General features: G+C 73.7%; 40 protein-coding genes and 1 riboswitch (1 of these 41 running past the window's edge). Of the genes, 28 read left to right on the forward strand and 12 right to left on the reverse strand.

The window, feature by feature from the left end:
* Nucleotides 1-99: 99 nt before the first annotated feature.
* On the reverse strand, nucleotides 100-1,323 hold the full coding sequence (locus tag ABD363_RS12210) for a trypsin-like serine peptidase (RefSeq protein WP_344602365.1): 1,224 nt from the start codon (nucleotides 1,321-1,323) through the stop codon (nucleotides 100-102).
* 460 nt (nucleotides 1,324-1,783) lie between these two features.
* Between ABD363_RS12210 and ABD363_RS12205 the strand changes: the two genes are divergently transcribed.
* The 4 genes from ABD363_RS12205 (at nucleotide 1,784) to ABD363_RS12190 (ending at nucleotide 8,422) form a co-directional block, all read left to right on the forward strand.
* The gene (locus ABD363_RS12205; protein ID WP_344602367.1) at nucleotides 1,784-3,121 is read left to right on the forward strand and encodes an aminotransferase class III-fold pyridoxal phosphate-dependent enzyme; all 1,338 of its coding nucleotides are present in this window, start codon (nucleotides 1,784-1,786) and stop codon (nucleotides 3,119-3,121) included.
* A 200-nt stretch (nucleotides 3,122-3,321) separates the two neighbouring features.
* Complete coding sequence (locus tag ABD363_RS12200) at nucleotides 3,322-5,376, forward strand: IucA/IucC family protein (RefSeq protein WP_425577975.1); 2,055 nt, start codon at nucleotides 3,322-3,324, stop codon at nucleotides 5,374-5,376.
* Between the two features lie 111 nt (nucleotides 5,377-5,487).
* Nucleotides 5,488-6,297, forward strand: coding sequence for a GNAT family N-acetyltransferase (locus tag ABD363_RS12195; RefSeq protein WP_344602369.1), 810 nt, complete (start codon nucleotides 5,488-5,490; stop codon nucleotides 6,295-6,297).
* Nucleotides 6,298-6,445: 148 nt separating this feature from the next.
* Entirely contained in the window at nucleotides 6,446-8,422 is a 1,977-nt protein-coding gene (locus ABD363_RS12190; RefSeq protein ID WP_344602371.1) for an ATP-dependent DNA helicase, read from the forward strand.
* Between the two features lie 157 nt (nucleotides 8,423-8,579).
* Here the strand turns inward: ABD363_RS12190 and lexA are convergent, their stop codons facing one another.
* Nucleotides 8,580-9,359 carry a transcriptional repressor LexA gene (lexA, locus tag ABD363_RS12185; protein ID WP_344602373.1) on the reverse strand — a complete coding sequence of 260 codons (780 nt, stop codon included), beginning with the start codon at nucleotides 9,357-9,359 and terminating at the stop codon, nucleotides 8,580-8,582.
* A gap of 716 nt (nucleotides 9,360-10,075) precedes the next feature.
* On the opposite strand from lexA, the gene nrdR reads away from it, so the two are divergent.
* Nucleotides 10,076-10,636 (forward strand): transcriptional regulator NrdR, encoded by a 561-nt coding sequence (nrdR, locus tag ABD363_RS12180; RefSeq protein ID WP_344602375.1) that lies wholly within the window; start codon nucleotides 10,076-10,078, stop codon nucleotides 10,634-10,636.
* 164 nt (nucleotides 10,637-10,800) lie between these two features.
* Nucleotides 10,801-13,698, forward strand: coding sequence for a vitamin B12-dependent ribonucleotide reductase (locus tag ABD363_RS12175; protein WP_344602377.1), 2,898 nt, complete (start codon nucleotides 10,801-10,803; stop codon nucleotides 13,696-13,698).
* A 262-nt stretch (nucleotides 13,699-13,960) separates the two neighbouring features.
* Here the strand turns inward: ABD363_RS12175 and ABD363_RS12170 are convergent, their stop codons facing one another.
* Nucleotides 13,961-14,494 (reverse strand): TerD family protein, encoded by a 534-nt coding sequence (locus ABD363_RS12170; RefSeq protein ID WP_344602379.1) that lies wholly within the window; start codon nucleotides 14,492-14,494, stop codon nucleotides 13,961-13,963.
* A 162-nt stretch (nucleotides 14,495-14,656) separates the two neighbouring features.
* Here ABD363_RS12170 and ABD363_RS12165 point away from each other — a divergent pair, with 162 nt between their 5' ends.
* The 5 genes from ABD363_RS12165 to ABD363_RS12145 all read left to right on the forward strand — a co-directional run bounded on the left by ABD363_RS12165 (nucleotide 14,657) and on the right by ABD363_RS12145 (nucleotide 18,886).
* Nucleotides 14,657-15,262, forward strand: a complete 606-nt coding sequence (locus ABD363_RS12165; protein ID WP_344602381.1) for a YdbC family protein — start codon at nucleotides 14,657-14,659, stop codon at nucleotides 15,260-15,262.
* A gap of 119 nt (nucleotides 15,263-15,381) precedes the next feature.
* Nucleotides 15,382-16,056: a histidine phosphatase family protein gene (locus ABD363_RS12160; RefSeq protein WP_344602383.1), complete on the forward strand. Its 675-nt coding sequence runs from the start codon at nucleotides 15,382-15,384 to the stop codon at nucleotides 16,054-16,056.
* Entirely contained in the window at nucleotides 16,053-16,961 is a 909-nt protein-coding gene (locus tag ABD363_RS12155) for an ADP-ribosylglycohydrolase family protein (RefSeq protein ID WP_344602385.1), read from the forward strand. The genes ABD363_RS12160 and ABD363_RS12155 overlap by 4 nt, the downstream gene beginning before the upstream one ends.
* A 531-nt stretch (nucleotides 16,962-17,492) precedes the next feature.
* Entirely contained in the window at nucleotides 17,493-18,194 is a 702-nt protein-coding gene (locus ABD363_RS12150; protein ID WP_344602387.1) for a ribonuclease HII, read from the forward strand.
* A 68-nt stretch (nucleotides 18,195-18,262) separates the two neighbouring features.
* Nucleotides 18,263-18,886, forward strand: a complete 624-nt coding sequence (locus ABD363_RS12145) for a hypothetical protein (protein WP_344602389.1) — start codon at nucleotides 18,263-18,265, stop codon at nucleotides 18,884-18,886.
* Nucleotides 18,887-19,119: 233 nt separating this feature from the next.
* Here the strand turns inward: ABD363_RS12145 and ABD363_RS12140 are convergent, their stop codons facing one another.
* Both ABD363_RS12140 and ABD363_RS12135 read right to left on the reverse strand, forming a co-directional pair.
* Nucleotides 19,120-19,731 carry a hypothetical protein gene (locus ABD363_RS12140; RefSeq protein WP_344602391.1) on the reverse strand — a complete coding sequence of 204 codons (612 nt, stop codon included), beginning with the start codon at nucleotides 19,729-19,731 and terminating at the stop codon, nucleotides 19,120-19,122.
* Nucleotides 19,732-20,090: 359 nt separating this feature from the next.
* Nucleotides 20,091-22,250 (reverse strand): RecQ family ATP-dependent DNA helicase, encoded by a 2,160-nt coding sequence (locus ABD363_RS12135; RefSeq protein ID WP_344602394.1) that lies wholly within the window; start codon nucleotides 22,248-22,250, stop codon nucleotides 20,091-20,093.
* A 300-nt stretch (nucleotides 22,251-22,550) separates the two neighbouring features.
* On the opposite strand from ABD363_RS12135, the gene ABD363_RS12130 reads away from it, so the two are divergent.
* From ABD363_RS12130 to ABD363_RS12100, 7 genes are all read left to right on the forward strand, one after another.
* Nucleotides 22,551-24,230 carry a DUF4192 domain-containing protein gene (locus tag ABD363_RS12130; protein WP_344602396.1) on the forward strand — a complete coding sequence of 560 codons (1,680 nt, stop codon included), beginning with the start codon at nucleotides 22,551-22,553 and terminating at the stop codon, nucleotides 24,228-24,230.
* Nucleotides 24,231-24,761: 531 nt separating this feature from the next.
* Nucleotides 24,762-26,681, forward strand: coding sequence for a glycogen debranching N-terminal domain-containing protein (locus tag ABD363_RS12125; protein WP_344602486.1), 1,920 nt, complete (start codon nucleotides 24,762-24,764; stop codon nucleotides 26,679-26,681).
* A gap of 131 nt (nucleotides 26,682-26,812) precedes the next feature.
* Entirely contained in the window at nucleotides 26,813-27,571 is a 759-nt protein-coding gene (locus tag ABD363_RS12120; RefSeq protein WP_344602398.1) for an NUDIX hydrolase, read from the forward strand.
* A 216-nt stretch (nucleotides 27,572-27,787) separates the two neighbouring features.
* Nucleotides 27,788-30,025 carry an ATP-binding cassette domain-containing protein gene (locus ABD363_RS12115; protein ID WP_344602400.1) on the forward strand — a complete coding sequence of 746 codons (2,238 nt, stop codon included), beginning with the start codon at nucleotides 27,788-27,790 and terminating at the stop codon, nucleotides 30,023-30,025.
* A 165-nt stretch (nucleotides 30,026-30,190) separates the two neighbouring features.
* On the forward strand, nucleotides 30,191-31,078 hold the full coding sequence (locus ABD363_RS12110; protein ID WP_344602402.1) for a FadR/GntR family transcriptional regulator: 888 nt from the start codon (nucleotides 30,191-30,193) through the stop codon (nucleotides 31,076-31,078).
* Nucleotides 31,079-31,512: 434 nt separating this feature from the next.
* Nucleotides 31,513-33,048, forward strand: a complete 1,536-nt coding sequence (locus ABD363_RS12105; protein WP_344602404.1) for an RNA polymerase sigma factor — start codon at nucleotides 31,513-31,515, stop codon at nucleotides 33,046-33,048.
* A 936-nt stretch (nucleotides 33,049-33,984) separates the two neighbouring features.
* Nucleotides 33,985-34,848, forward strand: coding sequence for a serine protease (locus tag ABD363_RS12100; protein WP_344602406.1), 864 nt, complete (start codon nucleotides 33,985-33,987; stop codon nucleotides 34,846-34,848).
* Between the two features lie 106 nt (nucleotides 34,849-34,954).
* On the opposite strand, the gene ABD363_RS12095 is transcribed toward ABD363_RS12100, so the two are convergent.
* Nucleotides 34,955-35,185 (reverse strand): DUF7455 domain-containing protein, encoded by a 231-nt coding sequence (locus ABD363_RS12095; protein ID WP_344602408.1) that lies wholly within the window; start codon nucleotides 35,183-35,185, stop codon nucleotides 34,955-34,957.
* A gap of 442 nt (nucleotides 35,186-35,627) precedes the next feature.
* On the opposite strand from ABD363_RS12095, the gene ABD363_RS12090 reads away from it, so the two are divergent.
* The gene (locus tag ABD363_RS12090) at nucleotides 35,628-37,751 is read left to right on the forward strand and encodes a DNA gyrase/topoisomerase IV subunit B (RefSeq protein WP_344602410.1); all 2,124 of its coding nucleotides are present in this window, start codon (nucleotides 35,628-35,630) and stop codon (nucleotides 37,749-37,751) included.
* A gap of 262 nt (nucleotides 37,752-38,013) precedes the next feature.
* Here the strand turns inward: ABD363_RS12090 and ABD363_RS12085 are convergent, their stop codons facing one another.
* The 3 genes from ABD363_RS12085 to ABD363_RS12075 all read right to left on the reverse strand — a co-directional run bounded on the left by ABD363_RS12085 (nucleotide 38,014) and on the right by ABD363_RS12075 (nucleotide 41,509).
* Nucleotides 38,014-38,694 carry a response regulator gene (locus tag ABD363_RS12085; protein WP_344602412.1) on the reverse strand — a complete coding sequence of 227 codons (681 nt, stop codon included), beginning with the start codon at nucleotides 38,692-38,694 and terminating at the stop codon, nucleotides 38,014-38,016.
* Nucleotides 38,691-40,367 carry a sensor histidine kinase gene (locus ABD363_RS12080; RefSeq protein WP_344602414.1) on the reverse strand — a complete coding sequence of 559 codons (1,677 nt, stop codon included), beginning with the start codon at nucleotides 40,365-40,367 and terminating at the stop codon, nucleotides 38,691-38,693. The genes ABD363_RS12085 and ABD363_RS12080 overlap by 4 nt, the downstream gene beginning before the upstream one ends.
* A gap of 197 nt (nucleotides 40,368-40,564) precedes the next feature.
* Nucleotides 40,565-41,509: a ferredoxin family protein gene (locus ABD363_RS12075; RefSeq protein WP_344602416.1), complete on the reverse strand. Its 945-nt coding sequence runs from the start codon at nucleotides 41,507-41,509 to the stop codon at nucleotides 40,565-40,567.
* 578 nt (nucleotides 41,510-42,087) lie between these two features.
* Between ABD363_RS12075 and ABD363_RS12070 the strand changes: the two genes are divergently transcribed.
* Nucleotides 42,088-43,260, forward strand: a complete 1,173-nt coding sequence (locus ABD363_RS12070; protein WP_425577976.1) for a CobW family GTP-binding protein — start codon at nucleotides 42,088-42,090, stop codon at nucleotides 43,258-43,260.
* A 108-nt stretch (nucleotides 43,261-43,368) separates the two neighbouring features.
* Here ABD363_RS12070 and ABD363_RS12065 read toward each other — a convergent pair whose 3' ends face one another.
* Entirely contained in the window at nucleotides 43,369-45,822 is a 2,454-nt protein-coding gene (locus ABD363_RS12065) for a DNA gyrase/topoisomerase IV subunit A (protein ID WP_344602418.1), read from the reverse strand.
* A 264-nt stretch (nucleotides 45,823-46,086) separates the two neighbouring features.
* Here ABD363_RS12065 and ABD363_RS12060 point away from each other — a divergent pair, with 264 nt between their 5' ends.
* From ABD363_RS12060 to ABD363_RS12045, 4 genes are all read left to right on the forward strand, one after another.
* Nucleotides 46,087-47,448: a M16 family metallopeptidase gene (locus tag ABD363_RS12060; protein ID WP_344602420.1), complete on the forward strand. Its 1,362-nt coding sequence runs from the start codon at nucleotides 46,087-46,089 to the stop codon at nucleotides 47,446-47,448.
* A complete protein-coding gene (locus ABD363_RS12055) occupies nucleotides 47,445-48,833 on the forward strand; it encodes a M16 family metallopeptidase (protein WP_344602422.1) in 1,389 nt (462 codons plus the stop codon). The genes ABD363_RS12060 and ABD363_RS12055 overlap by 4 nt, the downstream gene beginning before the upstream one ends.
* A 189-nt stretch (nucleotides 48,834-49,022) precedes the next feature.
* Nucleotides 49,023-49,222: riboswitch (cyclic di-AMP (ydaO/yuaA leader) on the forward strand.
* A gap of 13 nt (nucleotides 49,223-49,235) precedes the next feature.
* Nucleotides 49,236-49,988, forward strand: a complete 753-nt coding sequence (locus ABD363_RS12050; RefSeq protein WP_344602424.1) for a M23 family metallopeptidase — start codon at nucleotides 49,236-49,238, stop codon at nucleotides 49,986-49,988.
* 270 nt (nucleotides 49,989-50,258) lie between these two features.
* Nucleotides 50,259-50,954 carry a GntR family transcriptional regulator gene (locus tag ABD363_RS12045; protein WP_344602426.1) on the forward strand — a complete coding sequence of 232 codons (696 nt, stop codon included), beginning with the start codon at nucleotides 50,259-50,261 and terminating at the stop codon, nucleotides 50,952-50,954.
* Nucleotides 50,955-51,156: 202 nt separating this feature from the next.
* Here the strand turns inward: ABD363_RS12045 and ABD363_RS12040 are convergent, their stop codons facing one another.
* Entirely contained in the window at nucleotides 51,157-51,438 is a 282-nt protein-coding gene (locus tag ABD363_RS12040; protein ID WP_344602428.1) for an HPr family phosphocarrier protein, read from the reverse strand.
* A 176-nt stretch (nucleotides 51,439-51,614) separates the two neighbouring features.
* Between ABD363_RS12040 and ABD363_RS12035 the strand changes: the two genes are divergently transcribed.
* The 4 genes from ABD363_RS12035 (at nucleotide 51,615) to ABD363_RS12020 (ending at nucleotide 57,077) form a co-directional block, all read left to right on the forward strand.
* Complete coding sequence (locus ABD363_RS12035) at nucleotides 51,615-54,455, forward strand: bifunctional acetate--CoA ligase family protein/GNAT family N-acetyltransferase (protein WP_344602430.1); 2,841 nt, start codon at nucleotides 51,615-51,617, stop codon at nucleotides 54,453-54,455.
* A 95-nt stretch (nucleotides 54,456-54,550) separates the two neighbouring features.
* The gene (locus ABD363_RS12030; RefSeq protein ID WP_344602432.1) at nucleotides 54,551-55,138 is read left to right on the forward strand and encodes a DUF5998 family protein; all 588 of its coding nucleotides are present in this window, start codon (nucleotides 54,551-54,553) and stop codon (nucleotides 55,136-55,138) included.
* Complete coding sequence (locus ABD363_RS12025; protein ID WP_344602434.1) at nucleotides 55,138-56,382, forward strand: alkaline phosphatase family protein; 1,245 nt, start codon at nucleotides 55,138-55,140, stop codon at nucleotides 56,380-56,382. Before ABD363_RS12030 ends, ABD363_RS12025 begins: the two co-directional genes overlap by 1 nt.
* 44 nt (nucleotides 56,383-56,426) lie before the next feature.
* Nucleotides 56,427-57,077 (forward strand): thymidine kinase, encoded by a 651-nt coding sequence (locus ABD363_RS12020; protein WP_344602436.1) that lies wholly within the window; start codon nucleotides 56,427-56,429, stop codon nucleotides 57,075-57,077.
* 24 nt (nucleotides 57,078-57,101) lie between these two features.
* On the opposite strand, the gene ABD363_RS12015 is transcribed toward ABD363_RS12020, so the two are convergent.
* On the reverse strand, nucleotides 57,102-57,671 hold the 3' portion of the coding sequence (locus ABD363_RS12015) for a PhzF family phenazine biosynthesis protein (protein ID WP_344602438.1). The gene runs 306 nt beyond the window's last position; 570 of the gene's 876 nt are visible here — the last part of the coding sequence; its start codon lies off the right edge, out of view — the gene reads right to left on this strand; its stop codon occupies nucleotides 57,102-57,104.

The raw sequence follows: 57,671 nt of genomic DNA on the forward strand, positions 1-57,671 counted from the left end.
GGCCGGGGCGCGGGCCGGGCACCGCCGGCGGCCGGCCGCGGCGGCCGGCACGAGCCCGGTCCCGCCGCCCACCCCCCGCGGCCGGCCGCCGCCGCTCCCTCACTGGCCGGCGAACTTCTCGCTCACCGCGTCGTACACGTCCCTGGCCTCCGCGCCCAGCCGCGGGCCGGCCAGCCAGCCCGACGTCACCGGGCCGATCGAGGTGTTGGACACCAGCGCCGGCTCGCCGTCGGAGCCCGTCCCGATCCAGCCGCCGCCGGACGAACCGGCGGTCATCGTGCAGCCGATGCGGTACATCGTCGGGTCGGAGGCGCTGAGCGACAGCCGGCCCGGCCTGTCCTGGCACCGGTACAGCTTCTGCCCGTCGTACGGCGGCGCGGCCGGGTAGCCGATCGCCGTGACGCTCCGCGTCTCCGGCACGGCCGGCGCGTCGAAGTCCACCGGCAGCGCCGAGCCGACCGTCTCCTCCAGCGACTTGCCGCCGCTGCCCTTCTCCGGCGTCACATGGATGACGGCGAAGTCGTACGAGGCGCCGTCACCGCCCGTCGCGCCGCCCTGTTCGATCCACTGGTCCGAGGTCTGCGCCCAGTCGCCCCACCAGACACCGTAGGGAGCGACCTCCTCCTCGGCGGCGTTCTGCAGTTCCCCGGCCGACCTGCCCGCGTCGTTGTACGACGGCACGAACGCGATGTTGCGGTACCAGCCGCCCTTCTTCCCGGCGTGCACGCAGTGGCCCGCCGTCCAGACCAGGTTGGACTTGCCGGGGTGGGCCGGGTCCTGCACCACCGTCGCCGAGCAGACCATCGTGCCCTCGGGGGAGTCGAAGAACACCTTTCCGGCGGTGGCGGCGTTGGCGTGGTACGCGGGCGGTACGGCCACCGCCTCCACGGGCCGGGGCGTGGGGTCGGTGACGCCCCGGTCGCCGGAGAGGTCGCCGTCGACGACGCCCGTGTCGGGCTCCTCGGCCTTGCGCATCCGGTCCGGGTCCCACAGGTCCTCGATGATCGGGTTGACGAAGTCCTGGGCCTCGCGCAGCCAGTCGTCCCGGTCCCAGTTCCGCCAGGCGCCGTTCTCCCACTGGCCGAGGTCGATCCCGTGCTCCTTGAGCTTGTCCCTGAGGTGGTCCGGGATCCTGATCCTGCCGTCGCCGGCGGCCGACGCGGAGGCCGACGCGTCGCCGCCCGCCTCGGCGCCGCCCGGGTCGCAGGCGGTGGCGGTGAGCGCGAGCACCGAGGCGAGCGCGACGGCGGCCGGCCCGGGGAGGACGGCGCGGCGCCCGCCCCCGCGCCGGCGAACGGTGGACGACGGCCGTATGGATCGCATGGTGGTGACTCCCCCTGATGTGGACGTACAGGACGCCGGTGCCGTGATCTCCGGCCGGGTCCGGCCCGGCCGGGCGGCGTCGTGGAACGGCATCACACCCTATGCGTTCGCGGTGGGGGAGTTCCGAAGGAACCGCAACGGTTCGGCTACAAGCCGTCTGACCTGGCCGTCGTCCGCGGATCAGCCGACCGGTGCCCTTCCGCCCCCGATCCCGTCGGCGGCCGCGGGACGTCCCCACGGCGGGGATTGCGGACCAGGCCGTAACCCGGGGGACCGTCCGGGGTTGGTAGCGGCGGGGCCCGCTGTCCGCGGGCGGCCCCGTGCCCGTGGCGATGCGAGCCGTCGACTCGCCCGTGGACGACGGGAGGATCTGGGAACCGTGGCCGAGTCTGCGTTTGCGCGTGGGGAGCGCGCGTCCGAGGGGACCGGGACAGGCGCGTCCGGGAGAACCGGCACGTCCGTGGGGGCCGCCGGGGCGGCGCCGGCGGGGGCGTGCCGCGGGCACGGCGCACGGGAGGGACTCCCGCGGCGGCAGCCGGCGCGCGAGCCGGCGGCCCGCACCTACGCGGGCGCCCTGCCGGTCGTGCCGGTCCGGGCGCGGGGCCTCACCATCGAGGGCGCGGACGGCCGCCGCTACCTCGACTGCCTGTCGGGCGACGGGACGCTCGCCCTCGGGCACAACCACCCCGCCGTGCTGGAGGCGATCCGCAAGGTCCTCGACTCGGGCGCCCCGCTGCACGCCCCCGGTCTGGCGACCCCCGTCAGGGACGCCTTCGTCGCCGAACTGCTCCGCACCCTCCCGCCCGGACTCGCGGACCGCGCGCGCGTGCGGTTCTGCGGCCCGACCGGTGCGGAGGCGATGGCCACCGCCGTCGGGCTCGTCCGGGCCGCGACCGGGCGGACCGACGTGCTCGGGTTCGGCGGCGCCGGCGCGGAGCGGTTCCCCGGGGCGGCCGGGGCGCCGGGACCGTGCGAGGGACCCGAGGCACCGGAGGCGGCCGGGGCGACCGTGCGGGACCGCGCGCGGCGGATGCCCGCCGGAGTGGTCCTCGAACCGGTCCGATGCGAGGACGGGACCGTTCCGGTGCCCGAGGCGTGGCTGCGACGCGTGCGCCGGCTCACGGCGGACCGGCCGGTCGCGCTGATCGCCGACGAGACCCGGACGGGAGCCGGACGGACCGGGGCCTTCTGGGCGGTGGAGCACAGCGGTGTCGTCCCCGACGTGATGGTGCTCGCCCGGGCCGTCGGCGGCAGCCTGCCGCTGGGCGTCGTGGTCCACCGCGACGACCTGGGCCCGCCCGAACCCGGCGCTCCCGCCGACGCCTTCCGCGGCAACCAGCTCGCCATGGCCGCCGGCACGGCGACCCTCGCCCACATCCGCGAGAACCGGCTCGCGGACCGGGCGGCCGAACTGGGCGCACGTCTGATGGGCCGGCTCCGGGAGCTCGCGGAGGAGTCCGCCTGCCTCGGCGAGGTGCGCGGGCGGGGTCTGATGATCGGCGTCGAGGTGGTGGATCCGGAAGGGCGCGACGCGGGCGCCGGCGGGGACGCGGGTGCGGCTGCCGGTGGGCGGCCGGCGGCCGCCGTCCGGCGGGAGTGCCTGCGGCGCGGCCTGATCGTGGGACTCGGCGGCCGCCACACGAACGTCGTACGTCTGCTTCCGCCTCTGACGATCACCGACGAGCAGGCGGCCGCGGTTCTCGACCGGCTGGCCGACGCGGTACGGACGGTGACCCGCGCCCGCACCGGACATGCCGAGCCGCGCCGGCGGACCCGGCCGGCGCGGCGAAGGCGCTGAACGGGCGCGGCGGCGGGGCGGCCGGGCGGAGGCGTGCGCCGGAAGGACCCCCGCCTGCCGCCCGGGCCGGGCCGGCGTCCTCCGGCCGCGCCGCCGGCGGACAGCTCCCCGGGCGGCCGGTCGCCGCACGCCCCGGGCGCGCCCCCACCGCCCTCGGCACGAGCCGCCCGGCACCACCCACCAGGAACCCAGGAGCTCCCGTGAACGACCTCCCCCCACCCCACGACCTCGCCCTCCCGGGGACGCGGGCCCCCGGCTCCCCCCGGGCGCCGCGCCCGCCCGCGGCCGCGGCGGTCCCGCGTCAGCAGAGCGGGGGACGGGCCGCCGCACGGCCGCCCGGCGCCCCCGCCGACCTCCTGGAACACCCCGACCCCCACATCGCCGCCCAGGCCGCCGGCGTGGAGAACCTGCTGCGCTGCTGGGTGCGCGAGACCGGCCTGCGCGCGCCCGGCGACGGTCTCCTGCGCATCCCCCTGCCCGCCAGCGGCACGGCCCTGCTCGTGCCGGTCCACTACTGGTCCCCGACGGGCTGGCACCGCTTCGGCCTGCCGTACCTGGCCGGCGCCCCCGAACCGGCCCCGCCGGCCGACGCGGTCACGGTCGCCGCCCTGCTCGCCAGGGAGACCCCCGGCGGCCGGCCCGCGCCCGGCGCCGCGGACCCGGCTCCCGACACGGGCGCGCCCGGCGCCCGGGACAGGGCCGGCGCCCCCGGCGCGAGCCCCGGCCCCCACCGCCCCACGGCGCCCCCCACGGCCTTCGCCCCCGGCGACGGCGCCGGACTCGTCGCCCGTGTCGCCGACTCCGTCCGCCGGACCGCCACCTTCATCGGCGACCGCCGGGAACGCCCCCTCGGCCCCCGCGACCTCTTCCTCACCGCCGAACAAGCCCTGCTGCTCGGACACCCGCTGCATCCGGCGCCCAAGAGCCGCGAGGGGCTCTCCGAGGCCGAAGCACGGCCGTACTCACCCGAGCTGCGCGGCTCCTTCCCGCTCCACTGGCTGGCGGTCTCCCCCCGCGTGCTCGCCACCGACTCCGCCTGGACCGAGCGCGGCCGTCGCGTCGCCGCGGCCCGGCTCACCGCACGCCTCGCCGGAGACGGGCTCGGGCTGCCGGACGGGTACGCGGCCCTGCCCCTGCACCCCTGGCAGCTGCGCGAGGTGCGCCACCGGGCCGGGACCGCGGCCCTGCTGGAGGCCGGACTGCTCCGGGACCTCGGCGCCCACGGCGGCCTCTGGCACCCCACCTCCTCGGTGCGGACCGTCCACCGCCCCGGCGCGCCCGCCATGCTCAAGCTGTCGCTCGGGCTGTGCATCACCAACTCCCGCCGCGAGAACCTCCGCAAGGAACTCCACCGCGGCGTCGAGGTCCACCGCCTGCTGCGCAGCGGCCTGTCCCTGCGGTGGAGGGCCGCACACCCGGGCTTCGACATCGTCCGCGACCCCGCCTGGCTCGCCGTCGACGGGCCGGACGGCGCACCCGTGCCCGGACTCGACGTGCTGATCCGGCACAATCCCTTCAGCCCCTCGGACGACGTCTCCTGCGTCGCCGGACTCGTCGCGCCCCGGCCCGGCACCGCGCCCCCCGCCCTGCCCGGTGCGCCGGCGGCCCGGCCGGAGGAGTACGGTCCGCCGGCCCCGCCCTCCCGCCTCGCCGAACTCCTCACGCACCTCGCCGAGCGGACCGGACGCCCCCGCGGGGCCGTCGCCGTCGAATGGTTCCTGCGCTACCTGGAGCAGGTCGTACGGCCCGTGCTGTGGCTGGACGCGGAGGCCGGCGTCGCCCTGGAGGCGCACCAGCAGAACACGCTGGTCCTGCTGGACGCCGCCGGCTGGCCCGCGGGCGGCCGCTACCGCGACAACCAGGGCTACTACTTCCGTGAGTCCCGGCGGGCGGAACTCGACGCCCGGCTGCCCGGCATCGGCGGACGCAGCGACACCTTCGTCCCCGACGAGGTCGCCGACGAACGGTTCGCGTACTACCTCGCCGTCAACAACGTGTTCGGCCTCATCGGCGCCTTCGGCTCCCAGCGCCTCGCCGACGAGCGGCTGCTCCTCGCCGCCTTCCGGCGCTTCCTCGCCGGCGCCGCCTCCGGCCCGGCCGCGCTGCGCACCCCGCTGCCCGCCCGCCTGCTCGACTCACCCGTCCTGCGCTGCAAGGCCAACCTGCTGACCCGGCTGCACGGCCTCGACGAACTCGTCGGCCCGGTCGGCACCCAGTCCGTCTACGTCACCGTCGCCAACCCCCTGCACCCCTGACCCCCGCGCACGTTCCGCCTCCGGCCACGAGGAACCCCCTCCCGCGCCGCCCCCGACCCCGAGGACCCCGTCCCCGAGGACCCCGTCCCGACTCCCGAGAGGAGCGCCGCCGTGCCCCCCACCGACGCGACCGCCGACGCCGGTCCGGCCCCGACCGCCGGCACCGGCACGAGCCCGGGCACCGGCGGGACCGGCACCGGCACGGACGGCGAGGACACGCTGGACCTGCGGCTGCCCGACGGACTCGGCGCGCTGTGCGCACAGCGGGAGGCGGACGCCGGTCCCGGAGCACCGCGTGTCCCGCACGGACCGGCGGTGCCCGCCGCGCCCCTCGCGTCCCCGGCCGGCGGCGACCTGCTCGACCACGTCGCCGACTGGGGCCCGGTCGGCACCGCCGCAGGCCTGTTCCACCTCGTCCCCGTCCGCGTCGAACGGGACCTCCCGCTCATCGGCCGCTGGATGCACGACCCCGCCGTCGCCGCGTTCTGGGAGCTGGCCGCACCACGGAACGTGATCGAACAGCACGTGCGGGCCCAGCTCGACGGCGACGGCCGCAGCGTTCCCTGCGTGGGCGTGCTGGACGGCAGGCCGATGAGCTACTGGGAGATCTACCGGGCCGACCTCGATCCGCTGGCCCGGCACTATCCCGCCCGGCCGCACGACACCGGGATCCACCTCCTCATCGGGCAGGCCGCCGACCGTGCGCGAGGGCTGGGCGGCACCCTGCTCAGGGCCGTCGCCGACCTCGTGCTGGACAGGCGGCGCCCCTGCGCCCGCGTCGTCGCGGAACCCGACCTCCGCAACATCCCCTCCGTCGCCGCCTTCCTGAGCGCCGGCTTCCGGTTCTCCGCCGAGGTCGATCTGCCCGCCAAGCGGGCCGCCCTCATGGTCCGGGACCGGTCCCCGCGCGGTCTGCCGTAGCGCCGCGTCGCGGCGCCATCCGTCCCCTCCGGGCTCACCGCCCGCTGTTCGCCCCCCTCTCCGCCAAGGAGCCCACGGTCTTGATCCCCTCCTTCGTCCCCGCCTTGATCACCCGTTTGTCAGTGCCGGGCCGTAGGGTGGTCGCGCTATGACGAAGCCCTCACTCCCAGAACTCCTGCACGCCGCCGTCGCCGCCGTCGGCGGCACGGAGCGTCCCGGCCAGGTGGCCATGGCCGAAGCCGTCGCGGAGGCGATCGACGACGGTTCGCATCTGCTGGTCCAGGCGGGTACCGGCACCGGCAAGTCGCTGGGCTATCTGGTGCCCGCGCTCGCGCACGGGGAGCGGGTCGTCGTGGCGACCGCCACCCTGGCGCTGCAGCGCCAGCTCGTGGAGCGGGACCTGCCGCGCACGGTCGAGGCGCTGCATCCGCTGCTGCGCCGCCGCCCGGAGTTCGCGATGCTCAAGGGCCGGTCGAACTACCTGTGCCTGCACCGGCTCCACGAGGGCGTCCCGCAGGACGAGGAGGAGGGGCTCTTCGACCAGTTCGAGGCGGCCGCCCCCACCAGCAAGCTGGGCCAGGACCTGCTGCGGCTGCGCGACTGGGCGGACGAGACCGAGAGCGGCGACCGGGACGATCTCACGCCCGGCGTCTCGGACCGCGCCTGGGCCCAGGTGTCGGTGTCCTCCCGGGAGTGCCTGGGCGCCTCGAAGTGCGCGTACGGCGCGGAGTGCTTCGCCGAGATGGCCCGTGAGCAGGCCAAGCTCGCCGATGTGGTCGTCACCAACCACGCGCTGCTCGCGATCGACGCCATCGAGGGCGCCCCGGTGCTCCCGCAGCACGAGGTGCTGATCGTCGACGAGGCGCACGAACTGGTCTCCCGCGTCACCGGGGTCGCCACCGGCGAGCTCACCCCGGGGCAGGTCAACCGCGCGGTGCGCCGCGCCGCCAAGCTGGTCGGCGAGAAGGCCGCCGACCAGCTCCAGACCGCCGCCGAGGGGTTCGAGCGGCTGATGGAGCTGGCGCTGCCGGGCCGTCTGGAGGAGATCCCGGAGGATCTCGGCTACGCGCTCATGGCGCTGCGCGACGCCTGCCGCACGGTCGTCTCGGCGATCGGCGCGACGCGCGACAAGTCGGTCCAGGACGAGGACGCGGTCCGCAAGCAGGCGCTGGCCTCCGTGGAGAACGTGCACGACGTGGCAGAGCGGATCGTCAACGGCTCCGAGTGGGACGTCGTCTGGTACGAGCGGCACGACCGCTTCGGCGCCTCCCTGCGTGTCGCCCCGATGTCGGTGTCGGGCCTGCTCAGGGAGAAGCTCTTCGCGGACCGTTCGGTCATCCTGACCTCGGCGACCCTGAAGCTCGGCGGCGACTTCAACGGCGTCGGCGCCTCCCTGGGGCTCGCTCCCGAGGGCACGGAGGGCGACGACGTCCCGCAGTGGAGGGGCGTCGACGTCGGCTCGCCCTTCGACTACCCCAGGCAGGGGATCCTGTACGTCGCCAAGCACCTGGCGCGCCCCGCCCGGGACGGCGACCGCGCCGACATGCTCGACGAGCTGACGGAGCTGATCCAGGCGGCCGGCGGTCGCACCCTGGGGCTGTTCTCCTCCATGCGGGCGGCCCAGCTGGCCGCCGAGGAGCTGCGCTCCCGCATCCCGGAGTTCCCCATCCTGCTCCAGGGCGAGGAGACCCTGGGGGAGCTGATCAAGAACTTTGCGGCCGATCCGGAGACCTGCCTCTTCGGCACGCTCTCGCTCTGGCAGGGCGTCGACGTCCCCGGCCCCAGCTGCCAGCTGGTGGTGATGGACAAGATTCCGTTCCCGCGTCCGGACGATCCGCTGATGAGCGCCCGCCAGAAGGCGGTGGAGGAGGCCGGCGGCAACGGCTTCATGGCGGTCGCCGCCACGCATGCCGCGCTGCTGATGGCTCAGGGCGCCGGCCGTCTGGTGCGGGCGTCGGGCGACCGCGGGGTGGTCGCCGTACTCGATCCGAGGCTGGCCACGGCCCGGTACGGCAGTTATCTCAAGGCGTCACTGCCCGACTTCTGGTACACCACGGACCGTAATCAGGTCCGGAAGTCGCTCGCCGCGATCGACGCGGCCGCGAAGCAGGCGGAGAGCGCGTGATCGGGGGTGGCCTGCCGCGGCTTCGCGGCAGGCCACCCCCGGTTCACACCCGCCCGTCACCGGGGCGGGACAGCACAGGGCCCCGGAACCGGCGCAGAGGTCCCGGGGCCCGGTCAGGAGACGGCGGATCCGCGCGGCAACCCGTCCGTCGGTGTGCTCAGACGCGGCGCAGTACGGCCACCACCTTGCCGAGGATGGTCGCGTCGTCGCCGGGGATCGGCTCGTACGCCGAGTTGTGCGGGAGGAGCCAGACGTGGCCGTCCTCGCGCTTGAAGCGCTTGACGGTGGCCTCGCCGTCGAGCATCGCGGCGACGATGTCGCCGTTCTCGGCGACCGGCTGGCGGCGGACCGTGACCCAGTCGCCGTCGCAGATGGCGGCCTCGATCATCGAGTCGCCGACGACCTTCAGGACGAACAGCTCACCGTCGCCGACCAGCTGGCGGGGGAGCGGGAAGACGTCCTCGACCGATTCCTCGGCGAGGATGGGCCCGCCGGCGGCGATCCGGCCGACGAGCGGGACGTACGACGCGGCGGGCTTGCCCGCGGTGTCGGTGGGCTGGACGGGGGTGGCCTGGTCGGAGCCGCGCACCTCGTACGCGCGCGGGCGGTGCGGGTCGCGGCGCAGGAAGCCCTTCCGCTCCAGTGCCATCAGCTGGTGTGCGACGGAGGAGGTGCTGGAGAGGCCGACCGCCTGGCCGATCTCCCGCATCGACGGCGGGTAGCCGCGGCGCTGCACGGAGTCCCGGATGACCTCGATCACCCGGCGCTGCCGGTCGGTGAGTCCCGAGCTGTCCGCCCGGATGCCTGGGGGGCGGCCCGGCAGGGAGCGCTTGTGTCCCTCTGGGTTCGTGGCTTCGTTCATCGCGTGCACCGGCTCGATTCGGCCCTGGGAGCGGTCCTGGGCGGTGATGGCGGCGCTGTCTGCGGTGGTGGTCACGTCGGCCCCTCTCGATGGTCTCCCTGCTGGACAACGGTAGTTGCTTTCGAAAGGTTGCGCCAAACACACGTTCGAGTGAAAAAGCGCGGATTAACTGACGCGATCACATTTCCAGGTGTATGGCCACCGCTCTTCCCAGCGGGCGAAAGAGCCCATTGTTGTACTCTTCACCGCCGGGGTCGCCGCCTCGTGGGTCGCCGCCCAGTCTGCCACCCGTCCTTCCCGTCGGCGGGTATCGACTCCCGTCTGTACGGGAGCCGCACCCGCCCTCCGTGCGGCGCCCACGGTATCTCCGCATGTGCCGCAGCGACGCGGCCGCGTACGGCCGTGTCCGGCGCGGCGCCGCGGGGTACGCGAGGCGCGGCTGTGTCCGGCGCGGCGCCCTGGGGCGCGCGGGATCCGTGGAGCGTGGCCGTGTCCGGCGAGGGGCCGTGGAACGCGCGGTGTGCGGCCGTGCCCGGTGGGGCGTGCGGGGCCGGTCGTGTCCGGCGCGGCGCCGTGGAACGCGCGGTCCGCGTCTTTTCAAGCGTGACATGCGGTACGGCGTGTATGTGTGAGCCAATCCCCACATCTAGTGGTTGGATTGCAGCAGTGGCCCACAAGTTGTGGTCCCCCCGGTCTTCGGGCCCTCGGTGATCGCCTATGCTTAGGGCTGCTTCGAGGGGCCCGTGAGGCCGACGAGGCTATTGAGTCTGCTGTGAGGAGGGTTGGAGTCCGTGCACTGTCCCTTCTGCAGGCACCCCGACAGCCGTGTCGTCGACAGTCGTACGACCGACGACGGCACGTCGATCCGCAGGCGCCGCCAGTGCCCTGACTGCTCCCGTCGTTTCACGACCGTGGAGACGTGCTCGCTGATGGTGATCAAGCGGTCCGGGGTCACCGAACCCTTCAGCCGCACCAAGATCATCAACGGTGTGCGCAAGGCATGCCAGGGGCGGCCCGTCACCGAGGACGCGCTGGCCCAGCTGGGCCAGCGGGTCGAGGAGGCGGTGCGGGCCACCGGAAGCGCCGAGCTGACCACCCATGACGTGGGGCTGGCCATCCTCGGCCCGTTGCAGGAGCTCGACCTCGTCGCCTATCTGCGATTCGCCTCCGTCTATCGGGCGTTCGACTCGCTCGAGGACTTCGAGGCCGCCATCGCGGAACTCAGGGAGCAGACGGGACGCACCGGCGCGGACGAAGGCGACCGCGGGGAAACGGGTGCGGGGAGCCGGGAGGGCGACCGCGGGCCCGGAGGGACCGCGCAGGTCCCCGAACCCGCAGCCGCCGCCGACTGACCGGAGGGCCGGCCCCGGACGACGGTACGGGACCGGCCGGTCGGCGGCGACGAGAAGACCTGTCGCGGGCGATGCGAGTGGACGCCCGCGACATCAGACAGAACACGTGCCACGGGAACAAACGGGGCACTTCAGGGCGTTTTTGCCCGTATCAGGGAGGCGGCATGACAGAGACGGCGAGCGGTCCGGCACGGAGTTCCCGCGCCAAGAGCGCCAAGGCGGGCAAGGGGCTGCGTGTCGAGCGCATCCACACCACCCCCGGGGTCCACCCCTATGACGAGGTGACCTGGGAGCGCCGTGACGTCGTCATGACCAACTGGCGCGACGGCTCGGTCAACTTCGAGCAGCGCGGCGTGGAATTCCCCGACTTCTGGTCGGTGAACTCGGTCAACATCGTCACCAGCAAGTACTTCCGCGGTGCCGTGGGCACCCCGCAGCGCGAGACCAGCCTCAAGCAGCTGATCGACCGCATCGTGAAGACGTACCGGAAGGCCGGTGAGGACCACAAGTACTTCGCCTCGCCCGCCGACGCCGAGATCTTCGAGCACGAGCTGGCGTACGCCCTACTGCACCAGATCTTCAGCTTCAACAGCCCCGTCTGGTTCAACGTCGGCACGGCCCAGCCCCAGCAGGTCTCCGCCTGCTTCATCCTGTCCGTCGACGACTCCATGGAGTCGATCCTCGACTGGTACAAGGAAGAGGGCATGATCTTCAAGGGCGGCTCCGGCGCCGGCCTGAACCTCTCCCGGATCCGCTCCTCCAAGGAGCTGCTGTCCTCCGGCGGCAACGCCTCCGGCCCGGTCTCCTTCATGCGCGGCGCGGACGCCTCCGCCGGCACGATCAAGTCCGGTGGCGCCACCCGCCGCGCCGCCAAGATGGTCGTCCTCGACGTGGACCACCCGGACATCGAGGACTTCATCGAGACCAAGGTCAAGGAAGAGGAGAAGATCCGCGTCCTGCGCGACGCCGGCTTCGACATGGACCTGGGCGGGGACGACATCACCTCCGTCCAGTACCAGAACGCCAACAACTCGGTCCGCGTGAACGACGAGTTCATGAAGGCGGTCGAGAACGGCGGCAAGTTCGGCCTGCGCGCCCGCATGACCGGCGAGGTCATCGAGGAGGTCGACGCCAAGCAGCTGTTCCGCAAGATCGCCGAGGCCGCCTGGGCCTGCGCCGACCCCGGCATCCAGTACGACGACACCATCAACAACTGGCACACCTGCCCCGAGTCCGGCCGGATCACCGCGTCGAACCCGTGCAGCGAGTACATGCACCTGGACAACACGTCCTGCAACCTGGCCTCGCTGAACCTGATGAAGTTCCTGCAGGACGACGGCAAGGGCAACCAGTCCTTCGAGACCGAGCGCTTCCAGAAGGTCGTCGAGCTGGTCATCACCGCGATGGACATCTCGATCTGCTTCGCGGACTTCCCGACCCAGAAGATCGGCGAGAACACGCGCGCGTTCCGCCAGCTCGGCATCGGCTACGCCAACCTCGGCGCCCTGCTGATGGCCACCGGCCACGCCTACGACTCCGACGGCGGCCGCGCCCTCGCCGGCGCCATCACCTCCCTGATGACCGGCACGGCCTACCGCCGCTCCGCGGAACTCGCCGCGATCGTGGGCCCGTACGACGGCTACGCCCGCAACGCCGACGCCCACAAGCGCGTCATGAAGCAGCACGCCGACGCCAACAGCGCAGCCGTCCGCATGGACGACCTGGACACCCCGGTGTGGGCCGCCGCCACCGAGGCCTGGCAGGACGTGCTGAGCCTCGGCGAGCGGAACGGTTTCCGCAACTCCCAGGCGTCCGTGCTCGCCCCGACCGGCACCATCGGCCTCGCCATGGGCTGCGACACCACCGGTGTCGAGCCCGACCTCGCGCTGGTGAAGTTCAAGAAGCTGGTCGGCGGCGGCTCGATGCAGATCGTCAACGGCACCGTCCCGCAGGCCCTGCGCCGCCTGGGCTACCAGGAGGAGCAGATCGAGGCGATCGTCGCCCACATCGCCGAGCACGGCAACGTGATCGACGCCCCCGGCCTCAAGCACGAGCACTACGAGGTGTTCGACTGCGCCATGGGCGAGCGGGCCATCTCCCCGATGGGCCACGTCCGCATGATGGCCGCGATCCAGCCGTGGATCTCCGGCGCCATCTCCAAGACGGTCAACATGCCGGAGACGGCGACCGTCGAGGAGGTCGAGGAGATCTACTTCGAGGCCTGGAAGATGGGCGTCAAGGCGCTCGCCATCTACCGCGACAACTGCAAGGTCGGCCAGCCGCTCTCCGCCAAGAAGAAGGACTCCGCGGGCGAGAAGAAGACCGAGGCCGCCCAGGAACCGCAGCCCAAGGTCGAGAAGGTCGTCGAGTACCGCCCGGTCCGCAAGCGCCTCCCGAAGGGACGTCCCGGCATCACCACGTCGTTCACCGTCGGCGGCGCCGAGGGTTACATGACCGCCAACTCCTACCCGGACGACGGTCTCGGCGAGGTCTTCCTGAAGATGTCCAAGCAGGGCTCGACCCTCGCGGGCATGATGGACGCCTTCTCCATCGCGGTCTCGGTCGGCCTCCAGTACGGCGTTCCGCTGGAGACGTACGTCTCGAAGTTCACCAACATGCGCTTCGAGCCGGCCGGCATGACCGACGACCCGGACGTGCGGATGGCGCAGTCGATCGTCGACTACATCTTCCGCCGCCTGGCGCTGGACTTCCTGCCCTTCGAGACGCGCTCCGCGCTCGGCATCCACTCCGCCGAGGAGCGCCAGCGTCACCTGGAGACGGGTTCGTACGAGCAGGTCATCGAGGACGACGAGGTCGACGTCGAGGGTCTGGCCCAGTCGGCGCCGCGCGCCCAGGAACTGAAGGCGGTCGCCACGCCGAAGGCCGAGACCGAGGCGGTCAAGCCCGCTCCGAAGCAGGCCCACACCAGCGCCGAACTGGTGGAGATGCAGCTCGGCATCCAGGCCGACGCCCCGCTGTGCTTCTCCTGCGGTACGAAGATGCAGCGCGCCGGCTCCTGCTACATCTGCGAGGGCTGCGGCTCGACCAGCGGCTGCAGCTGATCCCGCGCCCCAGGAGGGCGGGAACCTCCCGCCCGGGGCGGTGGTGCCGGTTCACCGGTGCCACCGCCCCGGGCGGCTCGCCGCGTGAGCCGGCCGCCGGGTTCCACGGCGTCCGCGTGGCCGTCCGCCGCGCCGCGCGCCTCGGCCACGCCGGCGCCGGGAGCCCTCCCCGCACGGCGGAGGGCGCCGGTCCCGGACTGGCGCCCTCCCTGCTCCGCGACCTGCCCCACGCGGGCCGTGCGCGGTCGCGGCGCTCGGCGGCTCAGGAGCGGCGCACGGCTCCCATCGTCCTCGTGAACGTCGTGGGGTCGCCGTCGAAGCCGTGCACGCCGGGGTGGAAGTCCCACACGCCGGAGCCGTCCCGGACGAACTCCGCGACCGTCGCCGCCGTCGCCCCGAGGACGCCGCCGAAGTCGTCCTCCGCCAGGACCGTGTAGCCCTCGCGGATGCGCAGCCCCGGGTTGATCACACTGACGAACGTCCGCTCCGCCGGGCGCTGCTGGATGACGACGCCGGCCACCACGCGCGCGTAGCGGGGGTCCAGCCGGTCCAGCTCCAGCGTCATGACCTCGTCGTAGCCGAAGCCCTTGCCGTCCCGGCTGTCCCGGTTGAGATAGATGGTGCCGTCGGGGGAGCGGCTGTCGAAGTGCACCACGTAGGCGGGATCGCCGTACGGGTCACTCGCCGGGTACGTCGCGGCGACGATGTCGAGATCGGCGGGCGGCTGCCCCGCCGGATTCGGGTCCCACCGCAGTGCGATCTCGACCTTGTGGATCCCCTTGTTGAGGCCGTTCACAGACTTCCCCTTCCCCTTCCCCGGTCACCGTTCCGCCCGTCCACCCCAACTGCCGGACGGTCACGGCCGGTTGTCCATCCTGCCACGCGCGGGGGGCGGGTGCGGGGCAGTCGTCCGTCCGAGCGTGACCGGCGCCACGCCCCGTGGCCTTACCATGGCGCGGTGCTGGTCAAGTGGATTCGCTGCACCGTGGTGGACCGCCGCGGCTTCGAGCGGGGGCAGCGGAAATGGGCGGGGCTTCTGGGGGAGCCGGGTTTTCGCGGACAGGGCGGCGGGTGGAGCAGGGCGCGGCCGGAGGTGGCGCACGTCTTCGCCTTCTGGGAGAGCCGCGCCTTCTACGACTCCTTCATGGCGCGCTCCCACGACCGGCTCGCCGCGTCCCAGTCGGGTACCTTCAAGGACGCCCAGGTCAGGCTCTTCGACCACCGCTTCGACGTGAAGACCGGCTTCGAACCGCGGTTCACGGACGCCGACCTGCTGCGGGTGGCGCTCTGCCGCGTGCACGAGGAGCGGGCCGAGCACTTCGTGCTGATGCAGGAGAAGGTCTGGAACCCCGCGATGGCCGGCTCGCCCGGCATGATCCGCGGCCTGTTCGGCGAGGCGCCCGGGAACGAGTTCCTGGTGCTGTCCATGTGGCGGTCCGCCGCCGAGCACGGCAAGTACCGCACCGAGCGCGTCGAACGGCTCGCCCTGCGGGCCCAGACGGAGGCCGACATCGCGGCTCTGACGGGGGACATCGTGGACCTGGAACCCGCCTGGACCGTCTGATCCCCGGCCCTGTCGTCCCCGCCCCTTGCGCGGACCGGTGTGCCGGGAACCGTGTGACCTACGCTGTACGAGGGCCGTACGAGTGCTCGGCGGTCCTCGGCCCGATCTAGGGTTTTGGCATGGCACGACCACAGCGCATCGTTCTTGTCCGGCACGGCGAATCGACGGGAAACGTCGACGATTCGGTGTACGAGCGCGAACCGGACCACGCGCTGGCCCTGACCGAGCGCGGCCGGCGCCAGGCCGAGGAGACGGGCAAGCGGCTGCGCGAACTGTTCGGCCGTGAACGCGTCAGCGTGTACGTCTCCCCCTACCGGCGCACGCACGAGACGCTGCGCGCCTTCCACCTCGACCCCGAGCTGATACGCGTGCGGGAGGAGCCCCGGCTGCGCGAGCAGGACTGGGGCAACTGGCAGGACCGTGAGGACGTGCGGCTGCAGAAGGCCTACCGGGACGCCTACGGCCACTTCTTCTACCGCTTCGCGCAGGGCGAGTCCGGCGCCGACGTCTACGACCGGGTCGGCGGCTTCCTGGAGAGCCTGTTCCGCAGCTTCGAGGCCCCCGACCACCCGCCGAACGTCCTCATCGTCACCCACGGCCTCGCCATGCGGCTGTTCTGCATGCGGTGGTTCCACTGGACGGTCGCGGAGTTCGAGTCGCTGTCGAATCCGGGGAACGGCGAGATCCGCATGCTCGTTCTCGGGGAGGACGGCAGGTACACCCTCGACCGGCCCTTCGAGCGCTGGCGGGACCCGGAACCCTATGGGATCACCGGATGGAGTGGCGGGCGATGACCACCGACTCCTCCTTCGACGGGCGCCTGGACCGCGCCCTGGCCAGCCTGCGCGGACTGTCGGTGGGGGACGCGCTGGGCTCGCAGTTCTTCGTTCCGGTGAACCATCCGCTGCTGAAGCGCCGCGAACTGCCGCCCGGTTCCTGGCAGTGGACGGACGACACGGAGATGGCCTGCTCCGTGGTCGCCGTCCTGGCCGCCCACCACCGCATCGACCAGGACGCCCTGGCGCGCTCCTTCGCCGAGCACCACGACTTCGACCGGGGGTACGGTCCCGCGGTGGGCCGTCTGCTGCGGCTGGTCCGGGAAGGCGGTGACTGGCGGGAGCTGGCCGCCGCGCTCTTCGACGGCCGGGGCTCCTGGGGCAACGGCGCCGCGATGCGGATCGCACCGCTGGGCGCCTGGTACGGGGACGATCCCGAGCAGGCGACCCACCAGGCCGAGATCTCCGCGTACCCCACCCATCAGCACGGCGAGGCCGTGGCCGGTGCCATGGCCGTGGCCGCGGCCGCCGCACTGGCCGCGGCCCCCGAGGGCCCGCCGAGCGCGCAGGCGCTGCTCGACGGGGTGATCGCGCTGGTGCCGGGAAGGAGCGCGGTCGGCGCCGGGCTGCGCCGCGCCCGGGACCTGCTCGACTACGCCGACGCGACCACGGTCGCGGCCGTGCTGGGTTGCGGGCGGCGTACGGCCGCCCACGACACCGTGCCCTTCGCGCTCTGGTCGGCGGCGCGCGCCCTCGACGATTACGAGCGGGCCTTCTGGACGACCGCGCAGGCCGGCGGGGACGTGGACACCACCTGCGCCATCGTGGGCGGAGTGCTGGCCGCCGGGCGGGCGGGGGCGCCGCCCGCCGAGTGGGTGCGGCGGACGGAGCCGTTGCCGGACTGGGTGCCGGCGCCGGCCTAGCGGGGTCTGGTCGGGTCCGTGCCGGTGTGGGCGTGCCGCGGGGGCCGGCGGGGCGGTACGCCACGCTGCTGTCGGCGCCGGCCCGGGCCGGCGCCGACGGGACGGCAGGAGCCGTTCTCCCTCAGGCGCCGGAAGGCCGGTGCGGATCCGCTCTTCGCTCCGGGATTCACGAATGCGACAACCTTCGGGCGGGGCGCTTCCGTGGGGTCGTCCTCGCAGAGGGCTTCGAATCGATCGCCGAAACGCTTCGGAGGGCGATCATCCTGGTTTTGTCCGCGAGATGAAGTGCGGTCCGGCGCGACTGACGCGACTGACGGGCATGCTCCCGACGTCTTTCCGGTCGCGACGGCGTGCCGCTCCGTGATGTGCGTCTGCGAATGACCGGATCGAGATCTGGAAGAGACGGCCGACGATCCGGCGGCTCCGCCGCTCCGGCCGGCGGGCGCCCGGGCCGGGGTGTCCCGGCCGTGACGCCGCTCGGGGAAGCCGGGGTGTCGTGCCGGGTTCCGGGCGGCGTACGCTAAGGGCGCCATGCCGTACGAACCACCCACTCACACCGTCGAGCGCTCTCTTCGCGCCACGACCGGAGCGAAGGTCATTGCCGGTGTCGACGAGGTGGGGCGCGGCGCGTGGGCCGGCCCCGTCACCGTCTGCGCGGCGGTCACCGGACTGCGCCGGCCCCCCGAAGGACTCACCGACTCCAAGCTGCTCACCGCCAAGCGGCGCACCGAGCTCGCGGAGGAACTGCAGAAGTGGGTGACGTCGTTCGCCCTGGGGCACGCCTCCCCGGAGGAGATCGACGACCTGGGGATGACCGCCGCGCTGCGGCTGGCGGCGGTGCGCGCCCTGGAGGCTCTGCCGGTCCGCCCCGACGCGGTGATCCTCGACGGCAAGCACGACTACCTGGGGACGCCCTGGAAAGTCCGCACGGTGGTCAAGGGCGACCGGTCCTGCGTGGCGGTCGCGGCGGCCTCGGTGATCGCCAAGGTTCAGCGCGACAAAATGATGGCCGAACTGGGTATCGACCATGCAGACTTCGGTTTTGCGGACAACGCCGGGTATCCGTCGCCCGTGCACAAGGCCGCACTGGAGGTGCGGGGCCCCACCCCGTATCACCGGTTGTCGTGGGCGTATCTTGATGCGCTGCCTCGGTGGCGGCACCTCAAGAAGGTCCGCAACCCGGCGGAAGGAAACGTTCCGAACATCGAGGGTCAGCTTGGCTTCGATTTCTGACGGTTCCGCTCGCACTCATGTGCCACCCGCCGACGCGAGCCGTACCAACGTTTGATAAACATCAGCTCATGCCTCTCATTCCCGAGGAGCCTCAGATTCACGAGAGTGCCCAGGGTCCCCGCGCCACGCCGGCCAGCGGCCGTACCGCGCCGACCCCCCGTCCCGTACCCGGTCCCCGTCCCGCGGCTCCGTCGCGCCCCGGCCGTCCCGGCCCGCTCCGGCCCACGCCTCCGGCGCAACGTACGCCGCGCGAGGCGGCCAAGCCCGGACCGTCCGGCCCGACCGCCCCCGCCGCGTCGGCCACCCCGCAGATCCAGCTGATCCCGGCCTCCGCCGAAGGCGCGCTCGACGCCGCCGAGGAAGCCGTGGACCTGCTCCTGGACTCGGGGCGCGCCCCCGGTGAGGTGCTGGTGATCACCACCGGCGAGCCGCATCCGTGGGCCGCCCACGAACTGTCCTTCGGCGAGGACTCCTACTGGGCCCAGCACGACGCGGGCGACGACGTCTTCTACGCGGACGCCGCCGTCGCGGACCGTGCCGCCTCCCGCCCCGTGGTCGTGGTCGCCGTCAACGGCGGATCCGAAGCCGCTGCCGCCGCCGCCCTCGCCCTGGCCCACACCCGGGCCGGCTCCCTGCTGATCGTCTGCGGCGACCCGCAGCGCATCAACTCGGTGCTGGGCGCGGGGGTCTGAGCCGACGCCGTCGCGTCCGGCCGGACGCCCGGAGCGGGGTGGGCGCCGCCGTGCCGGCATCCGCGCGGTGGCGACTTCGGCATGCCCGCGCGGGCGGAGGCGATCGGACCCGAAGGCGGCTGCCGCCGTCCCGGGCGCTCCGGCCGCCGTACGGACGGGTCGCACGCGCCGCCGCACGGAAGGGGCGTGCGCGTTCCCGTACGTGCCGCGGGGGCGGGTGGGCGGGACCCCGCTCAGCGGGCCGCCACGCGGCGCAGTATCTCGGAGGCGGCCCCTCCGGTGCGCGGCGGGGGCGGTACCTCGGAGACGGCGAACGGCTCAGGCGCAGAATCCGCGTGGGGATGACGGCCGCCGCGGCCCTCGCCGAGGACCTGCCATCCGTCCCGGGTCAGCGTGATGTACGCGCCGCAGCGCAACCCGTGCAGCGTGCAGGCGTCCCGCAGACCCCACATCCACGCGCCGTCCTCCTCCGTCCAACGCGCGTCGCCCTCACGGCAGCAGAGCAGCACGGCGGTGCGCACGGGGGTGCGGCGCCGCAGGTCGTGCGGGATGATCCGGCGCAGTTGGGCGAGCAGCACGTTGCGGAACAGCCAACCGTCGGCCGGGGCCGGGCGGGGAGTGAACGAGGCGCTGGCGCGCAGCCGTTCGTCGGGGTCGAGCACGGCCACGATCACGGTCGGCGGCTTGGGCCGGTGCCGGGAGTGCAGCCCGCCGACGACTTCCCGGGGGTTGCGCAGCAGCGGGATGCCGGCGGCGGCCCACTCCGCCGGTTCGAGCACACGGGTGGCGGAAGCGGCGGACGACGACAACGATGCCGCCGAGGACGGAGCGAATCCGAAGGTCACGTTCCTCCCTTCGGCTACGCGCCCACTGCGGGCGGGATCGGATTCCGGGGCGCACCGCAGCGAAGCCCTACCGGATCATGGGCGAGTCGTGCGGGGAGCGGACTTCAATTCTTCCTGTCGAACGTGATTGCGGCAACGAGCAATTGCTGCCGTCTGCCGTTATCGGATGATGCGCGTCTTATATCCCTGCTCGGGAAGTCCGCGGATGACGCACGGGACCCGCACGCCCGGCATGTCCGTGAGTCGCGGAGGCGCCGGTCGGCCAAGGCCGCGCCCCCGGACGCGGTGACGGGCGGCACGGACGGGGGGCCTCCCGGCCGTCACGGGTGCGGGGAACCGCCCGCGGCACCGGCACGTGATCACCCCTGTACGGCCAGCACCAGCGGCAACACCCCCTGGGCGCCGGCGCGGCGGAGCAGACGGGCCGCCACCGCGAGGGTCCAGCCGGTCTCGGTGTAGTCGTCCACGAGGAGAACCGGTCCGTGGCGCTCGGCGAGAGCGGAGGCCAGGGCGGGCGGCACGGCGAGCGCCCCGTCGAGCGCCTTCAGCCGCTGGGCGCTGTTGCTCCGGGAGGCCCGGGGCACGTCGCCCGCGTACTCGACGGAGCCCAGCAGCGGCAGCCGGCCGATCTCCGCGATGCGCGCTCCGAGGGAGCGGATCAGCCGCGGCCGGGTGCGCGAGGCGAGGGTGACCACGCCGACCGGGCGAGGCGGGGCGTCCGCGGCCCCGCAGGCCCAGCCGCCGGGGCCCTTGGCCCAGTCCGCCAGTACGTCCACCACCGCCCTCGCCACATCGTCGGGCACGGGCTCGTCCGGCGCCTGGGGCGCGAGCATCGGCCGCAGCCGGTTGCCCCAGCCGATGTCCGACAGGCGCCCCAGCGCCCGCCCGGGCGCGGCCTGCTCACCGGCCGGGATGCGGCCCTTCAGACCGACGCCGACGGCCGGGAGCCCGGTCGGCCACATACGGCGGGGCTCCACCTCGACGCCGGCCCTGCCCAGATCGACGCGCGCGGCGTCGAGCGCGGCGACGGACGTGCCGGCGGTGAAGCGCGGACCCGCGCAGTTGTCGCAGCGACCGCAGGGACCGGCGCTCTCGTCGTCGAGCTGCCGCCGCAGGAACTCCATCCGGCAGCCCGTCGTCGCCGCGTACGCGCGCATCGCCTCCTGTTCGGCCTTCCGCTGCCGCGCGACCCAGGCGTACCGCTCCGCGTCGTACGTCCACGGCTGCCCGGTGGCGATCCAGCCGCCCTTGACCCGCTTGACCGCTCCGTCCACGTCGAGGACCTTGAGCATGGTCTCCAGCCGGGAACGGCGCAGCTCCACCAGGGGCTCCAGGGCCGGCAGCGACATGGGCCCCTCCGCGCGCGCGAGGATGTCGAGCGTGCGGCGCACCAGGTCCTCCGCGGGGAAGGCCAGCGAGGCGAAGTACTCCCAGATCGCCTCGTCCTCCTTCCCCGGCAGCAGGAGCACCTCCGCGTGCTCGACACCGCGTCCGGCGCGGCCGACCTGCTGGTAGTAGGCGATGGGGGAGGACGGCGAGCCGAGGTGCACGACGAAGCCCAGGTCGGGCTTGTCGAAGCCCATGCCGAGGGCGGAGGTGGCGACCAGGGCCTTGACCCTGTTGGCGAGCAGGTCGTCCTCGGCCTGCTGCCGGTCGGCGTTCTCGGTCTTCCCGGTGTAGGAGGCGACGGCGTGCCCACGCCGCCGCAGGAAGGCCGTGACCTCCTCGGCGGCGGCCACCGTGAGCGTGTAGACGATCCCGGAACCCGGCAGCTCACCGAGGTGGTCGGCGAGCCAGGCCAGCCGGTGGGCGGCGTCCGGCAGCCGCAGCACGCCCAGGCTCAGGCTCTCCCGGTCCAGCGGGCCGCGCAGCACCAGGGCGTCCGACGTGCCCCCGGTGCCGAGCTGCTCGGCGACGTCGGCGGTCACGCGCGCGTTGGCGGTGGCGGTGGTGGCGAGCACGGGCACACCGGGCGGGAGGTCCGAGAGCATGGTGCGCAGCCGCCGGTAGTCCGGGCGGAAGTCGTGGCCCCAGTCGGAGATGCAGTGGGCCTCGTCCACGACCAGGAGTCCGGTCGCCGCGGCGAGCTTGGGCAGCACCTGGTCGCGGAAGTCCGGGTTGTTCAGCCGCTCGGGGCTCACCAGCAGGACGTCGACCTCGCCCGCGGCGACCTCGGCCTGGACGGCGTCCCACTCCTCGGTGTTGGAGGAGTTGATGGTCCGCGCGTGGATGCCGGCCCGGGCCGCCGCGCCGACCTGGTTGCGCATCAGCGCGAGCAACGGCGAGACGATCACGGTCGGGCCGCTGCCCCGGGCCCGCAGCAACGACGTCGCCACGAAGTAGACCGCGGACTTGCCCCAGCCCGTGCGCTGCACGACCAGCGCCCGGCGCCGCTCGGCGACCAGCGCCTCGATCGCCCGCCACTGGTCCTCGCGCAGCCGGGCCGTGTCGTCCCCGACGAGACGGGCCAGGACCGCGTCGGCGGCCGTCCGGAGATCCGCGTTGCTCGTGTGCTCCATGCGTTCCATACAACAGGACGGCACTGACAGCGCGGGCAGCGGTGCGGGGTGGTCCGGGCGACGCCGGACAGCGAGGGCCGGGCGTCCTGGCTTTGCCGGCCGCCGGTCGGAGGACTTCGACGCCCGCGGCTTTGCCGGGACCGGCCGTGGTGGCTGCGGCACCCGTGGCCCCGCGGGGCGTCGGCCCGGCGGACGGGCCGACGCCCGGGGGCGGCCCGGGACCGGCCGAGGGTGACGTGTCCCTGATCGGAGTTGTCCACAGGCCAAGCGGAAGTTCGCAATCCGCGAGATCGTCGGCGCATGACGAACCACAGCGAAACGACCGGACCCACCGACAGCGGCGACATCACCGGGCGCGGGAGGCCGGAGCGGCCCGAGGGGCCCGGCCCCCGCGACAGGTCCGCGCAGCCCGAGGTGTCCTCGGGCGCCGCCACGCCCGGCGAACGGGCCGCGCCGGCCCGGTACGACCAGCGCACCCGATGTGCGGACCACCTCGCCTGCACCGCCTACGACGGCCGCGGCGCCGAGCACCAGGTCACCCTGCGCACCCCGGCCGAACTCGCCGACGCCCTGCCCTACCTGCTCGGATACCGGCCCGAGGACAGCATCGTCCTGGTCGCCCTGCACGACCGGGGCGGGCGGGGCCGGTTCGGGGGCCGGGCCCGGCTGGGCATCCCCGCCAACGCCGACGACTGGGCCTTCGCGGCCCGGCAGCTGGCCCACGGCCTGGTGACCGGCAGCGAGCGCAGAGGCGCCCGGCCCGAGCAGATGGTCGCCTATGTCTGCCAGGAACCGTCCGAGGGCGAGTCGGGCCGGCAGGTCATGGAACGACTGCGGCCCCTGGCCCAGAAGCTGCGCGTCGAATGCGGGGCACTGGACGTGCCGGTGGTCGAGGCGCTGTGCGTCTCCGACGGACGCCTGTGGTCGTACTGCTGCGAGAACGAGTCGTGCTGCCCGGCCGAGGGAACGCCGATGGGGCTGCCCGGCACCTCCGTGCTGGCGGCCGCCGCCACCTACGCCGGAATCCAGGTGCGCGGCACCCTGCGGGAGCTGCGCGTCAGGCTGCTCCCCTGGGAGACCTCCGCCGCCCTCGAACAGGAGGCCGCCCTGGACACGGCCGGCATGGCGCTGGTCCCCAGGATCCTCGACGAGGCGAGCCGCGCGGAGGTGTCCGGCGAGACGCTGGCGCTCGCCGAGCGGATCATGGACCGCCTCGCCGGGGCGCCGCCCGTCTCCGGCACGCTCACGGCCGACCTCCGCGACGACGAACTGATCGGGCACGACGAGGCCGCGGCCCTGATCTTCGGCCTGCAGGACCGCACCACCCGCGACCGCGCGGCGGAGTGGATGGAGGGCGACGAGGCCGGTCCCGCCCTCCGGCTCTGGCGGGCGCTGGCCCGTCGCTGCGTCGGCCCCTACGGCGAACACGCCGCGGCGCCCCTCACCCTAGCCGGCTGGGTCGCCTGGTCCACCGGCGACGAGCTGGAGGCCCGGGAAGCCCTCGCCCTGGCTCTGGCCGCGGACCCCGACTACCTCTTCGCCCGGCTCCTGCACCAGGCCTGCAACGAGGGCCTCGACCCGGAGTCGGTCCGCCGCTGCCTGCGCACGGAACGCGAGGATCGCGGGCGCGCGGAAAACGGGGGCCGCGGACCCGCGGAAGGCGCGGGCCGCGAGCGCGCGGGAAGCGACGGACCCGATCGGAGGGAGGACGCCGTGAACCCGGTGGAACACGAGGCGGCCGGACCCGTGCAGGAGGCCCCCTCCCGCCGCCGACGCGGTACGCGTTCCAGCGGAACCGCCGACGGCCGTGCGCAGCCGCGGGGCCGCGAGCACGGCACCACCGCCTCCCGTCCGCGCATGCCCGCCGGCGGCAGTCGTCCCGGTCGTGTCCGCCGGCGCGCGGAGGGGATCGTGCGCCGGCACGGCTCCGGTTCGGGAGGAGTCCCCGCGGGAGGTCACGGCACCGCGGGGGAGGAATGAGCGGCTCCGGAGCCGACGCCGTCGCCACGGGCCACCGTACGGCGGCGAGCAACGCGTCCCCGGCCCGCCGGGACCCGCGGCTCCGCCGCTGTCCGGCCAGGACCCGGGCGGCGGGAGGCCTGCGCGAACCGACGGCGGCGAACGGTACCGCAACGACCAGCCGGACCGGTCGCACGGCTGCGGGCGTTACCCGAAGGAGGCCGGTCCCGTTCACCTGAGTGGTGGAACGCCTGGACGGGCCGTGACACCGCACCGCCCACGTCCCGCCGGGGTCCCGGCCGGCGCCGCCCGTGCCAGGGGCGTACCGAGCACGAAGGAAGCACTCCCATGCCTCAGCCGACTCCGCCCTCCACGGCCGGCCGCTCCGCGGCACGCGGACCCGCGCGGCCCCCCGCCCCGAGCGCCGTCCTGCCTCCGGCCGCCGACCGGGCCCCGCGTCCGTTCCGTGCCGCTTTCGACGGCATCCCTCCCCGGGGCGCCGCCCTCCCGTCCCCCCGCCGCTTCGGCGACCTGCCGTCCACCCACGCCGCCATGATCTGCGTCGCCCTTCCGGGCCTGGTCATCTCGGCGGAACACGGTCAGCTGACCGGGCGGGGACTGGAGGGCTTCTACCGGGCAGGCCGGCGCCTGCTCTCCCGGTGCCGGCTTCGCGTGGCCGGCCGGGAACCGCTCGTGGTCCAGGCGAGGATGGCCGCCGCCGACAGCGTCCGCTTCGTGGCGACCCTCCGGGCGTCCTCCCCGGCGGGACCGGATCCGGACGTCGTCGTCGAGCGCACCCGGCACGCGGACGGCACGGAACGGATCACGCTGCGCAGCTCGGCGCCCCGCCCGCTGCGCCTGCCGGTCGAGGTGGCCCTCGGCACGGACCTGGCCGAACTGGGCGCGATCGCGTCCGGCGCCGCGGGGCCCGAACTGTCCGCCGACGTCCACGCCTCAGGCCTGCGCTGGTCCGGCCCCGCCGGCAGCTCGTCCGTGACGGCCGACCCGCCGCCCGCCGACGCCCTGGCCTCCGCCGGCCTCCTGCGGTGGGAGTTCGTGATACCTCCCGGCGGCAGCGCGAGCGTGGAGCTGCGCGTACGGCCGGACGGCGCGGGCCGCCTCCGGGCCGCGGGCCACACGGCGACCGGCCCTCTCGCCGCCGCACGTGCGACGGGCGACGACCCCGCGGTCGCCGCGCTCCTGCGGACCAGCATCGAGGACCTCCGGTCCCTCCTGCTGCGCGATCCCGCACATCCCGCCGACACCCACCTCGCGGCAGGGGCGCCCTGGCGGTGCGGCCTGGCACCCGCCGAGGCGCTCGCCGCGGCCCGGATGGCGCTGCCCCTCGGCACCCGCCTGGCCGCGGGCACCCTGCGCACCCTGGCCCGCGCCCAACTCCGCGATCCCGGACCGCGGTTCGGCATGATTCCCGGGCCGCGCCGGGACGCGGGCCCGCACCTGCCGCCGGGCTGCACCGGCACGGAGGCCACCCTGCTCTTTCCCGTGCTCCTCGCGGAGGCCCGCCGCTGGGGGCTCCCCGAGCACGAGACGGAGCAGCTGCTGCCGGCGGCGGAGCGCTGTCTGGCCTGGCTGCGGACGGCCGTGGGCCAGGGGACGTATCTGCCGGACCCGCAGCCCGGCGGCCCCCTCCGCTGCGAGACCCAGGCCCACGCCCACCGTGCCGCACTGCTCGGCGCCGATCTGCTCGACGCCTGCGGCAGGCCGGGCGGCGCCGCGCTGAGGGAGTGGGCCGAGGAACTGCGGACGGCGTTCCGGGAGGAGTTCTGGATCGACGGTCCGGCAGGCGGCCGGCCCGCGGCTGCCCGGACCCCGGACGGGCGCCTCGTCCCGTACCTGGGCGCGGCCGCGGTCCACCTCCTCGACACCGGCCTGCTGGGCGGGGGAACGCGGGCGCCCGGGCTCCTCGACAAGGCGCGGACCGGACAACTGGCCCGGCTCCTCGCGAGTCCGGTCATGGACTCGGGCTGGGGCCTGCGCGGACTCGGCGCCGAGGAAGCCGGATACAACCCCTTCGGCCACCGCGCCGGCGCCGTACGGGTCCATGAGACGGCGATCGCCGTCGCGGGCCTGGGCGGAGCCGGCTACGAGAAGGAGGCGAGTGCGCTGCTGCGGGGCGTACTGGCGGCGGCCGGGACCTTCGGCCACCGGCTGCCCGAGATGTACGCGGGGGAACAGCGCACGGAGGGGAGCGCGCCCCTGCCGCACCCGGCGGCCTGCCGTCCCGCGGCCACGGCGGCGGCCGCCGCCGTCCTGCTGGTCACCAGCCTCGCGGGGATCCGCCCCGACGTCCCTTCCGGGACGGTCGCACTGCGGCCCGTGCGCAGCGCTCCCCTGGGCGAGATCGCCCTCACCGGGCTGCGCGTCGCGGAAGCCCCCTTCTCCGTCCGGGTCAGCCGCCTCGGCCTCGCACTGGTCGAGGAGGCCGCCGACGGACTGCAACTGGGCGGATGACCTGGCAGAACACGGCATCGCATGACAAACGGAAGCAGGTGACGGGACCCCTTCCCGACCGAAAACGATCAACTGCCGGTGCGGCCGGTGAAGGGAGTGTTTATCGTCAGGCAGACGACTATGATCGCCGCATGCCCTACGACCCGTCAGCCTTTCCGCCCTTCGCCGTCACCGTGGACCTGGTCGTGCTGACCGTACGCCGCCATTCCCTGTGCGCGCTGGCGGTCCGCAGGGGCGAACCGCCGTTCCAGGGGCGCTGGGCTCTGCCCGGTGGTTTCGTCCGGGCCGACGAGGACCTGGCACAGGCGGCGGCGCGCGAGCTGGCCGAGGAGACCGGGCTGAGCGTCCACGACCCGTCCGTCCCCGCTCAGGACAACGGTGCCCACCTGGAGCAGCTGGCGACGTACGGCGACCCCGGACGCGACCCCCGGATGCGCGTGGTCAGCGTCGCCCACCTCGTCCTCGCCCCCGACCTGCCCGCCCCACGGGCCGGCGGCGACGCCAGCAACGCGCGCTGGGCGCCGGTCGAGGAACTGCTGCAGCAGGGCGGGTACGGGCGCGACGGCGAGCCGGTGGCGCCGCTCGCCTTCGACCACGCCCGGATCCTGGCCGACGGGGTGGAGCGGGCCCGGTCCAAGATCGAGTACTCGTCGCTGGCCACGGCGTTCTGCCCGCCCGAATTCACCGTCGGCGAACTGCGCCGCGTCTACGAGGCGGTATGGGGCGTCGCCCTCGACCCGCGCAACTTCCACCGCAAGGTGACGGGCACGCCGGGCTTCCTCGTCCCCACCGGCGGTACGACCACCCGCCAGGGCGGCCGCCCCGCTCAGCTCTTCCGCGCCGGTGGCGCCACGCTGCTCAACCCCCCGATGTTGCGCCCCGAGGTGTGACGCCGGGCCTGCGTCCCGGGGCCCGGGAGACTGCTTCCGGTACGGGGCTCGGGCGGCGCGGGCGCGGCCGTGCACACCCGCCGGCACCGACGTCCGCGTACGGCGTGGCCCGCCCCGGACGGCGAACGGCGCAGGGACCCGACATGGCCGGTCGTCCAGCGCGCAGCGGGCCGTGCGTGACCGAAAAACCGGACATAGCACGCTATCTTGCTGCGAATGATCCAGGCCTTCGGACTGACCAGCAACCCCCGCGAAGAGCTTCCCCCCGCCGTCGACGACGTCTCCTTCGAGGCGCCCGCGGGCCGCGTCACCGCACTGCTCGGAGCACCGGGCGCGGGCAAGACGACGGCGCTCAGACTCATGCTCGAACTCCAACAGGGCCGCGGCGTCACCCACTTCAGGGGCCGTCCCCTGCACCGCATCGCCCACCCCGCGCGCGAAGTCGGCGTGCTGCTGGGCGATCTGCCGGGACACCCGGCCCGCACGGTACGCGGTCATCTGCGCCTGCTGTGCGCCGCCGTCGGCGTTCCGGTCCGGCGCGCCGACGAAGTTCTGGAAACGGTCGGCCTGGTGAGCCTGTGCGAGGAACGCCTCGGCACCCTCTCGCGCGGCATGGACCGCCGCCTCGGCCTGGCCTGTGCCCTGCTGGCCGACCCGCACACCCTCGTGCTCGACGATCCGGCCGACGGGCTCTCGGCCCGCGAGGCCCACTGGCTGCACGACATGCTGCGTGCGTACGCGGCCCAGGGCGGCACGGTCCTGTTCACCACCACCGACCCCAGGGAAGCGGCGCGCACCGCGGACCGCGTCGTCACGCTGGACCACGGCAGGCTCGTCGCCGACCAGGAGGCGGCGGACTTCGCCCGTACCCGGCTGCGTCCCCGCGTCGCCGTGCGCAGCCCGCACGCCGCACGCCTCGCCGTTCTCCTCGCCAAGGAGGCGCGCGCCGCCCAGCGCTCCGTCGAAGTCGTACGGGAGGGCGGCAACCGCCTCTCCGTGTACGGCAGTACCTGCGCCGACGTCGGGGAGGCCGCGTTCCGCCACGGCATCCTCGTCCATCAACTGGCCGACGAGACCGGGGACATGGGGCCGGGCGCGGGGGCACCGCCCGTGGAACCGCCGCCCGCCGATGCGGAGGACGGCCGGTCGCCCGAGCCGCGGTGGACGGCCGGCGCGCGCCGTACGCCGGCCGAGGAGCCGGGGGAGGCCGCCGGCGCGCGACGGGTGACCGGCGTGCGGCACGTCTCCACCGGGGGCCCGGAGCCACGCACCGGTGAAGCGGACCCGTCCGCCGCGAAACGGGATCCGCTCCTCGGCGAACCGGGTCCGTCCGCCGAGGAGCGGAGGCCGGGCGCCGGCGATCCGGGCCTGTCCGCCGGGAGACAGGCGCTGCCGCTCGGCGCACCGTGCCCGTCCGCCCAGGTCCAGGGGCCGTCGCCCGACGAGCCACGACCCTCTCTGCGGGCTCAGGGCCCCTCGGCCGGTGAACCCCGCCCGTCCGCCGATGAGACCCGGCCCGTCGACGGTGCGCCACGGGCCGTCCCGGAAACGCCCGCCTCCGACGGCGCTCGGACGCCCGGCGACCCGCACCTGCCGGCCGTCCGTCCCGGGCGGGTCCCGGCCCCGCACGTCCTCGACGCCCGGCCCTCGTCCTTCCTCCCGCCCCCCGTCTCCGTGCGCTCCGCCCCCGGCCCGCTCCGCCCCCTGCGCTACGAATTCCGGCGCGCCACCGGTATCGGCACGGGATTCCTCGTCTCGGCCGCCGTGCTGGTCGTGTCCGCCGTCACCGCCGTGATCCTGGCCCGCTTCGGGCACACACCGCAGCCGCTCCTGCTCGCCGCGTGGCCGCGGGAAGCCCCCCTGCCGCCCGCGGCGCTCGGCGCGGGGCTGCTCGGCGCGCTCTCCTTCGGTGACGAGTTCCGCCATCCCGCCCTGGCGGCGGACCGCGGCACCGTGCCCCGTCGGCTGGGGCTGCTGACCGCCAAGCTCCTCGTCTCCGCGGCCACCGCCGCGGTGCTGGCCGTCCTCACGGTGGGCTGCGACGCCGAGGCGCTCTACCTCTTCTACGGACCGGAACTCGTGAGGGTTCCCGCCGACTGGCTTTCCCTGAGCGCGGGTTGGGTCGGGCTCGTGATCGGCTGCGCCTGGGCCGGCGTCCTGGCGGCGGGCGTCTTCCGGTCGACCACGGCCGGTCTCGCGGCGGTGGTGGCCGTTCCCGTGCTCGTCGTCCCCCTGGTGCACAGGGTCTGGGAGGGGCCGTCGGCGCGGACCGCGGCCGGGCTTCCGGTGCGGCTGCGGGAAGTGTTCCTGGCGCAGTGGCCCTTCGGAGGGGAGCGCTGCCTGTCCGCCGCGCTGCGGGTGATCGCCCAACCCGTGGGCAGTGCGCTGATGTTGTCACTGGCCGCACTGCTCTGTGCGTATCTGCTCACCGCTCTGCGCGACAGAGTTCGATGATGACTCTCTGTGTCAATTTGTTTCCTTTAAGTGATCGCAACTCCCCGGCGAGAGACTCATTTCTTTCCGATAAGGCGTCAATTGCGACGAGGTGAGCGATCACCCTTTCGTGTGCTTTTCACCAAAGAACTCAAGGGAATTGGAGACGGCGCCGACAAAGGATCCGTGAGTACCCTTGCGCACACCATGATGACCGCCGCCCGCTCCGCAGACTCCGGCCTCGCGAGCCCGGGCGAACTCGACCGCTACCCCTACGCCGAGGCGTCCGTCGCCGACCGCGTCGGACCCGCCGCCTGGGAGGGCGCGGACCCCGAGCTGGGCCGTGTGGGCCGACGTGCCGCGGGCAACCGCGGACGCGGGCTGCACGGCCAACTCGTACAGCAGCTGGGTCAAATGATCGTTTCCGGTGACCTGGGCGCCGACCGGCCGCTGGTGCCCGAGGAGATCGGACAGCGCTTCGAGGTGTCCCGCACCGTCGTCCGCGAGTCGCTCCGCGTCCTGGAAGCCAAAGGGCTGGTCAGCGCCCGCCCGAACGTCGGTACGCGGGTGCGGCCCGTCAGCGACTGGAACCTTCTCGATCCCGACATCATCGAGTGGCGGGCCTTCGGGCCGCAGCGTGACGACCAGCGCCGTGAGCTGAGCGAGCTGCGCTGGACGATCGAGCCGCTCGCCGCGCGCCTCGCCGCGGGACACGGACGTGAGGACGTCCAGCAGCGCCTCGCCGACATGGTCGAGATCATGGGGCACGCCATGGGCCAGGGCGACGCGCTCACCTTCTCGCGCGCCGACATGGAGTTCCATGCGCTGCTGATCCAGATCGCGGGCAACCGCATGCTGGAGCACCTCTCCGGCATCGTGTCCGCCGCCCTCCAGGTCTCCGGCGGCCCGGTCACGGGTTGTGACCGGGCGAGCGACGCCTCGCTGGCGCACCACGGCCGGATCGTCGAGGCCCTCGCCGCCGGCGACGGCGGGGCGGCCGAGGCGGCCATGCGCCAACTGCTCACGGTCCACCCCGAGGTGGAACGTGTGGTGCCCGCTCCGCGGGAGCACTGACCGCGTTCCGCGGGCGGCGCGGCCGAGTGCGCCAGCCCCCTCCCGTGGCCGCACTCGCCCGACGGCCGTCCTCCGCCGGGCTCCGCGGGATCGCGACGGATCCCGCGGAGCCCGGCGACGCGGCGCGATCACAGGATCGCAGGACTGCCGAGGTGGGACGGCCGCAGCTGTCGATGACCGTGTCTGCCCGTATCTGACCGATTTTGAACGCTTACGGGGTGTGACTCGGGCCACGAAGATTAGGCGTAACGCTCGTGGGAACAACGCGATGACCTAAGAGGTGACAGCCGCGGAGGGAATACGGACGCCGTTCATGGCGCTGTGCATCTCCCGGCCCCCGCCCGCGCCGTCGGCCCATCCCCAAGCCGGCGGTCGGCTCCTGTCCGTCCTGGATGGGGCCGGAAGCCGTTTTCCAACGTTCCGAGAGGTTGTTCGTGTCGGCCAGCACATCCCGTACGCTCCCGCCGGAGATCGCCGAGTCCGTCTCTGTCATGGCGCTCATTGAGCGGGGAAAGGCTGAGGGGCAGATCGCCGGCGATGACGTGCGTCGGGCCTTCGAAGCTGACCAGATTCCGGCCACTCAGTGGAAGAACGTACTGCGCAGCCTCAATCAGATCCTCGAGGAAGAGGGTGTGACGCTGATGGTCAGTGCCGCAGAGCCCAAGCGCACCCGCAAGAGCGTCGCAGCGAAGAGCCCCGCGAAGCGCACCGCCGCCAAGACGGTCGCGGCGAAGACGGTGACCACCAGGAAGGCCACCGCCACCGCCACCCCGGCGCCCGCCGCCGGCACCGCTGCCGCCGCCGAGGAAGAGGCGCCTGCCAAGAAGGCGGCTGCCAAGAAGACGACCGCCAAGAAGGCGGTCGCGAAGAAGACCACCGCGACCAAGAAGACGGCGGCCAAGAAGACCACCGCCAAGAAGGACGACGTCGAGCTGCTCGACGACGAGGTCCTCGAGGACGCCAAGGTCGTGGACGAGCCCGAGGGCGCCGAGAGCGCCGGCTTCGTGCTGTCCGACGAGGACGAGGACGACGCGCCCGCGCAGCAGGTCGCCGCGGCCGGAGCCACCGCCGACCCGGTCAAGGACTACCTCAAGCAGATCGGCAAGGTCCCCCTGCTCAACGCCGAGCAGGAGGTCGAGCTGGCCAAGCGCATCGAGGCGGGCCTGTTCGCCGAGGACAAGCTGGCCAACTCCGACAAGCTGGCGCCGAAGCTCAAGCGCGAGCTGGAGATCATCGCCGAGGACGGCCGCCGGGCCAAGAACCACCTCCTGGAGGCCAACCTCCGCCTGGTGGTCTCCCTGGCCAAGCGCTACACCGGCCGCGGCATGCTCTTCCTGGACCTCATCCAGGAGGGCAACCTCGGTCTGATCCGCGCGGTCGAGAAGTTCGACTACACCAAGGGCTACAAGTTCTCCACCTACGCCACCTGGTGGATCCGTCAGGCGATCACCCGCGCGATGGCCGACCAGGCCCGCACCATCCGCATCCCGGTGCACATGGTCGAGGTCATCAACAAGCTCGCGCGCGTGCAGCGCCAGATGCTCCAGGACCTCGGCCGCGAGCCCACCCCGGAGGAGCTGGCCAAGGAGCTCGACATGACCCCGGAGAAGGTCATCGAGGTCCAGAAGTACGGCCGGGAGCCCATCTCGCTGCACACCCCGCTGGGTGAGGACGGCGACAGCGAGTTCGGTGACCTCATCGAGGACTCCGAGGCGGTCGTTCCGGCCGACGCGGTCAGCTTCACGCTGCTGCAGGAGCAGCTGCACTCCGTCCTCGACACGCTCTCCGAGCGCGAGGCGGGCGTCGTCTCCATGCGTTTCGGTCTCACCGATGGTCAGCCGAAGACCCTCGACGAGATCGGCAAGGTGTACGGCGTCACGCGCGAGCGCATCCGCCAGATCGAGTCCAAGACCATGTCGAAACTGCGCCACCCGTCGCGTTCCCAGGTGCTGCGCGACTACCTCGACTAGGTCCGGCCGTACCGGCCGGGAAGGCTCGCCCCTGGTGGGTGTTCCCGAGGCCGGCGCAGCACATGGCCGTGTCGCTCGGGCCGCGAGAGGTCCACGCGAAACGCCCGGCTGGGAGATCCCAGCCGGGCGTTTCGCGTGAGCGGCCGTTGAGGCCGGCGGCGAGGCCCGGATGCCCCCGGCGCGGACCGGCGAGCCGGCGCCCTCGGGGAAGGACTGCCGGAGCAGGCCGCCGGCGTTCTCGTGCGGACCGCGCCGCCGGAGTCGGCCGGATCGCGGAAGGGGGCGGGGACGCCGGTGGTGACGGTGGACATGCCGCGAGCGCCCATCTCCCCTTCCCGGTCCCGGGCCAGGGAAGCGCCTGGACGGGACGGCGGAGTCCGACCGCGGTGACCGGTGCGCGTTCCGGACGCTTCCGGGCGCCGTGACCGCCGCACAGGTGCAGGAGCACGACGTGACGGAGCGCGTCCCCGACCAGCGGCGATGGGCGGCTTCTCGTCCTTGCCCGCCGATGGCGGGGTCACCCTCCCCGCGCCCGGGTCCGGCCCGGTCCGCGACCCCGGCGGGCCGCTCACCGGGCGGTGATCATCGGGATGGAGCGCGGCGACCGGTGTGCAGGGCGCGGGCCGGCTCACGGCCGTCACGCGCCGCCGGCCGGTCCTCTCCTCGATGCCGACGATCCGGTACGCCTCTTCGTCGGCCGCTCCGCTGCATGAGCCGGGAGCACGCGCCCCGCTCACGCGGCAGCCTTTCCGGCCCCGAAGCCGCCGTCCGGATCTCCCGGATCCCGGGGTCCGTCGCGGCATCCCCTGGACCGGGATGCCGCGACGGGAACGGAAGGTGTCAGGGGGCGGGTTTTCGTGCCGCCGCGCGGATGCGGAGTGCGCTGGACGGAATCACGCTGGGTTGTCGACGACCATCTCAGTGTGAGGAGCCCGTATGCGTCGCGTCCTTGCCCGGGCCCTGGCCCGGCCGCTGGTCCTGGCGGCCGTGTCGGCCGTGATACCGCTCACGTCCGCCGCCGCACCCGCCGACAGCCTCGTCGTCGGGGGTTTCCCGGTGGACGTGTCCCGAAGTCCCTGGACCGTGGCGCTGTCCAGCCGTAGCCAGTTCGGGGGTACCCGGGCGGGGCAGTTCTGCGGCGGAGTGGCCGTCGGGCCGACCACCGTGCTCACCGCGGCCCACTGCCTCGGCGAGAGAGCCCTGGGGGCCCGGCTGGAGCAAGTGCGCGATCTGGTGGTCGTCGCGGGCCGTACGGATCTGTTCTCGGACCAGGGCCAGGAGATCCCCGTCCGTTCCGTCTGGGTGAACCCGTCCTACGACGACGTCAGCAACGACGGGGACTTCGCCGTGCTCACCCTCGCCGGGCCGCTGCCGTCCGGCTCGGTCATCGAGATGGCGGCCGCGGGCGATGCCGCCTACCAGCCCGGGACGCGGGCCGTCGTCTACGGATGGGGGGACGTCACGGGCGCCGACGACTACGCGGACGGCCTGCGCGCGGCACACGTGCGCGTGCTGCCCGACGCGTTCTGCGAGAAGGCGTATCCGGACAGTGCCGACGGCACGTACCGCGCCGACAGCATGGTGTGTGCCGGGGAGGAGGCCGGCGGCAGCGATGCCTGCCAGGGGGACAGCGGCGGGCCGCTCGTCGCCCGGGGGAAGCTGATCGGCCTCGTCTCCTGGGGCAACGGTTGCGGACGGCCGGGCAGTCCCGGGGTGTATACGCGTGTGTCCGCCGTGGTGCGGACGCTGGGGTGGGAGGCCGCTGTGCAGGGCGGCGGGAGCATGTCCGACGGAGCCTGAGGGACCGGGTGAGGGATGACGAGTGCGGGCGGCCGCCTCCGGGCAACGGAGGCGGCCGCCCGTCCACCGGCCTGTGCCGGGCTGGCTCGTCGTCCTACGGGAAGGGTCAGCGCTCTTCGTCGGAGGCGGTGCCGGGAATGGACGTCAGCCGCTCCGTCTCGTCCTGTATCTCAGCGGCGATCTTCTTGAGTTCCGGCTCGAACTTGCGGCCGTGATGGGCGCAGAAGAGCAGTTCTCCGCCGCTCGGCAGGACGACGCGCAGGTATGCCTGGGCGCCGCAGCGGTCGCAGCGATCAGCGGCCGTCAGCGGGCTTGCGGAAGTCAGAACAGTAGTCACGTCGCCTCTTCTCTAGCTCGACGAGCTGTCGTACCAGGGTCAACATCCAACCAGCCCCAAAACGTTCCCGCTCGAGGCTTTTCCTTGAAAAAATCTTCACGAGGCGGCTGGGCGCTGCCGGTTGGCGGCGAATGTGCCGTATTGCGTGTCTCTGTGTCGTACGGGTTCGCGCGTTCGGTCAGTGGTCGGTCCTCCCGGCCGGGTTGCCGGTTGTTCATGAGGACGTGCCCGGAGCCTAAATGGTTCATGCCTCGAAAGGAACGTGATGTGTGCTTCACCCCATCGAGGTATCGAACAGGTATGCGATCCTGGACTAGTCTGAGTCCCCGTCGAGGGTGGCGTTACAACGGCTCTACCAGGCCTCGGTACCCTCTGACCGGTGAACGACGCCGCGCCCTTGCCCACAGGGGCCCCATCTGAAATTCAGCGAGGAGCGAACCGCGTGACCGCCGACACGTCCGTGCCGTCCACAGCGCTGCTGGCAGGAGCAGACCGGGACGGTTCCAACTACACCGCGCGGCACCTGCTCGTCCTCGAGGGGCTCGAGGCCGTGCGGAAGCGTCCGGGCATGTACATCGGCTCGACCGACAGCCGCGGTCTGATGCACTGCCTCTGGGAGATCATCGACAACTCCGTGGACGAGGCCCTCGGCGGCTACTGCGATCACATCGAGGTGATCCTGCACGACGACGGATCGGTCGAGGTCCGGGACAACGGCCGTGGCATCCCGGTCGACGTCGAGCCCAAGACCGGCCTGTCCGGCGTCGAGGTCGTCATGACCAAGCTGCACGCCGGCGGCAAGTTCGGCGGCGGCTCGTACGCCGCCTCCGGCGGTCTGCACGGCGTCGGCGCCTCCGTGGTGAACGCCCTGTCCGCCCGGCTGGACGTCGAGGTGGACCGCGGCGGCCACACCCACGCCATCAGCTTCCGGCGCGGCGTCCCCGGCACCTTCGCCGCGCTGGACCCGGACGCCAGGTTCGAGGCCAGGAGCGGGCTGCGCAGGACCAAGAAGATCCCGAAGAACCGCACCGGCACGCGCGTGCGGTACTGGGCCGACCGCCAGATCTTCCTCAAGGACGCCAAGCTCTCCCTGGAGACGCTGCACCAGCGCGCCCGCCAGACCGCCTTCCTGGTGCCCGGGCTGACCATCGTCGTCCGTGACGAGTTCGGTCTCGGCGAGGGCGGCAGCAAGGGTGAGGAGTCCTTCCGCTTCGACGGCGGCATCAGCGAGTTCTGCGAGTTCCTGGCGAGCGACCGGCCCATCTGCGACGTCCTGCGCTTCACCGGGCAGGGCACCTTCAAGGAGACGGTCCCCGTCCTGGACGAGCGCGGCCAGATGACGCCCACCGAGGTCACGCGCGAGCTCGGCGTCGACGTCGCGCTGCGCTGGGGGACCGGCTACGACACGACGGTCCGGTCCTTCGTCAACATCATCGCCACCCCCAAGGGCGGCACCCACGTCGCGGGCTTCGAGCAGGCCGTCACGAAGACGATGAACGAGGTGCTGCGCGCCAAGAAGATGCTGCGTGTCGCCGAGGACGACATCGTCAAGGACGACGCCCTGGAAGGGCTCACCGCCGTCGTCACGGTCCGCCTCGCCGAGCCGCAGTTCGAGGGCCAGACCAAGGAGGTGCTCGGCACCTCGGCGGCCCGCCGCATCGTGAACAACGTCGTCACCAAGGAACTCAAGGCGTTCCTGACGTCCACCAAGCGCGACGCCGCCCAGCAGGCCCGCGTCGTCCTGGAGAAGGCCGTCGCCGCGGCCCGCACCCGCATCGCCGCCCGTCAGCACAAGGACGCGCAGCGCCGCAAGACGGCCCTGGAGTCCTCCTCGCTGCCCGCCAAGCTAGCCGACTGCCGTAGCGACGACGTCGAGCGCAGCGAACTGTTCATCGTCGAGGGCGACTCCGCGCTGGGTACGGCGAAGCTCGCCCGGAACTCCGAGTTCCAGGCGCTGCTGCCGATCCGCGGCAAGATCCTCAACGTCCAGAAGTCGTCCGTGACGGACATGCTGAAGAACGCCGAGTGCGGTGCGATCATCCAGGTCATAGGAGCCGGGTCCGGCCGGACCTTCGACATCGACCAGGCCCGCTACGGCAAGATCATCATGATGACCGACGCCGACGTGGACGGCTCCCACATCCGCACGCTGCTGCTGACGCTGTTCCACCGCTACATGCGGCCCATGGTCGAGGCGGGCCGGGTGTTCGCCGCGGTCCCGCCGCTGCACCGCATCGAGATCGTCCAGCCGAAGAGGGGGCAGGACAAGTACGTCTACACGTACTCCGACCGTGAGCTGCGGGACAAGCTCATGGAGTTCCAGAGCAAGGGCATCCGTTACAAGGACTCCATCCAGCGCTACAAGGGCCTCGGCGAGATGGACGCCGACCAGCTGGCCGAGACGACCATGGACCCGCGCCACCGCACACTGCGCCGGATCAACCTCACCGACCTGGAAGCCGCGGAACAGATCTTCGACCTGCTGATGGGCAACGAGGTCGCTCCCCGCAAGGAGTTCATCTCCAATTCGGCGGCGACGCTGGACCGGTCGCGTATCGACGCGTAGGCGCCGCACCGGGTCCGGGCGTCGGCCGGCGGGCCCCGGTCCCGGGGCCTGCCCGGTACGGGCCGGGGCCGCGGGCCCGGCGTGACGCCCCGCACCCGCGCCGGGATCCCGGCGGGGCGCTCAAGGCGCTCAGCTCCGGCATCGTGGGGCCGGGGCCGGACCGGGTGAGCCGTACCCGGCGGGGGCCACGCGGCCGCAGGCGGCCGGCATCCGCACGAAGAGCCCGGGAATGGTCCTTTCCCCCGCCTCCACGGGCCGTGCCTCAGGCGCGGGTCGCCCACACGTAACGGTGCTCCGGGCGGCCCGCTTCGCCGTACCTGAGGGTCAGTACGGCCCGTCCCGTGCGCTCCAGGAGCTTCAGATAGCGCTGGGCGGTCTGACGGCTCACCCCGGTCCGCTCGGCGATCTCCTGGGCGGACAGCGGGCCGTCGGCGTTCATCAGGGACTGCCGCACCAGCTCCGCCGTGGTGGGGGAGTGCCCCTTGGGCAGCTCCGGTTCCGACGGCGTGGACAGGGCGCCGAAGATGCGGTCCACCTCGGCCTGTTCGGCCTCGCCGCCGCCGTCGAGGGTGCGGCGCAGCTCCGCGTACGCCTCCAGCTTGGCGCGCAGACCCGCGAAGGCGAACGGTTTGACCAGGTACTGCAGAGCACCGTGCCGCATCGCCGCCTGGACGGTGGACACGTCCCGCGCCGCCGTCACCATGATCACGTCGGCCTGGTGGCCGCGCCGGCGCATCTCCTGGACGACCGCCAGTCCCGTCTCGTCGGGCAGGTAGTGATCCATCAGGACCAGGTCCAGGCCGGGCAGCGTCTCCAGCCTGTGCAGCGCCTCCGCCGCGCTGTGGGCCTCGGCGGCGACGTGGAAACCCGGCACCTTCTCGACGTAGGCCGTGTTGACCCGGGCGACCCGAGTGTCGTCGTCCACGACCAGGACCTCGATCATCGCGACTCCTCCTCGGTGACGGCCCGCGCGGCCGGCGGCACGGTGGGGACGGGTACCGGATCCGGCTCGGTCAGCGCCTCCGGCAGGACGACGGTGAACTCCGCGCCCCCGCCGTGCGCCTCGCCGGCCGTCACGCTGCCGCCCTGCCGCTCGGCGAGCCTGCGCACCAGGGAGAGCCCGAGGCCGCGCCGGCGGTGTGCGGGCGGCGTCTTGGTGGACCAGCCCTCCGTGAAGACCAACTCGCGTCGGTCCACCGGAATTCCGGGCCCTGTGTCGCGCACCCGGAGGATCGCGGTCCGCCCCTCGGCCCGCAGTTCGACCTCCACGCGCGCGTGCGGCGTGCCCGCGGCGGCGTCGAGCGCGTTGTCCACGAGGTTGCCGACGATCGTGACGAGCCCCCTGGAGTCGATCAGGAGGTCCGGGAGCCGGGTCCGGTCCGAGACGCGCAGGGCGACGCCGCGCTCGGCCGCGACCGTGGCCTTGCCCACCAGCAGCGCGGCGAGAAGCGGGTCCTGGATCTTCTCGGTGATCTGTTCGGCGGTGGCCCGGTGGTCGCCGACCACCTCCCCGACGAATTCCGCCGCGTCGTCGTACAGCTCCAGTTCGAGCAGCCCCAGCAGCGTGTGCATGCGGTTGGCGTGCTCGTGGTCCTGGGCACGCAGGGCGTCGATCAGGCCGCGCGTCGAGTCCAGCTCCCGGCCCAGCTGCTCCAGCTCGGTACGGTCGCGCAGGGTGGCGACGGCGCCGCCGTCGCCGGTGGGCATCCGGTTGGCGACCAGGACGCGCTGGCCGCGGACCATGAGCAGATCGGTGCCCGTCACCCGGCCGGCCAGGACGTCGGCCGTGCGCCCCCCGCCGAGCGCCTCGTCCGGAGACCGGCCGAGGGCCTCGTCCCCCAGCTCCAGCAGGCGCTGCGCCTCGTCGTTGAGGAGGCGGATGCGGCCGGCGCGGTCGAGGGCGACGACGCCCTCCCGGATGCCGTGCAGCATCGCCTCGCGCTCCGCGAGCAGCGCCGCGATGTCGGAGAAGGCCAGGTCGCGGGTCTGCCGCTGGACCCGGCGCGAGACGAGCCAGGCGGCCAGCGCACCGACGGCCAGGGCGCCCCCGGCGTATGCGAGGAGCTCGGGGATCGCGTGGATCAGGCGTGCCCGGACGCTGTCGTACGCGATGCCGACCGACACCGCCCCGACGATGGTGCCGGTGCTGTCGCGCAGCGGCACCTTGCCGCGGGCGGTGCGGCCCAGGGTGCCGTCGTCGATGGCCATGACCTCCCGGCCGGACAGGGCCCGGCTGGGATCGGTCGACACGACGCCGCCGATCTGCCGCGGGTCGGTGTGCGACCAGCGCACCCCCCGCCGGTCCATGACCACGACGTACTCCGCCCCGGTGGCCCTCCGGATCCGTTCCGCCTCCCGTTGCACCGGTCCGGACGGCGTCGGAGGGGTGCTGCGCAGGTCCTCCGCGAGCCGCGGCTGCTGCGCGGTGGTCTGCGCGATCGCCAGGGCCCGGCGCATCGCCTGGTCGTCCAGCTGGTCGCCGAGCGGCGCGAGGAACAACCCGGTCGCGAGCACCGCGACTCCCGCGGCGATCGCCACCTGCATCAGCAGCACCTGCGAGAACATCCGCCGCGGCAGGCCGAGGCGCAGGCGGCGTGCGGGGGGAGTGGGGCTCATGCCCATGACGGTACGTGGGGGTGTCCAGCCGCTGTGACGGGGTGTGGCGCGGATCTCCCGGTCGCCGGCCTTCCCGGTCGCCGGGCCGGGCGGCGGGGCGAGCGGGAAACCGCGGCGGGGGAGCGGGAAGCGGCTCGGGGAGACGCAGGGGGAAGCGGTGCGAGCGGGAGGCCGGGCCGGCCGGGAAGTCCTCGCGGTCAGCTCGCCAGCGCCGTCGCCACCGCGAGCTCGCGCACCTCCACCACGTCCATCCGCGCCGGTGAGCCCAGCACCGACGCGCCGCAGCTCTCCGGGCGGGGCGGCCGGGGCCGGCCCTGGGCCACCACGACCCGCCAGTGGCGCCCGTCGGTGTGGGCGACGGTCACCTCCCAGCGGGGGGCCGCGCCGTCCGTCCGCACCACGCCCAGCGTCTCCGCCCCGTCCTCGCCCGAGGCCGTGCGCACGGCCAGTTCGGCCGCCTGGCCGGGGCGTTCCCAGGCCGAGTTCCCGCGGCATCCCGCCACGACGATCCGCCCCTCCCGCACTCCGTGCAGGATCTCCTTGACGGCCGGGGCCCCGACCCGGCCGTAGGCGTATCCGTACGGCAGGACGAGCAGCGTCGGCGAGAAACGGTGACCACCCAGATGGGTGACCTCCCAGACGCCCTGGAACCCGGAGGCGGCGAGTTCGGCCGCCAGGGGGCGGCCGAGGAGGGCGCAGCAGCGGTCGCGCTTGCCGTTGGTGCAGACGAGGGCGAGCGGATCGCCCGTGTGGGGCGCGCCGCGGAGCACCGAGCCGAAGGTCTGGTGATCGCCGCTGCCGAGGGCGGCGAAGTCGAGGTCGAGCAGGCGCCCGGGGTCGGTGACGGTGGCGCCGTGCAGCCACGCGTTTCCCGCGACGGTGTGGGCCGCGTACACCCGGCGTTCGGCGGGCGCGCCGCAGTCGGCGTGCCGTCCGGGGCGGCGGATGAGCGCGATGCGTACGCCCGTGCCCTTCGCGGCCGCCTCCAGGGCACGGCCCAGCGCGGGATCCAGGTGGCTGGCGGTGAGCGCCTTGGCGCCCCAGGGACCGGGCTGTTCCAGCAGCAGCCAGGTCCGCGCGGTGGCCGCGGTTCCCGCGAGGGGCTCGTCGAGGTCCAGGGAGACGGTTGAGCACGTACTCACGAAGGTGAGCCTAACCTGATGTGAGCCGGGCGCTCTCCAGCCGCGCCCGGTCGCTGCTCCGGCAGGGGCAGCGGGGGCCCGGGCCCCCGCGTACCGGCCGCTCGGGCGTATGCGCAGCGGCCGCTCCCCGCACTCCTCCGGGGCGTGGGCGGCCGGCCCGCCGCACGAGCGACGGCGGGACCGTCCCGCTCGCCGTGGGGCACCCGGGGCGAGGCGGCGGGCGCGACGAGCGCCAGGACGGCGGCGGGGTGTGCCCCGCGAGCGTCGCCGGCGATCGTCCACGCCACGGGGTTTCTCCCCGCTCGTATCCTGGGTCGGCATTCCGTTCCCCAGGTACGCCGGGCACGCACCGGTGTGCGCGACGGCGTGAGAGAGGTCGCACAGTGAGCCAGCCGAGCCCGACTCAGAGCGCCGGCCCGAGCCCGGGCCCAGGCCCGGCCCCGAGTCCGAGGCCGGATGATCCGAGGCCGGACGAGGGGCCGGCTCCGGCAGGGGATCCGGCTCCGGCCGCGGGACCGGGTCCGAGCGCCGGTGCCGGTACGGGGGCGCACCCGGGGCCGCGGCAGATCCCGGTCGTCGTGCTCGCCGGATTCCTCGGCTCCGGGAAGACGACTCTGCTGAACCACCTCCTCCACCACAGCGGCGGCAGCCGGATCGGCGTCGTCGTCAACGACTTCGGCGCCATCGAGATCGACGCGATGGCGGTGGCGGGCGCGCTCGGCGACTCCACCGTCTCCCTGGGCAACGGCTGCCTGTGCTGCGCCGTCGACGTCGGTGAGCTCGACCTGTACCTGGAGCGGCTCGCGCGGCCCGCCACCGGCGTCGACGTCATCGTCATCGAGGCCAGCGGGCTCGCCGAGCCGCGGGAACTCGTGCGCATGGTGCTCGCCAGCGAGCATCCGGGGGTCGTGTACGGCGGGCTCGTCGAGGTCGTCGACGCCGCGGAGTTCGACGACACCCGGGCGAAGCACCCCGAGATCGACCGGCACCTCGCCCTGGCCGACCTCGTGGTGGTCAACAAGCTCGACCGGGCGGCGGACGGCGAGCGCGTGCTCGGCCTCGTGCGGTCCCTCGCCGACCGGGCCGCCGTGGTGCCGGCCGCCTACGGCCGCATCGACCCCGAGTTCCTCTTCGACTGCAGGCCGAGCGAGGAGCGGGTCGGGCAGCTGTCCTTCGACGACCTGCACGACCACGGTCGGGACGAGGGCGCGGACGGTCACGCCGGGCACCTGCACACCGCCTACGACAGCGTGTCCTTCGTCTCCGCGGCGCCTCTCGACCCGCGGCGACTGATGGCGTTCCTCGACAGCCGGCCCGAGGGGCTGTACCGGATCAAGGGGTACGTCGACTTCGGTCCGTACGACCCCCGGAACCGGTACGCGATCCACGCCGTGGGCCGGTTCCTGCGCTTCTACCCGGAGCCGTGGGCGCCCGGCGGCGAACGCCTCACGCAGTTGGTCCTCATCGGCTCCGGCATCGACGCGCCGGCCCTCGGCAAGGAGCTGGAGGCGTGCAGGAACGAGACCTCGCACGCCGACGAGCACGGCATGTGGGGCGTCCTGCGCTTCGTCCAGGATCCCGAGGAGCGCGAGCGGGACCGGGACCCCGAGGGGCGGGAACAGGATCCCGGTCATCGGGACCCCGAGGCGTGGGACCCCGGTGAGCGGGATCCCGAGGACCTGGATCCCTACGACGAGGATCCCGAGGACCTGGACCCCTGCCACCAGGATCCCGACGAGCGGAGTCACTAGGGCGAGCCGGGCCCCGGCCACGGGACCCCGGCGGCCGGGACCCGCGTCCAGGCTCCCGGCGACCGGGGCCCCGTGCCCGGGACCCCGGCCCCGCGAAGCCCTCCCGGCTCAGGCGGGCCCCGCCACCACCGCCACCGTCTTCGGCAGGGACACGCCCGAGCCGTCGCGGCGCGGATCGAGTTCCGGCAGTTCGGCCGGGGAGCCGTTCTTCTGGGCGGCGCGGGCCGGGGCGGCGCCCGCCCAGGCCAGGGCCAGGCAGTCCTCGCCCTTCAGGAACCGCTGGCAGCGGACGCCGCCGGTGGCGCGGCCCTTGCGCGGGAACTGGTCGAACGGGGTCAGCTTGGCCGTGGTCTGCACGGAGTCGTCCAGCGTGCCGCGCGAGCCCGCGACCGTGAACACCACCGCGTCGGCGGCCGGGTCGACGGCCGTGAAGGAGATCACCCTCGCGCCGTCGGTCAGCTTGATGCCCGCCACGCCGCCCGCCGGACGGCCCTGGGGCCGGACCTGCGAGGCCTGGAAGCGCAGCAGCTGCGCGTCGTCCGTGATGAAGACCAGGTCCTCCTCGCCGGTGCGCAGTTCCACCGCGCCGACGATCCGGTCGCCCTCCTTGAGCGTGATGACCTCCAGCTCCTCCTTGTTGGCCGGGTAGTCGGGCACCACGCGCTTGACCACGCCCTGCTCGGTGCCGAGCGCCAGGCCCGGCGAGGACTCGTCGAGCGTGGTCAGGCAGACCACCGTCTCGTCGTCCTGGAGGGAGACGAACTCCGCGAGCGGCGCACCTCCCGAGAGGTTCGGCGTCGTTGTCGTCTCCGGGAGCTGGGGGAGGTCGATCACGTTCAGGCGGAGCAGACGGCCGGCCGAGGTCACCACACCGATCTCGCCGCGGGCCGTGGCCGGCACCGCCGAGACGATCACGTCGTGCTTGACGCGCTTGGCGCGGGCGTCCGCGGGGAAGGGGTCGGCGTTCGCCGTACGGGCCAGCAGGCCCGTGGAGGACAGCAGCACCCGGCACGGGTCGTCCGCCACCTGCAGCGGCACGGCGACCGGGGTGTCCGACGACTCCAGCAGCACCGTACGGCGGTCGGTGCCGAACTTCTTCGCCACCGCGGCCAGTTCGGAGGAGACCAGCTTGCGCAGCTCCGTGTCGGACTCGAGGATCCGGGTCAGTTCCTCGATCTCCTCGGTGAGCCGGTCCTGCTCCGCCTCCAGCTCGACGCGGTCGTACTTGGTCAGGCGGCGCAGCGGCGTGTCCAGGATGTACTGGGTCTGGATCTCGCTCAGGGAGAAACGCTCCATCAGGCGCTGCTTGGCCTGTGCGGAGTTCTCGCTGGAGCGGATGAGGCGGATGACCTCGTCGATGTCCAGCAGGGCCGTGAGCAGGCCCTGGACCAGGTGCAGGCGGTCGCGCTTCTTGCCGCGGCGGAACTCGGAGCGGCGGCGGACGACGTCGAAGCGGTGGTCGAGGTAGACCTCCAGGAGTTCCTTCAGGCCCAGCGTGAGCGGCTGGCCGTCCACCAGGGCGACGTTGTTGATGCCGAAGGACTCCTCCATCGGCGTCAGCTTGTAGAGCTGCTCCAGGACGGCCTCCGGCACGAAGCCGTTCTTGATCTCGATGACCAGGCGCAGGCCGTGCTCCCGGTCGGTGAGGTCCTTGACGTCGGCGATGCCCTGGAGCTTCTTCGAGCCGACCAGGTCCTTGATCTTGGCGATGACCTTCTCGGGGCCGACCGTGAAGGGCAGTTCGGTGACGACGAGGCCCTTGCGGCGCGCGGTGACGTTCTCCACCGAGACCGTGGCGCGGATCTTGAACGTGCCGCGGCCCGTCTCGTAGGCGTCCCGGATGCCGGACAGGCCGACGATCCGGCCGCCGGTGGGCAGGTCGGGGCCCGGGACGTGCTTCATCAGGGCGTCGAGATCGGCGTTCGGGTACCGGATCAGGTGGCGGGCGGCCGCGATCACCTCGCGCAGGTTGTGCGGCGGCATGTTCGTGGCCATGCCGACGGCGATGCCCGAGGCGCCGTTGACCAGCAGGTTCGGGAAGGCGGCGGGCAGCGCCACCGGCTCGCGCTCCTGGCCGTCGTAGTTGGGCTGGAAGTCGACGGTGTCCTCGTCGATGGACTCCGTCATCAGGCTCGTGGCCTCGGTCATCCGGCACTCGGTGTACCGCATGGCGGCGGGCGGGTCGTCGTTGCCCAGCGAGCCGAAGTTGCCGTGGCCGTCGACCAGCGGGACGCGCATGGAGAAGGGCTGGGCCATGCGCACCAGGGCGTCGTAGATCGACGCGTCGCCGTGCGGGTGCAGCTTGCCCATGACCTCGCCGACCACGCGGGCGCACTTCACATAGCCGCGGTCGGGGCGCAGGCCCATCTCGTTCATCTGGTAGACGATGCGGCGGTGCACCGGTTTGAGGCCGTCGCGGGCGTCCGGCAGGGCCCGGGAGTAGATCACCGAGTACGCGTACTCAAGGAAGGAGCCCTGCATCTCGTCGACGACGTCGATGTCGAGGATCTTCTCCTCGTACGAGTCGTCGGGCGGTGGGGTCTTCGTGCTACGGCGGGCCATCGCTGCCGGCTCCTTGCTGAAGCGTGAACGGTGTCTGACGCGGACCATTGTGGACCGCGGCACTGACAGCGCGGGACCAGGACCCGGGGTGGGCGCCCGGCCCGGCGCTGCCCGCAGGCTACGCCCTCGCGCCGGATCGCCCCGTTCTCGCTCTCGGCGTACGGCGGCCGGGAACTTCACCGGCGGCCCGCACGCTTGCATACAGTGGCAGGACGGCAGGAAAGGCGCGGTCTCAGCCACCGCATCGCGATCGAAGGGACGTACATGCCCATGGGTCACACGGCCACAGCCCAGGCAGGCTCCGGGGGCCTGACAGCGACCGAGCACCGCCTGGCCAACGGCCTGCGCGTGGTGCTCTCCGAGGACCACCTGACCCCGGTCGCGGCGGTGTGCCTCTGGTACGACGTGGGCTCGCGCCACGAGGTCGAGGGACGCACCGGCCTGGCTCACCTTTTCGAGCACCTCATGTTCCAGGGGTCCGCCCAGGTCAAGGGCAACGGCCACTTCGAACTCGTCCAGGGCGCGGGCGGTTCGCTGAACGGCACCACCAGCTTCGAGCGGACCAACTACTTCGAGACCATGCCCGCCCACCAGCTGGAGCTCGCCCTCTGGCTGGAGGCCGACCGCATGGGCTCGCTGCTGGCCGCGCTGGACGAGGAGTCCATGGAGAACCAGCGGGACGTCGTCAAGAACGAGCGCCGCCAGCGCTACGACAACGTCCCCTACGGCACGGCCTTCGAGCGGCTGACCGCCCTGGCCTACCCGGAGGGCCACCCCTACCACCACACCCCGATCGGCTCGATGGCCGACCTGGACGCGGCGACCCTGGAGGACGCCCGCCGGTTCTTCCGCACGTACTACGCGCCGAACAACGCGGTGCTGTCGGTCGTCGGCGACATCGACCCCGAGCAGACGCTCGCCTGGGTCGAGAAGTACTTCGGCTCCATCCCGGCCCACGACGGCAAGCCGGAGCCCCGGGACGGCTCGCTGCCCGACATCATCGGCCGGCAGCTGCGCGAGGTCGTCGAGGAGGAGGTCCCGGCGCGCGCCCTGATGGCGGCCTACCGCCTGCCGCACGACGGCACGCGCGCGTGCGACGCGGCCGACCTGGCGCTCACCGTCCTGGGCGGCGGCGAGTCCTCCCGCCTGTACAACCGGCTCGTCCGGCGCGACCGCACGGCGGTGGCGGCCGGGTTCGGCCTGCTGCGGCTGGCCGGTGCGCCCTCGATGGGCTGGCTGGACGTGAAGACGTCCGGTGACGTCGAGGTGCCCGTCATCGAGGCCGCCGTCGACGAGGAGCTCGCCCGGTTCGCCGAGGAGGGCCCCACGGCCGAGGAGATGGAGCGCGCCCAGGCCCAGCTGGAGCGCGAGTGGCTGGACCGGCTCGGCACGGTCGCGGGCCGCGCCGACGAGCTGTGCCGGTACGCGGTCCTCTTCGGCGACCCCCAGCTCGCCCTGACCGCCGTCCAGCGCGTGCTGGAGGTGACGGCGGAGGAGGTGCAGGAGGTGGCCAAGGCCCGCCTGCGCCCCGACAACCGCGCGGTGCTCGTCTACGAGCCGGTCGCCACCGAGGCCGGGGAAGCGGACGCCGCGGCCACCGACGACAACGAGGAGACGGCGAAGTGACCGAGCTCGCCACGATGGAGTTCCACCCCCGGCCCGAGGGAGGCGAGCCCAGGCCCTGGGCGTTCCCGGCCCCCACGCGCGGGACGCTCGGCAACGGCCTGACGGTCCTGCGCTGCCACCGCCCCGGCCAGCAGGTCGTCGCCGTCGAGGTCCTCCTCGACGCCCCCCTGGACGCCGAGCCGGCCGGCCTCGACGGCGTCGCCACGATCATGGCGCGGGCCTTCGCCGAGGGCACCGACAAGCACTCCGCCGAGGAGTTCGCCGCCGAGCTGGAGCGCTGCGGCGCCACCCTCGACACGCACGCCGACCACCCCGGCGTACGCCTGAGCCTGGAGGTGCCGGCCTCCCGCCTGGCCAAGGCGCTCGGGCTGATCGCCGACGCCCTCAGGTCGCCCGCGTTCGCGGACGGCGAGGTGGAGCGGCTGGTGCGCAACCGGCTCGACGAGATCCCGCACGAGCTGGCCAACCCCGCCCGCCGGGCCGCCAAGGAGCTCTCCAGGGAGCTGTTCCCGGCGAGTTCGCGCATGTCGCGCCCGCGCCAGGGCACCGAGGAGACGGTCGCGAACATCGACTCCGCGGCCGTCCGCGCCTTCTACGAGAAGCACGTCCGCCCCGCCACGGCCACCGCCGTGGTCGTCGGCGACCTCACCGGCATCGACCTCGACGCGCTGCTCGGCGACACGCTCGGCGCGTGGACCGGCTCCCCGGCCGAGCCGCGGCCCGTGCCCCCGGTGATCGCCGACGACACCGGCCGGGTGGTCGTCGTGGACCGCCCCGGCGCCGTCCAGACGCAGCTGCTGATCGGCCGCACCGGCCCGGACCGGCACGACGGCGTGTGGCCCGCGCAGGTGCTCGGCACGTACTGCCTCGGCGGCACCCTCACCTCCCGCCTGGACCGCGTCCTGCGCGAGGAGAAGGGCTACACCTACGGCGTGCGGGCGTTCGGGCAGGTCCTCAGGTCCTCCCCGGAGGGCACCGGCGCCGCGATGCTCGCCATCAGCGGCTCCGTGGACACCCCGAACACCGGCCCCGCCCTGCGGGACCTGTGGACGGTGCTGCGCACGCTCGCCGAGGAGGGGCTCACCGACGCCGAGCGCGACGTCGCCGTGCAGAACCTGGTGGGCGTGGCGCCGCTGAAGTACGAGACCGCGGCGGCCGTCGCCGCCACCCTGGCCGACCAGGTCGAGCAGCACCTGCCCGACGACTACCAGGCCACGCTGTACCGCCGGCTCGCCGAGACCGGCACCGTGGAGGCCACCGCGGCGGTCGTGAACGCCTTCCCGGTGGACCGCCTGGTGACCGTCCTCGTCGGTGACGCGGCGCAGATCAAGGAGCCGGTGGAGGCCCTCGGCATCGGTGAGGTCACCGTGGTGTCCGCCGAGTAGCGGCACGCGCGCGGGAGCCCTGGCGACGGATACGTCACCAGGGCTCCCTTATGCCCGGATTGGGGTGGAGGTTGCCTGTCCGGCCTGTGGGATGCGCTACAAAACCCGTGTCGTGTTTGGGGTTTGCGGACCGGCGCGCTTAACGTCTTCCGGGCTGTCCGTCAGGCAGTGCGCCGCACCCGCGGCAGCGGGCAGCCATCGCCGAATCCCCGTACGGCGCGAGCCGGGGGAGCCGGGGACCCACCCTCCTCCCGCCGCCTCCGCGGCTGGAGGGGACCAGCAGTCCCCCCGGGGTGAATCGGGCGCCCGCGCGAGCGCGAGGGGGCCCGTAGGAGACCTTCCTGCTCCGAACCCGTCAGCTAACCCGGCAGGCGAGAGGGAAGGAAAGGACCAGCACACTTCATGGCGTTCACCCGCGCCACCGGGAAGCACCGCCGTTCCGGCCGGACGCACCGCACCACCGCCCGCGCGGCGGGCGTCGCGGCCCTCACCACCACCGGTGTCATCGGCGCCGCCGCGGCCCCCGCCCTCGCCGCCGAGCAGACCGGCCTCACCCCCGTCCTCGCCCTCGGGGAGTCCTTGGCCGACCAGATCGAGGCCCAGGCCGCCGCCCAGAAGCAGGCCGCCGAGGAGGCCGCCGCCGAGCAGCGGGCCGCCCGGATCGCGCGCAAGGAGGCGGCCGAGGCGGCGAAGAAGGCGCGCGAGGCCAAGGAGCGCGCCGCCCGCGAGGCCGAGCGCAAGCGCCTGAACACCTACGTGCCGCCCATCGCCGGCTCCTACGTCTCCACCGGCTACCGGGCCGGCGGCGCCGTCTGGTCCTCCGGCACCCACACCGGCGTCGACTTCCACGCGGCCGGCGGCACCCCCGTCCAGGCGGTCGGCGCCGGCACCGTCGTCGAGGCCGGCTGGGGCGGCGCGTACGGCAACCAGGTCGTGATCAGGATGCACGACGGCACGTACACCCAGTACGGCCACCTGTCGTCCATCGGCGTCTCGGTGGGCCAGGCGGTGCTCCCGGGCCAGCGGATCGGCCTGTCCGGCGCGACCGGCAACGTCACCGGGCCGCACCTGCACTTCGAGGCCCGCACGGCCGCCGGGTACGGCTCCGACATCGACCCGGTCGCCTACCTCCGCTCGCACGGCGTGGACCTCTGACGCCGTACGCCCCGCGCACGGGGTCCGGCCCCGCACGCCCCGCCCGCGGGGCCCGGCGCCGCACGCTCTCGTGAACGTCCGACGGCGGACGGTCGCGTTTCCCGAGGCCCCGGCTCCCCGAGCCGGGGCTTTCGGCGTTCCGCACGGCCGGATGTCCAAAAAATATCCATGATTTCCGGGCCGCCGTCGGAAATTCCGGCTCATTGCAATAGAGTCACGGAACACGCGTCCATCGTCGGCGTTTCACGGGGATTAAGGCGGAGGTCGGTCATGCGTATTCCGGCGCACTCGGTGTGCACGGCCATCCGGGACGACATCGTCGCGGGTGTCCACGAGCGCGGCAGCCGCCTCACCGAGGAACTCCTCGCGCGCCGCTACGGCGTCTCGCGCGTCCCCGTGCGCGAGGCCCTGCGCACCCTGGAGGCCGAGGGCTTCGTGGTGACCCGGCGGCACGCGGGCGCGTGCGTCGCGGAACCCACCGAGCAGGAGGCCGCCGACCTGCTGGAGATGCGCGGGCTCCTGGAGCCGCTCGGCGCCTTCCGGGCCGCCCAGCGGCGCACCGAGGCCCATCTGAAGGTGTTGCGCGGCCTGGTCAGGATCGGCCAGGAGCGCGCCCGCCGGGGCGGCGGCGAGGACCTGCGCTCCCTGGGCGGCTGGTTCCACGAGACGCTCGCCCAGGCCTCCGGCAGCCCCGCCCTGACCGCGACGCTGACCCAGCTGCGCCATAAGATCGCCTGGATGTACACCGTGCAGGCGCCCGCCGGACCCGTGGAGACCTGGGCGGAGCACGGGGCGATCGTGGACGCCGTGGCGCGCGGCGACGGCGAACGCGCGCGGGCGCTGACGGCGCTGCACAACGAGCGCGCGGCCGCCGCGCACCGGCTGCGGTTCGCCCCGGGCGCGGACCGTCCGGAGCGTGTGAGGAACTCGCAACCTCCCGTAAACATGCCGAGCCTGCGGCATTAACAAGGAGGCCGTATACAAAGAGCAGGAAATTCCCGGGGGGATTGTTCCTGCTGCCCGGAAATGAAAAACCCGAAGGGCTTGCCCGGTAATTCGGACGAGCCCTTCGGGGGTGCGGGACGGCGTCCCGGAATCGACGGCGTCCCCGCCGCCGGCCGGAAATCCGGCCGTGCGCGGCCGGCCTCGCGAAAGCCGCGCAGGGGCGTCAGACGGTCTCGGGGAGCTCCTCCAGGCCCTCGGAGACCAGCTTCGCCAGCCGGTCCAGGGCGGTGTCGGCGCCCTCGGCGTCCGACGCGAGGACGATCTCCTCGCCGCCCTGGGCGCCCAGGCTCAGGACGGCCAGCATGGAGGCCGCGTTGACGGGGGTGCCGCCTGCCTTGGCGATCGTCACCGGGACGCCTGCGGCCGTGGCGGCCCGGACGAAGATGGAGGCGGGGCGGGCGTGGAGGCCCTCGGCCCAGCCGACGTTGACGCGGCGCTCAGCCATGTGTTGCTGCCCTTCGGTGTTCAGGGTTGTCTAGACCAGTTTCCCATATCGTGAAGCATGCCCGGAGGAACGCGCGTCCCTCCGGGGCGGCGGCCGGGCCGCGGCCTCGGCCCGGACCTCCGTCCCCCACAGCCTGCCCCGCGCCGTCGCCGGACGCGAGCCTTACGCTGGGGCCCATGCAGACCTCGCCGGACCGGCACGAGTACCCCGCCCACTGGGAGGCCGACGTGGTGCTGCGCGACGGCGGCACCGCGCGCATCCGCCCCATCACCGTCGACGACGCGGACCGGCTGGTCAGCTTCTACGAGCAGGTGTCGGACGAGTCGAAGTACTACCGCTTCTTCGCGCCCTACCCCCGCCTGTCCGCCAAGGACGTCCACCGCTTCACGCACCACGACTTCGTGGACCGGGTGGGACTCGCGGCCACGGTCGGCGGCGAGTTCATCGCCACCGTACGCTACGACCGGATCGGCGCCGGCGGCGCGGCCGTGCCGGCCCACCCGTCCGCGGCCGGCCCCGCCCCGTCCGAGACGGCCGAGGTCGCCTTCCTGGTCCAGGACGCCCACCAGGGCCGCGGCGTCGCCTCCGCCCTCCTCGAACACATCGCCGCCGTCGCCCGGGAGCGCGGCATCCGCCGCTTCGCCGCCGAGGTGCTGCCCGCCAACACCAGGATGATCAAGGTGTTCACGGACGCCGGGTACACCCAGAAGCGCAGCTTCGAGGACGGCGTCGTCCGCCTGGAGCTCGACCTCGAACCGACCGGCCGCTCGCTGGCCGTGCAGTACGCGCGCGAGCAGCGCGCCGAGGCGCGGTCCGTGCAGCGGCTGCTGGCGCCGGGCTCGGTCGCCGTCGTCGGGGCCGGCCGCACACCCGGCGGCGTGGGCCGCAGCATCCTCGGCAACATCCGGGACGCCGGTTTCACCGGCCGGCTGTACGCCGTCAACCGGGCCTTCCCCGAGGAGTGGAAGGAGCTCGACGGGGTGCCCGCCCACCGCTCGGTGCGGGACATCGACGGGCCCGTCGACCTCGCGGTGGTCGCCGTCCCGGCCGAGCACGTCCCCGCGGTCGTCGCCGAGTGCGGCGAGCACGGCGTGCAGGGCCTCGTCGTGGTCTCCGCCGGGTACGCCGAGAGCGGTCCCGAGGGGCGCGAGCGCCAGCGCGCCCTGGTGCGGCACGCGCGCGCGTACGGCATGCGGATCATCGGGCCCAACGCCTTCGGGATCATCAACACCTCCCCGCGGGTGCGGCTCAACGCCTCCCTCGCCCCCGAGACGCCGCGCCCCGGACGCATCGGGCTGTTCGCCCAGTCCGGTGCCATCGGCGTCGCCCTGCTGTCCCGGCTGCACCGGCGCGGGGGAGGGGTCACCGGCGTCACCGGCGTGTCGACCTTCGTCTCGTCCGGCAACCGGGCCGACGTGTCCGGCAACGACGTCCTCCAGTACTGGTACGACGACCCGGACACCGACGTCGTGCTGATGTACCTGGAGTCCATCGGCAACCCGCGCAAGTTCACCCGCCTCGCGCGGCGCACGGCGGCGGCGAAGCCGCTGGTCGTCGTCCAGGGGGCGCGCCACGGCACCGCCCCCCAGGGCCACACCGTACGGGCGACGCGGCTGCCGCACGCCACCGTCTCCGCGCTGCTGCGGCAGGCCGGGGTGATCCGGGTGGACACCATCACCGAACTGGTGGACGCGGGCCTGCTGCTCGCCCGCCAGCCCCTGCCCGCCGGACCCCGGGTGGCGATCCTCGGCAACTCCGAGTCCCTCGGGCTGCTCACCTACGACGCCTGCCTCGCCGAGGGCCTGCGCCCCCACCCGCCGCTGGACCTGACCACGGCGGCCTCGGCGGCGGACTTCCGCGCGGCCCTCGCCCGCGCGCTCGCCGACGACACCTGCGACGCGGTGGTCGTGACCGCGATCCCCGCGGTGAGGGAGGACCCGGCCCAGGACGCGGCGCTGGCGGAGGCCCTGCGGTCGGCCGCCGCCGCGGTCCCCGCCAAGCCGGTCCTGGTCGTGCACGTGGAGCTCGGCGGGCTCGCCGAGGCCCTGTCGGCCGCCGCGAGCACCGCGCCCCAGCCCGCGCCCGGCACCCCGCCCGGCCACCCGCTCCGGCCCGGGGAGCGGCCGCCCGCCGCGGTACGGGCCCCCGAGGGCGCCCACCTCATCCCCGCCTACCCCGCCGCCGAACGCGCCGTCCGCGCCCTCGCCGAAGCCGTCAAGTACGCCCAGTGGCGCCGCGAGGCCGCCGACCCCGGCAAGGTGCCCGAGTACGACGACATCGACGAGAAGGGGGCCGCGGCGCTGATCGGCGGACTCCTCGCGCGCGGGCAGGGCCTCACGCTTGGCACGGAGGAGACCTGCGAACTGCTCGCCCGGTACGGCGTCCACGTCCACCGCGCCCTGCCCGCCCCCACCCCCGACGACGCCGCGGCCGCCGCCCGCGCCCTCGGCTACCCCGTGGCCCTCAAGGCCACCGCCCCGCACCTGCGGCACCGCGCCGACCTCGGCGGCGTCCGCCTGGACCTGGCCGACGAGGAACAACTGCGGCGTTCGTACGCCGAGTTGACCGATCTGTTCGGCAGGCCGCAGGAGGTGCGGCCGGTGGTGCAGAGGATGGCGCCGCGCGGCGTCGACACCGTGGTGCGGGCCGTCATCGACCCGGCGGCCGGGGCGGTGCTCTCCTTCGGGCTGGCCGGGGCCGCCTCGCAGCTGCTCGGGGACACGGCGCACCGGCTGATCCCGGTCACGGACCGGGACGCGGCCGCGCTGGTCCGCTCGATCCGGACGGCGCCGCTGCTGTTCGGCTGGCGCGGTTCGGCCCCCGTGGACACGCCCGCCCTGGAGGAACTGCTGCTGCGCGTGTCCCGGCTGGTCGACGACCACCCCGAGGTCGTCGCGGTCACCCTGGAGCCGGTCGTGGTCGCCCCGCAGGGCCTGAGCGTGCTCGGCGCCTCCGTGCGCCTGGCCCCGCCGCCCGCCCGCGACGACCTCGGCCCGCGCACGCTCCCGGCGTACTGAGCCGCTCCACGGGGACGGCCGCGTGCGGGCGGCCCCGCGCGGGGGCGACCGTGACCGGTGCCTCGCAGTCGGTGCGCCCCCGTAGGATGGACGGCATGGCCAAGACCAGTACGACGACCCAGGAGCTGCGTGCGGCGATCGAGCGCAGCGGCTACTACCCGGCCCTCGTGGCCGAGGCGGTGGAGACCGCCGTGGGCGGCGAGCCCATCCGGTCGTACCTGGTCCACCAGGAGACGACGTTCGACCAGAACGAGGTGCGGCGGCACGTGACGGTGCTGGTCCTCACCGACCACCGCTTCATCGTCAGCCACACCGACGAGCAGGCCGCGGACGACACCTCCCCGACGCCGTACGCGACGACGTCCACCGAGTCCGTGAAGCTCGGCCGGATCTCCTCCATCGTCGTCAGCCGCGTGGTCGCCAACCCGGAGCAGTACCGGCCGGGCACGCTGCCGCGCGAGGTGGTGCTGACCATCGGCTGGGGCGCCGTCTCCCGCATCGATCTGGAACCGGCCGCCTGCGGCGACCCCAACTGCGAGGCCGACCACGGCTACACGGGCAGCTCCACGGCCGACGACCTCAGCCTGCGCGTCAGCGAGGCCGGGGACGGCCCGGAGACCGTGCGCCAGGCCCTCGCCTTCGCCCAGGCGCTCTCCGAGGCGACCGCGGACAGCGCGCGCTGATGTCCCACCCGTCCTCTCCCCCCGCCGCCCACGACCGGGGCCGCTCCGTGCCCGCCCCCGCGGATCCCGCCTGGGACCACCCGGAACCGCTCCCCGTCGACTCCGCGCCCCGCCCCGAGTACGGCACCGGCTCGCTCGCCGATCTGCTGCCCACGCTCGCCGCCGGCATGGGCGTCCCCGGCACGACCGCCGCGATCCCGGAGCTGACCCCCGTCGACCGCGCCTGCGTCTTCCTGATCGACGGCCTCGGCTGGGAGCAGCTGCGGGCACATCCCGAGGACGCCCCCTTCATGACGTCCCTGCTGGCCACCTCGCGCGGCGGCACCGGACGTCCGCTCACCGCCGGCTACCCGGCCACCACCGCGACCTCCCTCGCCTCCGTCGGCACCGGCCTGCCGCCCGGCGCGCACGGCCTGCCCGGCTACACCGTGCGGGACCCGGCCACCGGCGAGCTGATGAACCAGCTGCGCTGGCAGCCGTGGACGGAGCCGAGCGCCTGGCAGCCCCACCCCACGGTCTTCCAGCTCGCGCAGCGCGCCGGGGTGCACGCCGCCCAGGTCACCTCCCCGGCGTTCGAGAACACCCCGCTGACCAAGGTCGCGCTCAGCGGCGGGACGTTCCTCGGGCGGCTGTCCGGCGAGGACCGCGTGGACCTCGCGGCCGAGCAACTGGCCGCCGCCGACCGTTCCCTGGTCTACACGTACTACGCCGAGGTCGACGGCGCCGGCCACCGCTTCGGCGTGGACTCCGACGCCTGGCGCGGCCAGCTCGGCCACGTCGACCGGCTGGTCCAGCGCCTGGCCGAGCAACTGCCGCCGCGCAGCGCGCTCTACGTCACCGCCGACCACGGCATGATCGACGTGCCCTTCGACGAGCAGCACCGCATCGACTTCGACGAGGACTGGGAGCTGCGCGCCGGGGTCGCCCTGCTGGGCGGCGAGGGGCGCGCGCGGCACGTCTACGCGCTGCCGGGCGCCGAGAACGACGTCCTGACCTGCTGGCGCGAGGTGCTCGGCGAGCAGTTCTGGGTGGCCTCGCGGGACGAGGCGATCGCGGCGGGCTGGTTCGGCCCCTCCGTCGACGAGCGGGTGTACGGCCGGATCGGCGACGTGGTCGCCGCCGCGCGGGACGACGTGCTGATCATCGCGTCGGAGCGGGAGCCGAAGGAGTCGGCGATGACCGGCAACCACGGCTCGATGACCCCTGCCGAGCAGCTGGTCCCCCTGCTCGAAGTACGCCCCTGACCCCGTCCCCCTGCCGTCCGCTGCCGAAAGGTGCTCATCCCCCCATGCCCGAGCTGGTGTTCTTCTCCGGAACGATGGACTGCGGGAAGTCGACGCTGGCTCTCCAGATCGAGCACAACCGTTCGGCGCGCGGCCTGACGGGCATGATCTTCACGCGGAACGACCGCGCGGGCGAGGGCAAGCTCTCCTCCCGCCTCGGCCTGGTCACCGACGCGGTGGAGGTCGAGGACGACACGGACCTGTACGCGTATCTCGTCGACCACCTCTCGCAGGGCGGGCGTGCGGACTACGTGATCGCGGACGAGGCGCAGTTCCTGACGCCGGAGCAGATCGACCAGCTCGCGCGCGTGGTCGACGACCTGGAACTCGACGTCTACGCCTTCGGCATCACCACCGACTTCCGCTCCAAGCTGTTCCCCGGCTCCCAGCGGCTGGTCGAACTGGCCGACCGGGTCGAGGTCCTGCAGGTCGAGGCGCTGTGCTGGTGCGGCGCCCGCGCCACGCACAACGCCCGCACGATAGGCGGCGTCATGGTCGTCGAGGGCGCCCAGGTGGTCGTCGGCGACGTCAACCAGTCCGCGGACGAGGTCGGTTACGAGGTGCTGTGCCGGCGGCACCACCGGCGCCGCATGACGGCGGCGACGGCCCGCGCCGCGGCGCTGTCCCCGGACGTCCTGCCCGTGGCTCCGGCCTGACCCCGCTCGGGCGGCGGCCGCCGCTCAGCCGATGCGGGTTCCCGCGCCGCCGACGCGGACGCGCGGGTCGCCCGCGCGCAGCGTCACCGTGAGTTCGCCGGGGCGGCCCAGGTCCTCACCCTGGTGCAGGGTGAGGACGGCGTCCTCGGGGACCAGGCCGAACTCGCGGGCGTACGCGCCGAACGCGGCGGCCGCCGCGCCGGTCGCCGGGTCCTCGACCACGCCGCCGACGGGGAACGGGTCACGGACGTGGAAGACGGTGGCCGACTCCCGCCACACCAGCTGGACCGTGGTCAGGTCCAGTCGGTGCATCAGGGCTTCGAGGCGCGCGAAGTCGTACGCGAGATCCGCGAGCCGGGCGCGCGTCGCCGCCGCGAGGACGAGATGGCGGGCGCCGGCGAACGCGATGCGCGGCGGGAAGGCCGGATCGAGGTCGGCGGCCGGCCAGCCGAGCGCGGCGAGCGCCTCGTCGAGGTCGGCGCCGGCGATCTCCTCGATGTGCGGCTCGACGCTGGTGAGCGTGGCCCGGAGCGTCCCGCCCTCTTCGGTCACCTCCACCGGCACGGTGCCGGCGCGGGTCGCGAACACCAGCTC

It is taken from the genome of Streptomyces glaucus, from assembly GCF_039533365.1.
Classification (GTDB): Bacteria; Actinomycetota; Actinomycetes; order Streptomycetales; family Streptomycetaceae; genus Streptomyces; species Streptomyces glaucus.

Coding starts and splice junctions, on each gene's coding strand:
- ABD363_RS12025 (WP_344602434.1), top strand. CDS start 55,138: ATGTCCCACCCGTCCTCTCCCCCCGCCGCCCACGACCGGGGCCGCTCC.
- ABD363_RS12210 (WP_344602365.1), bottom strand. CDS start 1,323: ATGCGATCCATACGGCCGTCGTCCACCGTTCGCCGGCGCGGGGGCGGG.
- ABD363_RS12030 (WP_344602432.1), top strand. CDS start 54,551: ATGGCCAAGACCAGTACGACGACCCAGGAGCTGCGTGCGGCGATCGAG.
- ABD363_RS12045 (WP_344602426.1), top strand. CDS start 50,259: ATGCGTATTCCGGCGCACTCGGTGTGCACGGCCATCCGGGACGACATC.
- ABD363_RS12135 (WP_344602394.1), bottom strand. CDS start 22,250: ATGGAGCACACGAGCAACGCGGATCTCCGGACGGCCGCCGACGCGGTC.
- ABD363_RS12175 (WP_344602377.1), top strand. CDS start 10,801: ATGACAGAGACGGCGAGCGGTCCGGCACGGAGTTCCCGCGCCAAGAGC.
- ABD363_RS12020 (WP_344602436.1), top strand. CDS start 56,427: ATGCCCGAGCTGGTGTTCTTCTCCGGAACGATGGACTGCGGGAAGTCG.
- ABD363_RS12160 (WP_344602383.1), top strand. CDS start 15,382: ATGGCACGACCACAGCGCATCGTTCTTGTCCGGCACGGCGAATCGACG.
- ABD363_RS12145 (WP_344602389.1), top strand. CDS start 18,263: ATGCCTCTCATTCCCGAGGAGCCTCAGATTCACGAGAGTGCCCAGGGT.
- ABD363_RS12120 (WP_344602398.1), top strand. CDS start 26,813: ATGCCCTACGACCCGTCAGCCTTTCCGCCCTTCGCCGTCACCGTGGAC.
- ABD363_RS12125 (WP_344602486.1), top strand. CDS start 24,762: ATGATCTGCGTCGCCCTTCCGGGCCTGGTCATCTCGGCGGAACACGGT.
- ABD363_RS12065 (WP_344602418.1), bottom strand. CDS start 45,822: ATGGCCCGCCGTAGCACGAAGACCCCACCGCCCGACGACTCGTACGAG.
- ABD363_RS12100 (WP_344602406.1), top strand. CDS start 33,985: ATGCGTCGCGTCCTTGCCCGGGCCCTGGCCCGGCCGCTGGTCCTGGCG.
- ABD363_RS12035 (WP_344602430.1), top strand. CDS start 51,615: ATGCAGACCTCGCCGGACCGGCACGAGTACCCCGCCCACTGGGAGGCC.
- ABD363_RS12050 (WP_344602424.1), top strand. CDS start 49,236: ATGGCGTTCACCCGCGCCACCGGGAAGCACCGCCGTTCCGGCCGGACG.
- ABD363_RS12040 (WP_344602428.1), bottom strand. CDS start 51,438: ATGGCTGAGCGCCGCGTCAACGTCGGCTGGGCCGAGGGCCTCCACGCC.
- ABD363_RS12080 (WP_344602414.1), bottom strand. CDS start 40,367: ATGAGCCCCACTCCCCCCGCACGCCGCCTGCGCCTCGGCCTGCCGCGG.
- ABD363_RS12130 (WP_344602396.1), top strand. CDS start 22,551: ATGACGAACCACAGCGAAACGACCGGACCCACCGACAGCGGCGACATC.
- ABD363_RS12060 (WP_344602420.1), top strand. CDS start 46,087: ATGCCCATGGGTCACACGGCCACAGCCCAGGCAGGCTCCGGGGGCCTG.
- ABD363_RS12190 (WP_344602371.1), top strand. CDS start 6,446: ATGACGAAGCCCTCACTCCCAGAACTCCTGCACGCCGCCGTCGCCGCC.
- ABD363_RS12150 (WP_344602387.1), top strand. CDS start 17,493: ATGCCGTACGAACCACCCACTCACACCGTCGAGCGCTCTCTTCGCGCC.
- ABD363_RS12115 (WP_344602400.1), top strand. CDS start 27,788: ATGATCCAGGCCTTCGGACTGACCAGCAACCCCCGCGAAGAGCTTCCC.
- ABD363_RS12155 (WP_344602385.1), top strand. CDS start 16,053: ATGACCACCGACTCCTCCTTCGACGGGCGCCTGGACCGCGCCCTGGCC.
- ABD363_RS12085 (WP_344602412.1), bottom strand. CDS start 38,694: ATGATCGAGGTCCTGGTCGTGGACGACGACACTCGGGTCGCCCGGGTC.